The sequence below is a fragment of the Sphingopyxis sp. EU05-FHT14B03 genome, assembly GCF_058790875.1.
The window spans coordinates 57,672-113,715 of the sequence record NZ_JBYTDC010000004.1; the positions used below are offsets into that span (position 1 = coordinate 57,672).

The following is a 56,044-nucleotide window of genomic DNA, read 5'->3' on the forward strand; positions in this document are numbered from 1 at the left end:
TTGCCATGCGCCTTGCCGAATGTGTGGCCGCCCGCGGTCAGCGCGACGGTTTCCTCATGGTCCATCGCCATGCGCTCGAAGGTTTCCTTGATGTCGCGCGCCGACAACAGCGGATCGGGGTTGCCGCCCGGCCCTTCGGGATTGACGTAGATCAGCCCCATCTGGATCGCGGCGAGCGGCCCTTCGATCGCTTCCAGTCCCTTGTCGGGGTCGATGCGGGTCTGGACGCCCTCGTTGACCCATTTGTCCTCCGAACCCCAATAGATGTCGCGCTCGGGCTCGAACACATCGGCTCGGCCGCCGCCGAAACCGAAGACCGGGCCGCCCATGCTTTCGATCGCGACATTGCCGGTCAGGATGAACAGGTCGGCCCAGCTGATCTTGTTGCCGTACTTTTGCTTGATCGGCCACAACAGGCGCCGGGCCTTGTCGAGGTTGCCGTTGTCGGGCCAGCTGTCGAGCGGCGCGAAACGCTGCTGCCCGCTGTTGGCGCCGCCGCGCCCGTCGGCGGTGCGATAGGTGCCCGCGGCGTGCCAGGCCATGCGGATGAAGAAGGGACCGTAATGGCCATAGTCCGCCGGCCACCAGGGCTGGCTGTCGGTCATCAGCGCGGTCAGGTCATTCTTCAGCGCCCGATAGTCGAGCAACGCGAACGCCTTCGAATAATCGAAGTCGGCGCCGAGCGGGTTCGACGAGCCATTGGGGGTAAGGATCTCGGTCGCCAGCATATCCGGCCACCAGTCCTTGTTGGTGCGGCCGAGCAGCGCGCGGACGCCGCCGGGCTGGTGAACCGGGCAACCGCTGCCGATGGGGGTCTGGTCGTTCATGCAGTCTCTCCTTTGGGGTTTTTTGTTTGCTGATCGTGGCGGCGGGCGATGACCGGCGCATGACGCGCCGACGCGAGGGTCGCGGGACAGGCTTCGGCAGGGGCTGGCCGCGAGTCGATGGGGTCATCCTTTCGCCTTGGGATGGAAAGGATAGGCGGCCCCCCTCCATCGACATAACCGAATAAGCTGAATTCAGTCATTGAACGAACCGATCACAGCGTCGCGGGTTGCGGCAAGGAAATGACGTTGGTCGCGCCGCCGCCACGCCCCGGCGAAAGGCGGCGCGGCGGATGCAACAGCGGGAAGGCCCAAGGGTTGATCGAGGGTCACGCCCACCCCCGGCGCGGCGAATAGGAGAGAGCAAGTGGCTAACCAAAACCCCAACGAGCAGCAGCAGCGCGACGAGGAACAACGTCGCAAGCAGCAGCAACAGCAGGGCGGCCAGGATCGCCAGCAGGGCGGTCAGCGGCCCGACCAGGACCGCGACAACCAGCAGCAGCGCTGACGGGCAGGCTGCATGAGAAAGGGGCCGCTCCTGCCGGAGCGGCCCCTTTTCCTTTGTCCGAAGGCGGTGGGGATCAGAAACTGACCTTGACCGTCCCGCCCCATGTCCGCGGATCGCCGGCCGTACCGGCGATCAGACCGGTGTTGCCGGGTGCGACCTGCAACAGATCGACATAGTTCACGTCGAAGGCGTTACGGACCCAGGCGAAGACGTCGATGCCGTCACCGCGAAAGCCGGCGCGGAAGTTGGTCAGCGCATAGCCTTTGACGTCGGTGTAGATCGACGGCGACGCGTTCGAATTCCAATGCGAACGGTAATTGCCGTCGATGCCGAAATAGACTTGGCCTTCCTTCGCCAGCAGCGTGACCGGAGCATTGGCTTCGGCGCCGTAGGAGAAGGCATATTTCGACACGCCCGGCAGGCGCTGGCCCGAGATATCGCACTGGCGCGGGCTGAGCGCACCGGGAACACCCGCCGCGCCCGGCGTCACGCCGACGCCGGCGGTCGTGCCGCCGGACAGTTCGGGCGGGCATGGCGCGCTGGTGAATTTCTGATATTTGGCGTCGGTATAGGCGCCGTTGGCATAGGCCGTGAAGCGGTCGCTGGCGCGGATCTTGAAATCCGCTTCAAGCCCCTGCGAAACCACCTTCTCCGCATTGGCCAGATAGCCGCGCACCGTGCCGAACTGGCCGCCGTTCACCGTCGCCTGGAAATTCTTGATCTCCGTGCGGAAGGCGGTGAGGTTGAAGGTGGCAAGGCGGTTAAAGAATTGGGTCTTGAGGCCGACTTCGAAATGGTTGACCGATTCGGGCTTCACCGTGCTGGCGCTGAGGACGGGCTGATTGTTCGTATCGAGCGGCAGGCCGTTCTGGTTGATGCCGACCGTCTTGAAGCTCTTGGCATAGGTCGCATAGGCCAGCACGTCCGGCGCGACCTTGTAATTCACGTTCAGGTCGTAGCTGAAGTTCCAGTCGCTCACCGACGGCGCGGTGAGCTGCGGCTGATAGATGCCGCACTGCGCTGTCAGCACGGCATTGCCTGCGGTCGCCGTCGGGGCGCAACTGGTGATCACCTGCCCCGCCCCTGTGGTCACGACGCGCTGATAAAAGCCCTCTTTCTTGTCGTAATTGACGCGAATACCCGGCTGGATGGTCAGTTCCGGCGTCAGGTTATAGCTAAGCTGCCCATAGAATGCCGCGCTGTCGGCCTTCAGAAATTGGGTATTGGAGGCGGTCAGGCCGTTGAGGACCTCGGGGCGATTATAGACATTGGTCGGATCGGTGGACGGCGCCAGGCTGTAGCGCGTGGCGTCGATCCCCTGCTGCTCGGTACCCTGGGTATCGATCCGCTGTCTGAAACCGAACAGGCCGGCGACGAAGTCGATCTTGTCGCCTTCGTAATTATAGCGGAATTCCTGGCTATACTGATCCTGCTGCGACGGGTTCTGCGACCTCGCGACGACCGAAGCGCCGGTAAAGTCGCGGTCGTTCTCGGGCAGCCAGTCCCAGAAGCGCCAGGCGGTGATCGAGGTGAAGGTGCCGGGACCGACATCCCACTTCACGCGCAGCGAAGCGCCGCCGATCTTGTTGCCGGCATTGAGGCTGGCATCGATGTCGGTCAGGCGATCATAGACGTTGCGGCTCGGCACCGTGTAATTATAGCCGGGGTTGGCAGCGGCCAGCCGGGCGATGATCGCGTCATATTGGCGGGTGAGCGCCCGCTGCGTCGTCCCGACGCGAACAAAGGCGGTGCCGCAGCACTCGGGGTCCTGCTTGCTGTAGTCGCCCGCCAGCGTGATGCTGAGATCCTCGTTCGGCTGGAACAGAAGCTGGCCGCGAAGGCCCAGATTGTCCTGCTCGTTGATCCAGCGGTCGGTCCGGGTGTTGAACAAAGTGCCGCGCCGGCTGGTGGTGGCGATCGCGATGCGCGCCGCGATCTTGTCCGACAGCGGACCGGAGACCGCCGCCTTGGCCTGGCGCAAATTGAGATTGCCGACGGTCACTTCGGCGCGGCCCTCGAAATCGAAGGTCGGCTGGTTGGTCGTGATGTTGATCGCGCCGGCAGTGGTGTTCTTGCCGTACAACGTGCCCTGCGGCCCACGCAGCACCTCGACCTGGTCGACGTCGAGGAAGTCGAAGGTCGCGGCGGCGACGCGCGAATTATAGACGTCGTCGACATAGATGCCGACGCCCTGCTCGAAGCCGTCGCTGGTCAGCCCGAAGGGAACGCCAAGGCCACGGATGTTGACCGAGGTGTTGCGCGGGTTCGAGGTATAGACCTGCAGCGTCGGCGCGAGCTGCTGGAGTTTCACGACGTTGAAATTGCCGGTCGCCTCGATCGAATCGCCACGGATCACCGAGATGGCGACAGGCACTTCCTGCGCCGTTTCCTGACGGCGGCGGGCGGTGACGATGATGATATCGCCACGGCTGACATCATCGTCCTGCGCTGTGGCGGTGGCCGAAGTGGCGGCTTCCTCATCGGCAGTCGTGGCGCCCTCCGCCGCAACGGCCGGCTGCGCCGCGAAGGCGAGCACGAAGGACAGGGTGATGGCGCTGGCCGACAAGCGGCCACGCACGGACGGATATCTCGCGGTCATGACAATTTTCCTGTTGCTTTGAAGTTGCACGAAAAATTGCCACATCCGGCGGTCCGGTCTGCGGCATTTTAAGGATGGGGCAAAGGCTAGCCCCCTTGGGAGATGGATCAGTTCGGGTAGCGATGGCGCTCGGTGATATCGACCTGCACCAGCTTGCCTTCATGCACGGTAAGTTGGATCGCACCGAAGCGCAGCTTTTCAAGCGCGTCGAGCACCGTCTGGACGGAACGCGACACAGCCTCGCGCTGGACCGGAGCCTTTTCTGCTGAAGCGGACATTTGTTTCCCTTTCCCTGCGACACCCTGTCGATTCGTCCACAAGCATATGCCAATCGATTTAGTTGACAATGATTGATTTGCTTTCTGCGGCGAAAGGCCCGGTTCGCACGCCCAAGCGAAATTTTGCCGATCGGCGCGTTTTGCACGCGCGGGACGCTAGGGATTGCGCGCGACTCCCAGTGCTGGCAAAGGCGTGTGCGATGACAAAAATTAACGATCTGATGGCGCGCGGAACCGCGCTTCTGGGCAGCGAATACGCGATTTTGTGCGGTGCGATGAGCTGGGTTTCGGAGCGAAACCTGGTCAGCGCGATCAGCAACGCCGGCGGTTTCGGCGTGATCGCCTGTGGTGCCATGACGCCCGAATTGCTCGATACCGAAATCGCGGCGACCAAGGCGCTCGCGACCAAGCCTTTCGGCGTCAACCTGATCACCATGCACCCGCAATTGTTCGACCTGATCGACATTTGCGCGAAGCATCGCGTCGGGCATGTCGTGCTCGCCGGTGGCCTGCCGCCCAAGGGCAGCCTCGAGGCGATCAAGGCATCCGGCGCGAAGGTGATCTGCTTTGCGCCGACGCTGGCGATGGGCAAGAAGCTGGTCCGTTCCGGCGTGGACGCGCTGGTGATCGAGGGCATGGAAGCCGGTGGACATATCGGCCCCGTGTCGACGAGCGTGCTGGCGCAGGAAATCCTGCCCGCGCTCGCGGACGAGGTGCCGATCTTCGTCGCCGGCGGCATCGGCCGCGGCGAGGCGATCGCGGGCTATCTGGAGATGGGCGCCTCGGGCGTCCAACTCGGCACTCGCTTCGTCTGCGCGACCGAAAGCATCGCGCACCCCAATTTCAAAAAGGCCTTCATCCGCGCTTCGGCGCGTGACGCCGTCGCCAGCGTCCAGATCGACCCGCGCCTGCCTGTCATCCCGGTGCGTGCGCTGAAAAATGCTGGCACCGAGGAATTCACCGCCAAGCAGCGCGAAGTCGCCAATCTGCTCGACGGCGGCAGCGTCGACATGCTGGAGGCACAGTTGCAGATCGAACATTATTGGGCTGGCGCGCTGCGCCGCGCGGTGATCGACGGCGACGTCGAAAACGGTTCGTTAATGGCAGGGCAATCTGTCGGTATGGTAACCGGCGAAGAGACCGTGGGGGAAATCATCGCGTCGCTGGTGCAGCAGGCCGAAGCCGCCTTGCAGGCCCGGGGTTGATGCCGCATGATTTGGCGGCTGGGGAGTGGAGCATGACTTTGTTGCGGAAGATTATCGTCGTCGGACTGCTTGCGAGCATCGCGGGCTGCACCAAGCCGCCGCCGCCGCCCCCGCCGCCTCCCCCGCCGCCTCCGCCGCCGGTCGTGATCATCGTACCGCCGCGCCCGCTGCCGCCCGGCAACGCCTCGCTGACCCAGATCCTGCCCGGTCGCGCGATCGACGGACGCTTCGTGACCGCGAACAGCAACGTCACCGGCGACCGCGCCTTCTGGCAGATGAAGATCGCGCTGAACGTCGCCGCGATCGGCTGCCGCGGGCTGGAGGAAGCCACTCTGGTTTCAGCCTACAACAATATCATCAAGTCGCATGGCAAAGCGATCAAGGCGACTGAAAAGACCGTCATCACCGACCTCGGCAAGGCGAACAAGACGAACGGCATCAAGGAGCGTGATCGCCTGTCGACCCAGTTGTTCAACTATTTCGCGCAGCCGCCTGCCCAGCGCGCCTTCTGCGCGCGCGCCAACGAGGTCGCGCAGATCGTGTCGACGACACCCCCCGCCGACGTCGTCGCGCAGGCACCAGCCCATCTTGCGCGGCTCGACCAGCCCTTCGTCGATTTCTATGAAGCCTATGCGAAATACCAGCTCGACGTCATGGAATGGGACGCCAAATATGCGCCCCCGCCGCCGATCATGAGCGCACCGGCCCCGCTGACGACAAACCCGAGCGTGATCTATGGCCCGACGACGACGACCGCGCCGGGCGCCGCTTATAGTCCGACGACGCCCCGGGGCCAATCCGGGCAACTAGGCGGCGAACAGTAAATATTCACGCACGCCCTTGGCGTCGGGGCACGGCATCTGTTAGCACCGTCGGGACATGACAAACGCCCCGCCCCCGCCCTCGACCGCCGCCCAGTCGGCGCGCACGATCCTGACGCGGCTGCACGAGGTGATGGCCGCGCGCACCCACGCGCAGGGCAAGCTCAACCAGGTCGTCGGTATCATCGGCGAATGCCTCGATAGCGAGGTCTGCTCGATTTATCTGCTGCGCGAGGGTGCGCTCGAACTTTATGCGACGCGCGGGTTGAAGCAGGAGGCGGTGCATGTCACGCGCCTCGGTCTTGGCGAAGGTCTGGTCGGCACGATCGCCGAACAGATCGAGACGCTCAACCTCGACGAAGCGGCGGCGCATCCCGACTTCTCCTATCGCCCCGAAACCGGCGAAGAATTGTTCCATAGCTTTGCCGGGGTGCCGATCATCCGCCGCGAGCGTGCGGTCGGGGTTCTCTGCGTCCAGCACAGCGACCCGCGCCGCTATGACGATATCGAGATCGAGACGCTGCAGACCGTCGCGATGGTGCTGTCCGAACTGATCGCCAACGCTGACCTGGTCGACACCACCGCACGGATCGACGCTGCCGAGGCCGACCAGTCGAGCCAGCGGCTGACCGGCCAGAAACTCGTCGATGGCATGGGCCGCGGCGTCGCGGTGTTCCACCAGCCGCGCGTCGTCATCGAACATACCGTCGCCGAGGATACCGAAGCCGAACGTCACAGAGTTTACGCGGCCTTCGACAAGATGCGCGAACAGATCGACCGCATGGCGAGCCAAGCCGAATTCGGCGTCGGCGGCGAGCATGACGAAGTGCTCGAGATGTACAAGATGTTCGCCTATGACGAGGGCTGGTCGCGGCGGATCAACGAAGCGATCGACAGCGGCCTGACCGCCGAGGCGGCGATCGAGCGCGTCCAGCAACGCACCCGCATGCGGATGCGCCAGATCGACGATCCGCTGCTGCGCGACCGGATGCACGACCTGGAGGACCTCTCCAATCGGCTGATACGGATCGTTTCCGGCCAGCTCGGCACGGCGGCGCAGATGGGGTTGCGGCAGGATTCGATCCTGATCGCGCGCAACCTCGGCCCTGCCGAACTGCTCGAATATGATCGCCGCCGTCTGAAGGGCGTGGTGCTCGAGGAAGGGTCGCTGACAGCGCATGTCATCATCGTCGCGCGCGCGATGGGGGTGCCGGTCATTGGGCGCGTGCGCGATGTCCGCACCGTCATCCGCGACGGCGACATGCTGTTGCTCGACGCGGCCGATGGGACGGTGCACGTCCGTCCCAGCCCGTCGACAGACGACGCTTTCGACGCCAAGCTGGAGGTTTCGCAGAAGCGCCGCGCCAATCTTGCGGCGCTGCGCGACCTGCCGGCGGTGACCAAGGACGGCGTGTCGATCGAACTGATGATCAACGCCGGGCTACGCGAGGATATTGCGGCGCTCGATCTGACCGGGGCGCGCGGTATCGGGCTGTTCCGCACCGAGTTCCAGTTCCTGGTGTCGGCGACGATGCCGCAACGCGAGCGTCAGCAGCGCCTCTATCGCGACGTGCTCGACGCCGCGGGCGACCGGCCGGTGATCTTTCGCACCGTCGACATCGGCGGCGACAAGGCGCTGCCCTATATGAACACCGACACGGTGCTCGAGGAAAATCCGGCGATGGGCTGGCGCGCGCTGCGCCTCGCGCTTGAACGCGAAGGCCTGCTCAAGGTCCAGGCGCGCGCGCTGATGGAAGCGGCGGCGGGGCGGACGCTCAACGTCATGTTCCCGATGGTGTCCGAGCCATGGGAATATGAAGCGGCGCGCGCGCTGTTCGTCGGCCAGCGCGCATGGCTCGCCAGCCACAACAAGAAATTGCCGGTCGCGATCCGTTATGGCGCGATGCTGGAAGTGCCGGGACTGGCGGAAACACTGGATCTCATGCTGCCGCACCTCGACTTCCTGTCGATCGGCACCAACGACCTCACTCAGTTCCTGTTCGCCGCCGACCGTGCCCACCCGCGCCTCGCCGAACGCTATGACTGGCTGTCGCCGACGGTGATGCGTTTCCTGTCACGCGTCGTGAAGACCGTCGCGGGCTCGAAGGTCACGCTGGGCGTGTGCGGCGAAATGGGCGGACGCCCGCTTGAAGCAATGGCGCTGCTCGGCATCGGCATCGAGCGGCTGTCGATCACCCCGGCTGGCGTGGGGCCGGTCAAGGCGATGATCCGCTCGCTCGACCTTGCCGCATTGCGGCGCGACATCCCTGCGATCCTCGCGCAGCCGACATCGACGCCCCGCGCCCAATATGCCGATTGGGCCAAGGCGCATCAGGTCGACCTCGGCGACTGACATCCGCGAGGCGGCGGCGCGCCCGCCCGCCACGGCGCCAAAAATCCAACCTTCCGGCTTTCTTCTAAGGGCTTGTTAACCAATTGTGTCTAGCTCCCGGAAAGGAATTCGGTGGGGCTAGACAGGGATTTTCCGGCATATGTTCATGCGCGTGGGCCAGTTCGATGCGGCGAACGACGTTCCCGGGAACGACGAGGCGATACGGGTCGCAGTACTGCTTCCCTGTTACAATGAGGGACTGGTGCTGCGAACGGTGATCGAGAGATTCCGCGCCGCGCTGCCCGATGCGACCATCTACGTCTATGACAACAACAGCCGCGACGATTCCGTCGCGGTGGCGCAGAGCGCCGGGGCCGTCGTCCGCTCGGAAAAGCGCCAGGGAAAGGGCTTTGTCGTCCGTCGCATGTTCGCGGACATCGACGCCGACATCTATATCATGTGCGACGCCGACGAGACCTATGACGCGTCGGCGGTGTCGTCGCTTGTCGCCGAACTGGTCGACAATGGGCTCGACATGGTCGTCGGCACCCGTGTCGATACCAGCGGCACGGCCTATCGTCCGGCGCACCGCTTCGGCAACTGGATGCTGACCTCGCTCGTCCGCACCATGTTCGGCGGCGGCTTCAGCGATATGCTCAGCGGTTACCGCATTTTTTCGCGGCGGTTCGTGAAGTCCTTTCCCCTGATGTCGCAGGGTTTCGAGATCGAGACCGAACTGACGATCCACGCGCTGCAACTGGCGATGCCGGTCGCCGAGATGCCAACGCGGTTCAAGGATCGCATCGAGGGATCCGAAAGCAAGCTGCAGACGGTGTCCGACGGCTTCCGCATCCTGTGGACGATCGTCACCCTGCTCAAACAGGAGCGGCCATTCTTCCTGTTCGGTATCGTGGCGCTGGCGATGATGACGGCCTCGCTGATATTCGGTTATCCGGTGATCGCGGAATATATGCGTAGCGGCACCGTGCCGCGCCTGCCCACCGCGATCCTTGCAACGGGGACGATGATCCTCGGCTTCCTCAGCCTGTTCTGCGGCCTGATCCTCGACACGGTGACGCGCGGCCGCAAAGAAGCGAAGCTGCTTCGGTATCTTGAACTGCCAGGCATCGAGGCGCGTCTGAAAAACCAGGGTTGAACAAAACGCTCAGCGATCGGGACGCTGCCGGCGCGACGGTCCGACGAGCCAGCCGGACGCCTTGATCGACAGCGTCGCTGCGGCAACCGCCAGCGATGTACCGGTCAGCAGGATGCGGTTGGCGAGCACGAACAGGACAATATCGGCCGCTCCGATCGAGAAACCCGCGAAAATGACCGAGAAACTCCATTCGGAAATGCCAAAGGCGCCAGGGAGCATCGCGACGGACGTCGCCAACGCTACCAGTGGCACACCTACAAGAATGGCCGCAATCGTCACGGTACCGATTGCAGCGTGAACGGCGATATTCATCAGCGTGAGACTGATGAACCGCGCAAGCGAAATGCCATAGAGTTTGCACAGGGTCACTCGGTCGAACCGTGACGCGGCGTCATGCACGCGGCGCAGAAAAGCCGGCGGACGAAACCACCCGATCGCGGTCGGCAACAAGAATATCATGCCCAGTCCGAGCGGCACCATCAACGCGCAGCCCCATAGATATATCAGGATATCGCGGTGAACGAACGCCGCGATGGCCGGTATCGCCAGCAGCAGCACGACCGCGAAATCGGCGACCTGATCGATGCCACCCGACAGTGCGCCCCGAAGACCACTCGTCCCGCTAAGGCGATTTGCGAGTCCGCGACAGGCGACGTTGACGAGCGGAGACGGCAGGAACGTTCCCAGTCCCTGCGCGAAGGCACCTGTTGCGAAGGCCGGGCCGAACCGCGGGCGAACGCCGGAAAGCACCTCTTCTATCAGCGACCAGCGCCACGACGACAAGGCGACATGGCCGACCACCAGAGCAAGGAGCGGCACGACGGGCCATAGAATGAGATGATCAAAAAGCGTCTGAAACTCGGCGCCCGACACACCGAAGCTCCGCACCCACAGCGCCATCGCAAGCCCAGCCAAGGCGATGGAAGAAATGATGAGGATAAAGCGGGTGCGTCGCGTCATGCACGATGTCCGCAATTGCCCGCCAGCCTTTCGATCAGTCGCAGATAGCGACTGAACAAAAAATCCGGGGAGCATTGCCGCGCAACATAGGCGCGCGCCTCATCCGCCGACGCGGTCGGCGTCCGGTCCAGCGCAGCGGCGAAATGCTGAGCCGTGCCCGCCACATCGCGCAAATCGACCTCTTCGGTCACGATGAAAGGTGCAAGTCCAGCATCGGTTTCCAATATCTGTTCGGAGCAAAGGACGCCACAGCCCGATGCCAGCGCTTCGCGCACCACGAGCGAGAAGCTTTCCGAGGGGCTGGGAAGAACCAGCGTGTCGCTCGCTCGGTAAAGCCGCGCCACCTCTGCCCGGTCGAGTTGCCCCAATATCCTTACATTGCCCAGTTCCCATCGGGCCGGGTCGACCGGGCCGGTCCCCGCAATGGCAAAGGTCCAGTCCGGACGCCGCCGGGCCATCTCCGCGACCACCATAATGCCCTTGCTTTCAGTCAGGCGCCCGACGACGGCGGCAATCTTGCCATTTTGCCCGGGTGTCAACGCCGCGCGATCGGCGTCCCGTTCGTCCGCGCCAGCCGAAGGACGAAATAGGCCGAGGTCGAGACCATGACCGATAGTCTCGCTATCAGGGCGCGTACGGACTCCGTCGAAATGCCGCGCGACGACGGGGCTGACGTAGACCACAGCCTCCGCGGTGCGCACCATCGGGCGCACTGCCAGTGCTTCGCCCGCTCGCATGACGGCCCGGGCCATTTTCGACACCGTCGATGGTTCGCCCACGTGCTGGACCAGGAAAATCGGCTTTCGATGCCATTTCGCCACGACAAACGCGACCACGCTGAGCGCGAAATTGGCCTCCGCGATGACGACGACGTCAGCGCGCCGGACCGCGCGCGCGATCGTCGGCAGCGTCCATGGCATCGGCAGCGGCGCGGGAACGCCGCTGAGCGCGTAGATGAAGTCGGTCCCGGCCAAGGGTATATGGTCGATGCCCGGCCGCTCCGGAACCACGCCCTCTGCTTGCGCAAGCCACTCGACACGCATACCTGCGCGCCGCAAAGCGTCCGCGAGTTCGGCGCAGGCGAGTTCCATGCCCCCTCCATGTGCGGGATAATAGGCACTGACGAGCGCGATCCGCCGACCGCCGACCACGCCGACGGCCCGCTCATCCCCGGGCGAAGGATCGCGGGCAAGCCGCGAATCCAGGGAAGGCGCCCCGGTCATCGCAGATGCGTCACCGTGCAGCCGGCAACACGCAATCGCGCCGCCGCGTCCCTGCTCGCCTCCTCTGCATCCGGCAGTTTTCCGAAACCATAATAGTCCACGACCGGCTTCAAAAGCGTCGGTTCGACCATCGCGACCGTGGACCGACGCGCACAGAGCATCCCTACGAGTTCCGGATTCAGGCCACCACGCAACAGGCGTATCGGGCGCCCGTCCAGACGGGGAGGATTGATCACCAAATCCGCAGAAAACGGCACATCTGACTCCCCAATCACCGCATAATCCGTTCCACTGCGGTCGATACGCGCCGATGCGGCGGCGGCCGGCGCATAGAAGCCATGCGCGAACCATAATTGCAACGGCAACAGAATCAGCGCGCCGGCGCAGGTGGTGCGGCGCAGCAGCGTGCGCCATCGGCCTGTCTCCGCGCCAATCGCCTGCCACCCGAAAACGGCGAGCAGGATGCAATTGCCGATCTGGCCGTGAAGATAGCGATACCCAAAACCATGGCCCTGATAAGGAAGGATGACGGTCATGGTGACAAGCGTCAGGATCAGCCCTCCCGCCAGTGCTCCCGCCAACCGATCTCGGCGCGCGGCCAGAAAGCCGGCAATCAGCAACGGGATCAGCAGCAGATGATTCCAAGCGGCAAAGCGGGCTAGATTGGCGATCATATTCGCCATTCGCATCCCGTCGCCCGCCGCCAGCGCATTCATCAACCGCACCGCATAACCGGAATCGCGCACCTGTTGCATCGCACCGTCGACCTGTACCAGCGTCGAAATCCAGTGAGGCCACCACAGCCAGAAAAGCCCGATTGCGGCATAGCCGACGAAGTAGAGCGCGGCGCGGCGCCAGTCCTTTTCCAGCAGGAGGAGGAAAAGTACCGGCGCCGCGAACATCGGATGCATGATCGGCTGGTGCAGTCCGACCGCCGCAAAGCCGACCGCCAGCGCCGCCATATCCGCCCATCGGCGGCGACGGAGAAAGAGCCACAGCCAGCAGAGATTCAATGCAAGATGCGCTGGCATCGCATAAGCCGTCATGCCGGTGACGACGACTTGCGCCGAACCCGCATAGAGCAGCAACGCGACAACTGCGGTCTCACGGCTGTCCGGCCAGATGCGCCGCGCGCAGCCCCACAAGGCCAGAGCCCCGAGCAGCGTCATCAGCGGTCCGGTTATCGCGGGCGCAACGACGAGGCCGACCAAGGCGCGAAGCGCAGCGTTCAGCGGCAGATAATCCGACACCCACGCGGCCCGGGGATCGGCAGCATACATGAACATCGTGTTCAACGCGGGCGCGTGGTCGCGCCACATGCCCGGCAATGGCGCGGCCAGCGATCCGTTGGCGAACACCGCCGCGTCGAACGACGCCATCTGTTCGTCGCGGCTCAGGTCATAGCCGGAGAGAATCCAGCTGTGGCCCGCCCAGGAAATCAGCGCCAATCCGGTTCCGATCAGCAAGGCCAGCCGCCAGTCCGCCGTCCACGCCGCAGGACGCGGCGCCACCCGCCAGCAGCAGATCGCGAGCAGACCGAGACCCGTCAGAAGCAGCGGCAGATCCTGTCGGTGCAGATAGAACAGGCTGAGATTCGCGTCACCCGAATAGAACGCACAGAGCAGCAGGACATAGGCGAGGAGCAGCGCCAAAGGACGGCCTGCTCGATGAAAGACGGCCGCCCTCGCCGAGTCCGGCACGCCCCTTTCCGCGTCTGCTCGTTCGATTGTCCCCATTCGCCGACAACAGCATAGAAACTCCTAATTTGCTGTTAACCACGACATGGGTGCCGCAACTGGACTCCAAAAATGTTTCCGTTATGTTCCGCATATCGATTCGACAGGAGAGGAACATGAGCGAGACCCCCACCCGCGCCACCGGCCAATGCCATTGCGGCGCCATCCGCTATTCGATGCCGACCACCGTCGTCCACCACGCGCTGTGCAACTGCCAGGACTGCCGCCGCCACGCCGGCGCGCCGCTCGTCGGCTGGGCGCTGGTCGGGCAGGACGAGCTGGAAGTCACCGGCACGCCGAAAATCTATGCCTCGTCCGACCATGGCCGTCGCCATTTCTGCGGCGATTGCGGCACCGGGCTTTTCTACACCAGCGACGCGGTGTTCCCGGGCCAGATCGACGTCCAGTCCGCAACGCTCGACGACCCCGACCTGATCCCCGCACAGGTGCAGATCCAGACCGCCGAGCGCATCGGCTGGATGGAAACGCTCGGCGATCTGCCGACCTTCGAGCGCTATCCGGGCTAGCGCCTGCCGTCCGCCTCGACGATCGCTCGGACCAGCGCGGCGATGTCGAGCCGCACCTTGCCGTCGTCATACCCCTGGCGCACGATCACCAGCCCGCGCGAGGGGATGACGACCATATATTGGCCGCGATTGCCGAACGCGCCGAAGGCGTCGGCGGGAATGCCATCGGACTTGTTGAAGAGCCAGAAGCCGGCACCATAGCCGAAGTCGCCGGCCGGCTGCGGTCCGCTCGGCGTCGTGACGAAGCGGCGCCAATTTTCGGGCAAAACCCGCTTGCCGGCCCACATCCCGTCATTCTGGTAGAGCAGGCCGAGCCGCGCGAGATCGCGCGCGGTGGTCGATACCTGGCTCGACAGGATATAATCGCCGTCCTTGTCATGCTCGGCGAAGGTGCGGGTCATGCCCAGCCGGTCGAAGAAGGCGGTGGGATCGAGGTGCAGGTCGCGGCGGATCACCGCCGAGCGTTTGTTCTTTTCGTCTTCGGTCTTCTGCTGCGCGGCCTTGAGCGACTGGACCGCGAGCAACGTGTCGTTGTTGGCATAGCGATAGACGGTGCCCGGCGGGTTGAGCAGCGGCCATTGCACCGTCCACTGCCGCACCGACGCGCCGCCCATGTAAATGGCGTCGCTGCGGTTGCCCGCGGTGTCGCTGGTCAGCCCGCTCGCCATGCGCATCAATTGTTCGGTGGTGATCGCGGCGCGCGGATCGCCCGGCGTCTGCCAGTCGGCGATCATCGTGGGCTGGGTCACGTCGATGTCGCCGTTCAGCACGCCATGGCCGATGAGCGTCGCCGCCATCGACTTGGCGACCGAAAAGGTGCGCTGCGCGGTGTGGAGGCCGTGCCCCGGCTGATACCATTCGACCGCGATCTTGCCGCCCTTGACGATCATAAGCGAACTGGTGCGCCCGCCGAAGCGCTCCATATCCATCGTCGCCAGCTCATAAGGTGTCGCGTTGCGCGGCCGCGGCGCCAGCGCGTCGCGATCGCCGAGCGGCCATGGCTGGTCGTCGAGGTTCGGCCGGCCGGGACGATAGCCGCTCCGCTCGCCCGGCGCCGCGCCGATGGGCAAGGTCACACAGCCCTGTTCGCCGTCCCATTCGGCGATGCGCGGCGGCATGTCCTCTCGGTAGCGCACGCTCACCCGCTTCGCCTTGTCGTCGATATCGGCCTTTTGCAGGCGCATATCGGGTTCGATCTCGGGGTAGATATTGGTGAGTTCGTCGCGCTCGATATCGGCGAGCGCCTTGCCCGCGCCGTTCCACAGCGCCGAACAGGTGGCCCCGGCACGATAACCCGCCGCCCACGCGCGGCTGATCTCGGCATTGGGTTCCGCAGCGTGCGCCGGGATCGCGGTCGCCGCAAGGAGCAGGCCAAGCCCAAATCGCCGCACCATCTCAGGGCCGCGCGCCAAAGGCCTGGCGCTGCTGCTTTTTGGCGCGGTCCCACCAGGCGCGGCGGAGGACATCGGCGATACGTTCGGGATCGTCCGCCCCGAAGCGGACGAGCAGCGCGTGCCAACCCTCGTAATGCGGGGTTTGCCAGAAGGTGTTGGGATCGGTTTCAAGCAGGATGTCCTTTTCGTCGGGTTGGCACATCGCCGCGAAGCTGCCCGCCTCGCGCCCCGGCGCAGCGAGCGCCTTGCCGTTGAGCTTTGGACAGGGCGTACCATAGAAAGGCAGCATTTCGACATCGGGGAGCGCGCAGGCAAAGGCGACGACATCGGCCCAGCTGTCGAACTTCGGTGTCATGTCGGCTCCGCCTCTCAGTATCTTGGCGGCTTGGGGCGCACCACGACCTGCTCCACCGCGTCCCCGGCCGGCTGCATCGGCTGGAACCGCATGCCATCGACAACCAGCCGATCGCCGACAATCGAATAGTCGAACAGCGCCTGCCCGCCGCGCGGACAGCAATTGCCGTCGCCGTCGCGCGCAACCGGGACGATCGCGAACATCTCGTCGAAGCGGAAGTCGGCGGGGCCGCGCAGCCAATAGCCCTTGGGGAGCAACTTGCCGCCTTCGTCGTACCAGCCGCCGATATCGATCTGGTGCCAGGTCGCCGCCGCGCCCTCCCCCGCGAACAGCGCGTCGGCGTTGCCGCCGCCGCTGCCCGCCAGCGTCCCGGTGACATGGACGAGGCTCCGCTCGCCATTGCTCGACACGAGGTCGGGAGTACCGATCGAGCCCGAGCTTTCGGCGAAGCCCGCAAGCGCCGTCTTGCCCGCCGCATCGCGCGCGATCAGTACGACCATCCACGCGCCCGGACCATCGCGCGGGGCGAGCGACAATTTCTGCCACAACAAGGTGCCGCCGCGTTCGGGCACCTCGATCCGCCCGCTCGCCTCGACGCCGCAGCGACCGCCATAATCATAGAGGCAAGTGTCGGCGATCTTCGCGACGCGGTCGGGCGCGAGCGCAATCTTCCCCGCGACATCGGCGCGGCTGCATTCGCTTTCGATGCTGCCACTGGGGCAGGAAATGACGGGCGTCGCGATGGCGGCGAGCGCAAGGGTCAAAGACATGGCTGTTTCCCGGACATGGTGCGACCCGATGCGATGGCTAAGGCGAAGCAGCGACCGAGGCAAGCGCGCCTTAAGGAGACAAAGGATACGCAAGCACGCGTCCGAAATGTCTCCTTTGTCGCTTTAAGACCGGTGTAGACCGAGGTGGCCAGCAGCAAGCAGTTCGGGATAAGCGGCACCGTCATCCCACAGGGTAGATCATGCCGGGATTTATTAGGAAAGCGGTTTTTGCGGGGACGAGCGGACGGTAGCGGTCACTCCCTTACCTTGTCATTCCCGCGAAAGCGGGAACCCAGTGTGGGGTCAGCCTAAGGACGCTCTGGGTCCCCGCTTTCGCGGGGATGACCAACATTGGGGCTGCTAAAGCCGTCCTCACCCCCGCGCCTTCCTTTGTTCGTCCCACCAAGCCAGCCGCTCGGCGATGCGTTTTTCGAAGCCGCGGTCGGTCGGGCGGTAATAGGTCTGCGGCCCCATCTCCTCGGGCCAATAGTCGGCGCCCGAAAAGCCGCCCTCGGCATCATGGTCATATTCATAACCCGCGCCGTACCCCAAGTCCTTCATCAGCTTGGTCGGGGCGTTGAGGATGTTCGCGGGCGGCGCGAGACTGCCGGTGTCGCGCGCCGAGGCGAAGGCGGCTTTCTGCGCGGCATAGGCCGCGTTCGATTTGGGCGCGGTGGCAAGATAGAGGCACGCCTGCACGATCGCCAGTTCGCCTTCGGGCGAGCCGAGAAACTGGTACGCGTCCTTCGCGGCGAGGCATTGCACCAGCGCCTGCGGGTCGGCGAGGCCCACATCCTCGCTCGCGAAGCGCACGAGGCGGCGCAGCACATAGAGCGGCTCCTCGCCCGCGACGAGCATGCGCGCCATATAATAAAGCGCGGCCTGCGGGTCGGACCCTCGCAGCGCCTTGTGGAGCGCGCTGATCAGATTGTAATGGCCGTCGCGGTCCTTGTCGTAAACCGGCATGCGGCGGTGGAGCAGCTGCGCGAGCGCCGCCGGGTCGAGCGGCTCGGCGATGCCCGCCGCGAACAATGTCTCGACCTGGTTGAGCAGGAAACGCCCGTCGCCGTCGGCGCTGGCGGTCAGCGCCTCGCGCGCCGCATCGGTCAGCGGCAGCGGTTTGCCCACCTCTTCCTCGGCACGGCCCAGCAAGGTCGCCATCGCCGTCTGGTCGAGCCGGTGGAGGACGAGCACCTGCGCGCGGCTGAGCAACGCGGCGTTCAGGGCAAAGCTGGGGTTCTCGGTCGTCGCGCCGACGAGCACCACGGTGCCGCGCTCGACATAGGGCAGGAAACCGTCCTGCTGCGCCCGGTTGAAGCGATGGATTTCGTCCACGAAGAGCAGGGTGCGCTTGCCCGCCGCCGCCATCTTTTCGGCATCGGCGAACACCTTTTTGAGGTCGGCGACGCCCGAGAAGACCGCCGACAGCGGCGCGAACCGCATGCCGACCGCTTCCGCCAGCAGCCGCGCGATCGTCGTCTTGCCGGTGCCTGGGGGACCCCACAGGATGATCGACGACAATTGGCCCGCGGCAACCATCCGCCCGATCGCGCCGTCGGACCCGGTCAGATGTTCCTGCCCGACGACTTCGGACAAGATCCTGGGACGCAGCCGTTCGGCGAGGGGTGCCGTGCCTAGCGGGCCGCCGGCGGCGCGCATCGGCGCATCGTCACCGAACAGGTCGTCGGCCACCGCCGCCTATCCCCGCCGCTGTTTCTGCCGGATCAGCCGGATATAGGTGTCGGCGACCGTCTGGTTGATCGCGTCCCATTGATAGTGATGGCTCTCGACGAGTGCCGCCGCGCCGTGCTTGGCGCGCAGGCCGACATCCTGGCAATAATGCTGCAGATGGTCGGCGAAGCCGGTGATCAATCCCGGCGACACGAGATAGCCCGTCACGCCATGCTTGACGATGCTCGCGCTGCCCGTCGCGCGCGCCGCCACCACCGGCAGCCCGCACGCCATCGCCTCGAGCGTCACATTGCCGAAGGTTTCGGTGACCGAGGGATTGAAGAAGACATCGCACGAGGCGAGCGCGCGGGCGAGGTCCTGACCGCCCTGAAACCCGACGAATTTGGCGTCGGGCAGGCGCGATTCGAACCAGTCGCCGGCGGGGCCCTCGCCGATCACCACCACCTCGTGCCGCACCTTGCGGCGGTTGAGCTGGTCGATCGCGTCGGCGAAGACGTCGAGCCCCTTTTCCATCACCAGCCGGCCGAGGAAGGCGACGACGGGGACATCGTCGGCGATGCCCCAGCTTTGCCGCCAGCTGTTGTCACGCCGCCCGGGATTGAACACGTCGCGCTCGACCCCGCGTGTCCAGATGCCGATGTCGTAATTCATCCGTTGCTCGCGCAGCACCTGCGCGAAGCTTTCGGACGGCGCGATCAGCGCATCGCATTTGCGGTAGAGCTTGCGCAGCCAGGCGACGATCACCGGTTCGATGAACGAGAGGTTGTAATAGCGGAAATAGGTTTCGAAGCGGGTGTGCACCGAACAGGCGACCGGCAGGCGGCGGCGGCGCGCCCAGGCCGCGGCCTGACGGCAGACGCGGTCGGGGCTGGAAATATGCATGATGTTCGGGGCGAATGCGGCGAGATCCTCGCGCACGCGGCCCGAAAAATGGAGCGGGATCCGATATTCGGGGCGGTTCGGGATCGCCATCGACGGCACGCTGACCAGGTCGCCGGTCGGCTCGAAATCGGGATTGGCGACGGTCGGCGAATAGACGCGCACCGCCGCGCCCTGGCTGAGCAGATAGCCGACGAGCCGGTTGAGCGCCTTGTTGGCGCCATCGACGGTCATGTTGTAATTGCCGCTGAACAGCGCGATGCGGAGATCGGAAATTTCCATCCCGCCTCCGCTAATCGTCTCGGCAGGCAAAGGCAATCTTAGTCGCCGGTCTCCGACGGCGCCTCGAGTTCGACCACGACCGGCGGATGCAGGCGCAGGCGATGGACGCGACGTTCGTCGGCCTCGGTCACCTCGATCCGCCAGCCGCTCGGATGGACAAGGATTTCGCCGACCTCGGGAACATGCCCCGCGAGCACCGCCGACAGGCCGCCCAGCGTGTCGACATCTTCCTCGATCTCGGCAAGCCGCGGGTCGATCGCTTCGCCGATGTCGTCGAGTTCGGCGCGTGCGTCGGCGTCCCAGCAGCCGTTTTCGCCCGGCGTGAACAGCAGCACCGGCTCATCGTCATGCTCGTCCTCGATCTCGCCGACGATTTCCTCGACGAGGTCCTCGATGGTGACAAGACCTTCGGTGCCCGAATATTCGTCGATCACGATGGCGAGATGGGTGCGCTGGGCGCGCATGTCGGCGAGCAGGTCGAGCACGCCCATCGATTGCGGCACGTACAGCGGCTGGCGGATCAGGTCGAGCAAGGGCGGCGGCGCGCGCTTTTCCGCCAGCACCGCGAAGACGTCCTTGATGTGGATCATGCCGACGACCTCGTCGAGATTTTCGCGGTAGACCGGCAGGCGGCTGTGCCCGGCCTCGGCGAACAGCGCGACGACCGCTTCAAAGCTGGCGCTTTCGTCGATCGCGATGATCTCGCCGCGCGGCACCGCGACGTCATCGACGGTCTGCTCGCCGAAATGCAGGAGATTGCGGAGCATCTTGCGCTCGATCGGCGAAAGGTCGCCGACGACGCTGCTGCCGCGCCGCTCCTGCCCTTCTTCCTCGGCCTCGTCGATGACCTCTTCGATCTGCTCGCGCAGCGACGGCTCCTTGTCGCCGCCGAACAGCAATGTCTTCAGTCCGGCCAACAGGCCGGGTCTACTACTGTCCTCTTCCGATCGGTTCGAAGACCCCTGGTCGTCGGGCATGATGTGTCGTGTTTCCCTGCTAAATCTCATCCGCATATGGATTGGCGAGGCCCAGCGATGCAAGCGCTTTCACTTCGAGCGCCTCCATCGCGCCGGCGCTGGCATCGTCCATATGGTCGTAACCGACGAGGTGGAGCGCGCCGTGGACGATCAGATGCGTCGCATGATCCTCCAGCGAAATCCCCTTCTCTTCGGCCTCGCGCGCGCAGGTTTCGCGCGCCAGCACGATGTCGCCGAGCAGGATTTCGCCGTCGTCGCTGTTCGCCAGGCTTTCGAGCAGGTCGTCCTGCACCTGCGGAAAGGACAGCACGTTGGTCGGCCTGTCCTTGCCGCGAAAATCGCGGTTGAGCTGGTGCACCTCGGCATCGTCGGTGAGGCGCACCGCGACTTCGACGAGCGGCGCGGCGTCGGCAAGCGATGCAAAAGGGGTCAGCGCCAGCGCCGCCGCCACCGCCTCGGCGGCGCGCGCCTCCCAATCGAAGGCGTCGGGCCACGGCGTCGCGGCATGGGTTTCGACGGTCAGCATGAAAATTCCCGCAGCGAGGTTATGACGGAAAACCGAGAAACTTCACTCTGGAATCGCATTTTCCGGGCGGCGGACGAAGGGGATCGAAGGTCGATATGGATCATCGCTGGACGCTATAACGACGGTGCGATGTAGGACAGCGAAAAAGTTGCCCGGCCGTCACCCTTGACGGCTGCGACGGTGTATGGATATGGCAATACACACTAGCAGCCGATACATTCCTCCAGCTTTGGATCGCCAAAATAGATGCTGAACAAAATTTCCGCCGCAATCGGTCTGATTGCGGCCATGGGCGGCCTTGCCAACAGCGCAAACGCCCGCACGACGCCGGTCACCGAAGCAGACAACAAGACAGCCGCGATCGAACAACTGCTCCAAAGCGAGATGACCGCGCGTGACATTCCCGGACTGCAATTGGCGATAGTGCAAGATGGCAAGATCGTTTTCACGGGTGCCTATGGTCTGGCCAACAGGGAAACATCAGCCCCCGTCACGAACAAAACCATTTTCCGCATCAATTCGATCAGCAAGGCCGTTACCGGTGTTGCGGCAATGCAGCTTGTCGAAGCGGGCAAGCTTGATCTTGATGCGCCAATCTCAACCTATCTCGAAGAACTTCCGGAAGCTTGGAGCGGTGTCACCATCCGGCAAGCTCTCACCCATACATCCGGGCTGCCCGAAATTGTGGATGACAATACCCGGCCGATTGACGGCCTCGTTGACCCGGATGCCTCCTGGGCAAGGGTGCAGCAAAATCCCCTGACCTTTCCGCCGGGAGCGGGATATCGATATAGCCAGACCAACTATGTCGCGATGGGGAAAATCATCGAGAAGCTTTCAGGGAAATCCTTTTCCGATTTCGTGCGCGATCGGCAGTTTGATAAAGTGGGCATGAAGCAGACCCGCTTTGCCTATCCTGTCTCGACCAACCCCGACCTGGCTGAACTCTATACGCATTTGACGCTGAAGTTTGACGGGATGAGAACGGTCGGCGCTGATCGCAGTGAAACCGCGTTTGTGCGTCAGGAAGCATGGACGTCCGCGCAATTGCTCCCGATCGGTGGCATCCAATCCACGGCCATTGATTTGGCGAAATGGGTTATTGCGATCCAGAAATTGCAATTGGTCAACAAGAGCAGCCTTGAGGAGCTCTGGAAACCACAGCCGCAAAAAGATGGCAGCTATCGCGGCTTCAACGCTTTCATCAATGGCTATGGCTTGGGTTGGCCATCGGTGCGGCGCGCTGAGCATCCCGCACTTGCCCTGACCGGCGGAGCGCGCGCCACCGTGTTCATTTATCCCGAGGACGACCTGAGCGTTGTGGTCCTGACGAACCTGATGGGCGCTTCGCCGGAGAAGTTCGTCGACAAGATTGCTTCGCACTATATCCCCGGGCTCGCCGCCGAACAGTGACACCGGCACCTCCCTCAACGAGAGGAAGGCCGCCATTCAATGCATATGCTTCAGCTTGTCGGGGTTGCGCATCACATAGATGGCGGTGACCTTGCCATCCTCGATCTCCAGCGCGGTGGTCTGGAACTCGCCATCGGCCTCGCGCGTCACGAAACCCGGCAGGCCGTTGATCGTGCCGGTGTGGACCAGGGTCGAGCCATATTTTCCGAACAGCACCGCGAGGCTGCGGTGCAGCTTCATCACGATATCATGGCCCAGAACCGGCCCCATCGCGGCGGGGCGCTTGCCGCCGCCGTCGGCCCACATGCCGACATCGGCGGCGAGCAGAGCGCCCAATGCCCCCATGTCGCCGCTGCGCGACGCCGCGAAAAAGGCGTTGGCGATCTCTAGCCCCTGCTCCTTTTCCAGCTTGTAGCGCGGGCGGGCGTCGCGGACATGGGTGCGGGCGCGGGCCGCGAGCTGGCGCGTCGCAGCGGGATCGCGGTCGATCGTCTTCGCGACTTCGTCGAACCCCACTCCGAAAACATCGTGGAGCAGGAAGGCGGCGCGTTCGAGCGGCGACAGGCGTTCGAGCGCGAGCATCAGCGGCAGGGTGACGTCGTCCTCTTCCTCTTCTTCGACCAGCGGGTCGGGAAGCCAGGGGCCGATATAGGTCTCGCGCCGGTTCTTCGCCGACTTGATCTGGTCGAGGCAGAGGCGGGTGACGGTGCGCCGCAGGAAGGCGGCGGGTTCGCGCACTTCGCTGCGGTCGGTGCCGAGCCAGCGGAGGAAGGCATCCTGCACCACATCCTCGGCATCGGCGACCGAGCCGAGCATGCGATAGGCGACGCGGGTGAGGAGCGGACGCAGCGGATCGAAACCGGCCGCCGCGTCCGCCGCATCGTTGGCGTCATGGATGCCCTCGGCGGGCATCAGGCCGCCTTCGCCGCGGGCATGTCGTACCAGAGATCGAAGCCGACCGCGAGGCGGTTCCAGCCGTTGATGACGTTGATCATCAGGGTCAACTTCACCTGTTCCTCCGGCGTGAAATGCGCTTCGAGTTCATCCTTGACCGCCTTCTGTGTGTGCCCCTGCGCGACCGTGGTCAAGGCGTCGGTCCAGGCGAGCGCCGCGCGTTCGCGGGGCGTATAAACGGGAGCTTCGTGCCAGGCCGATAGCAGGTAGATGCGCTGCTCGGCCTCGCCCTTGGCGCGCGCTTCAACCGTGTGCATGTTGATGCAGTTGGCGCAGCCGTTGAGGATCGACGAACGGATCTTCACCAGTTCGATCAGGCTCGGCTCGAGGCTGTTCTGCGCGACCATCGAAAAGGCCGTCCACTGCTTCATCAACTGCGGGGCGGCGGCATAGGGGTCGGTTACCTTGGTCATCGTCGGTCTCCTTGTGTGGGTTGTACGGACATGACGAGACAGGATCGGCGGATGTGACATGGGGCACGAAAAAATTCGGGTCATCAAATCCTCCCTGTGGCGAAGCCATGGGGAGGTGGCAGCGCGCAGCGCTGACGGAGGGGCGATGACGCCGACGTTGCTGGCCCCTCCTCATCGCTTCGCGACAGGGAGGATCGGAAACGCTGGGTTGCGAGAATGGCGCTTTGACGGAAGCGAAAGCTGAACTAGCATCCGCCCCTCATTCAACAAGCGAGGGGTACGCGATCATGAAATTTCTCGATGGCTTCACCGAACAGGCCTATGCGCTGCTGCGCATCGTCGCGGGCCTGTTGTTCCTGGCGCATGGCGTGCAGAAATTCCTGAACTTCCCGGCGCCTTTCCCGATGCCGCTCAACCCGATGCTGACCGCGGCGGGCGCGATCGAACTGGTCGCGGGCACCCTGATCGTCATCGGCGTGCTCACCCGTCCCGCCGCCTTCATCGCGAGCGGCATGTCGGCGGTCGGTTACTGGGTCGCGCATGGCACGCAAGGCCCCTTCCCCATCGCCAACGGCGGCGAGACCATCGTGCTCTACTGCTTCCTGTTCCTGTTCATCGCGGCGCGCGGTGCGGGCATCTGGAGCGCTGACGGGGCGATGAAGAAATAGGCGAATGGCGGGCAATTCGAAACCGATGAGGCCGTCACTTTACAACAAGGCGCGGCTGTTCATGTTTTGGACGCTATCGGTATTCCTGACCTTCCCGATCTGGATGGCATTGTTGGATCGCCACTTCGGCCGGCCGGGCATTATTGCCGGCATGATGTTCTGGCTGGGCCACGGCGTCGCCTCGATGCATCTCTTTCGCTGCCCTGACTGCGGTTTGTCGCCGTTCCTGAGCCGCAAAAGCCTGTTCGCTTGGGCGACGCCATGGCCACGCCGAACTTGTGGGCATTGTGGCCGAAACCATCAAGCCGACGCATAAAAATGGGGCGGCCCCTTGCGGACCGCCCCTTGAGGTGCGGGCTTCACATGGTGAAGGTCGTCAAAGCTTGCGAGTGTTCGTCTCGATCAGTTTCTTCGCTTCTTCGATCGCCTTCGCGGTCGTCAGCGTCTTGTCCTGGATCTCGTTCGCCATATCGAGCAGGCGGCCGCTGATCACGGTACCGGTCTGTGCTTCCTCCTGGATCGCGATGCCGCCCTTGGTGGCGGCGACGCGGTCCCATTCGGCACGGACGGCCGCCCAATAGTCTTTCGTGGCGGCCCAATAATCGTCGGCGGCCTTCACGTCATACTGGTCATATTTGATATAGGTATTGAGGACATATTCCTGGACGATCGGCACCAGCTTGCCGTCCTTGATCCCCATCTTGGTGTTGTCCTGCCAATGGACCCAGCCGTCGGGCGAGGGCTGGTGGCGGTTGATCGAGAGATAGCGATCATAGACCGGATTGCGCACGGCATCGCGGCGGGCGAGCGGGCGCCAGGTCCAGTTCGAGCGCCAGCGGCGGACGCCGCCCTGCGTTTCATACTGACCCCAGCCGGCATAGCGCGGGCTGTCGTCGACCTGATAGACCGTCTGCGACCAGCGGCCGGTGCGCATCTTCTCGGGGACGTCTTCCCACGTCCATGTGTTGCGGTCCGAATAGACGAGTACCCTGGCGGGTTCATATTCCCAGTCCTGGCGCCAATGCTTGATGATCATGCTCTTGTCGTCGTCGCCGGTGATGACGAGCATGTGCTGGAGCACGATCTTGCGCCCCGTGTCCTCGATCACGCGGACGACCTCGTTGCCGCCCGAACGCTTCGGCTCGAGCACCTCGTAATTCGGGTCCCAGCGCGTCGATTCCTGCATGTTGAAGCTGACGCGGTAATTGCCCGCCATCGCGAGGATATCGGCGCGGTCCTGTTCGAAATTCGCTGCGGCGGCGTCGGCGGCGATCGGCGGGTGGGCGAGCGCCGCGACCGGCAGCGCGGCGGAGAGCAGCAACAGGCCGGCGGCGAGCGAACGATATGTTTTCTTCATCGGTGCAGTCCTTCTTGTGGTCAGAAGCGGAAGCTCAGCGACACGCTCGCGTTGCGGCCCGGCTGGGTATAGGCATCGGCGGTGGCCGGCGTGACGTAGGTCGCGGGGACCGTCGCGGGCACCGACGACACCAGCGCGAGTCCGCGCACGTCGCTCCACCAGCTGTATTTCTTGTCGAGGATGTTGAAGACGCCGGCGCGCAGCGTCAGCCCGTCCATCAGCCGCACGAAGGCGGTTGCGTCGAGGATGGTGAAGGCGTCGGGACGATAGCATTGCGGGGTGCAGACGCCGTCGGCCCGCGACGCTTCCTTGCGCGCGCTGTGGGTCATGATGATCTGGCCACCGAAGCGCCCGGTGCGCTCGCGATAGCCGACGCCGGCGACGAGCTTGAGCGGGTCGATCGTCGACAACGGGCTGCGCGCGCCATTGGGTTCGATCACATCGCCCGTCGCATAGGATAGGGCGAGCGTCGTATAGAGGCCGGACGACGCTCGCCCCTCGAAGCGTGCCTCGGCCCCCTTGACCCGGACACGATCGAGATTCACGAATTGATAGACGGCGGGGTCGGCGGGCGTGAAGCTGCCGCTCACCACTTCCTGGCTGATGAAATCCTTGTAGCGCGACGTGAAGCCCGTCAGGTCGAGGCTGACATGGTCGCTGGAAAAGCGCAGCCCGCCCTCGAAGCTTTCGCTGCGTTCGGGGCCGAGGTCGGGGTTCGGAGCCGAGGTATAGCCGAAGGCGAGATTTTCGAAGAACTGATTGACCTGCCCGGGTTCGGGCGCCTTGAAGCCGGTCGCATAATTGGCGAACAGCCGCACCTGGTCGGTGACCTTCCAGACCGCGCCGAATTTGGGCGAAACGCGCGAACCATCCTGTCCGGCGCCCGCGAAGGTCGGGAGTAGCGGATCGGTGCGGGGCGACAGGTCGTACCAGTCGAAGCGCAACGCCGGATAAAGCGTCAACGCGCCGCCGGCGATGCCGATCTCGTCGCCGACGAACAGCCCGGCGCGGGTGAAATCGGTGGTCGGGAAGGCGCGGGTCGGGAACACCTCGCCCGCCGGCGGCACGGTGCCGTCGCGCAGGCCGCGCTGCCGCGTCTTGCTGATGTCGCCGCCGAAAACGATGCGATGCGTGATCGCGCCCGTGTTGAAATCGGCGCGGGCATCGGCGGCGGCACCGATCACCCGGTTCTCGAAGGTGTTGAGGCGGGTGCGGTCGGCGGCGGGGGTGCGGTCTTCCTCGGTGTATTGATTGTCCTCGCCGTCCTGCCAGTACAGCGCGACGCGGGCAAAATCGATCAGCCCCTCGCCTTCCCAGCTCCAGTCGAGCGAGACGCGCTTGCGTTCGCCGCTGTCGAAGCCTTCGAGGCGGTCGACGGTGGTGCTGCGCCCGGTGAGGCCGTTGGTGTAGAGGTGGGTGTCGAGATATTCGCCGGTCAGGCGCAGCTTGTGGCCGCTGGCGGGATCATAGACGATCCGCGCCAGCGCGGCGTTCGAGCGGCCGTCCTGCGGATTGGGCTCGGTGCGCAGGCTGCCGAAACCGCCGACACTGCCCTTGTTGTCGAGTTCCTGCCAGTCGCGGCGCGTATAGGCGGCCATCACCGACCAGTCGCCGCTGCGCCCCGCGAGGATCGCGGTTTCGCTGAACTCGTCGTCGGCGCTGCTATAGGCGCCGCGGACGAGGCCGCCGACCGATTTGCCGCCGGGCAGGAAATCGACGGGGTCGCTGGTGACGAAGCTGACCGCGCCGGCAAGGCCGTCGCTGCCGTAAAGCGCCGACGAGGGGCCGCGCAGGATTTCGACCGACTTCACCAGCCCGAGGTCGACATAGTCGCCGCGCCCCGCTGCCTGCGCGCCGAAGCTGAAACCATCGGGAACGCGCACGCCGTCGACCTGGATCAGCACGCGGTTGCCGCCGATGCCGCGGATGTTGAAGCTGTCGTTGCCGGCGCGGCCGGTGGCGCCGAGCGCGGCGCCGAACCGCGCGGGCTGGCGCTGGACGCTGACCCCGGGTTCGAAGCGGATGAGGTCACGGATGTCGGTCGCCAGTTCGTTCGCGATCTGCTCTTCGGTGATCAACGAAATGGTCAGCGGCACATCCTCAACACTCTTCTCGGTCCGCGTCGCGGTGACGACGATCTGGTTCTTGCGCGCGGCCCAATATTCACCGTCATTGTCCTGCGCCGTGGCAGGCGCGGCGGTCGCGGCGAGCGCGAGACCGAGCGCGGTGCCCACAAAGAAACGGGCGGCGGACGGCGAACGCTGGATGGTCAATTTTCTTCCCCTGATTTATGCGACTGACTCGCAATAGCGTCCGTCTAGGCGCGCAAATTCAGGGGGTCAATATGCTATTGCGACTCGTTATTGACAAAAGACCGGCGAACAAACGGGGAAGGCGGGCCATATGCCGTCATCCCGGCCTTCGTCGGAATGACGATAAAGTGTGGAAATGATCCTCCCTGTGCCGCAGGCACGAGGGATTTGCAGCGCGAAGCGCGGACGGAGGGCCATTGGCGGTGCCGTCGCCGCCGCCCCCACCCCTTGCTTCGCAAGCGGCCCTTCCCATCGCTGCGCGACAGGGAGGATCTTTAAGAGTTAGGCCCCCGGCCCCTCATAGGCATCGACGATGCGCCCGACGATCGGGTGGCGGACGACGTCGGCGCTGGTGAAATAGCTGACGTTGATGCCCTCGACTCCTTCGAGGCGCGAGACGGCGTCGGCGAGGCCCGAGCTGGCGGGGATCGGCAGATCGACCTGCTTCGGATCGCCGCAGATCACCATGCGGCTGTTCATGCCGAAACGGGTCAGGAACATCTTCATCTGCGGGATCGTCGTGTTCTGCGCCTCGTCGAGGATGATGAAGGCGTCGGCAAGCGTCCGCCCGCGCATGAAGGCGAGCGGCGCGATCTCGATCTCGCCGCTCGCAATGCGGCGCTCAACCTGTTCGGCGGGCAGGCAATCGTGGAGCGCGTCGTAGAGCGGGCGCAGATAGGGATCGACCTTTTCCTTCATGTCGCCGGGCAGGAAGCCGAGCTTTTCGCCCGCCTCGACCGCGGGGCGCGACAGGATCAGGCGCTGGACACTGCCGGTGATCAACTGGGCGACCGCCTGCGCGACCGCGAGATAGGTCTTACCGGTCCCCGCCGGGCCAAGCGCGAAGATGATGTCTTCGCGCGCCAGCGCCTGCATATAGGGGATTTGCGATGGCGCGCGCGGGACGATCGTCTTTTTGCGCGTGCGGATCATGATCGGCGGCGCTTCGTTGACCTCGTGGCGGATAATGCCGTCGAGCGTCGGCTGTGCCGACATCGCGATCACGCCATCGACCATGCCGGCGTCGACTTCCTGCCCCTGTTCGATACGGCTGTAGAGGTCCACCAGCACGTCACGGGCGCGCGCTGCGGCCTCGGCCTCGCCCTCGATCTGCACGCGGTTGCCGCGCGCCGAGATATAGACCCCGAGCCGGTTTTCTATTCCGACAAGATTGCGATCGAATTCGCCAAAGAGAATGCCCAAAAGCTGCGTTCGCTCGAATTCCGCCGTCAGTCGGACGCGGTCGCCGGGTTCGGCGGGGGAGGCGGCGGTCAGCGGGCGTTTGGACATATGGGCAAGGCTCCTTCGATCAACGACATGACTCTACTCCCGCCAAGACCGGAGTCCACTCCGATGGAGGAGAACAGGACGAAAGGAGCGAGCAGCGTTGCCAAAAAGCGACACCGCCTCCCCGCGCCGCACTAGGCGACCTCTTCGACGAGCAATTCGGCGGTGAGGCTGTTCGGCCCGGCCGCGGCGATGCGCACATCGACCATGTCGCCGATCGCGAGCCCCGGCGCGATGACATGCGCCGATTGCAGCCAGGGTGTCTTGCCGATCAGCTGGCCGTCGAGCTTGCCCTTGCGTTCGAGGAGCAGGTGCGTGGTCTTGCCGATGGTCGCCGCGTTGAACGCGTGCTGCTGTTCGTTGAGCAGGGCCTGCAGCCGCTGGAGGCGATCGTGCATCACCTCGTCCGATATCTGATCGCCCATCGTCGCGGCGGGGGTGCCGGGGCGGCGCGAATATTTGAAGCTGTACGCCATAGCGTAACGCGTCGCGTGGATCAGATCGAGCGTCGCCTGGAAATCTTCCTCGTTCTCGCCCGGAAAGCCGACGATGAAGTCGCCCGAGATCGCGATGTCGGGGCGCGCGGCGCGGACGCGTTCGATGACGCGCAAATAGCTGTCGACGCTGTGGCTGCGGTTCATCGCGGCGAGGATGCGGTCGCTGCCCGCCTGCACCGGCAGGTGGAGATAAGGCATGAGCTGCGGGATTTCGCCATGCGCGGCGATCAGCCCGTCGGTCATGTCGTTGGGGTGGCTGGTGGTATAACGAATGCGTTCGAGCCCGTCGACGCGCGCGAGGTCGCGGATCAGTCCGTCGAGGCCGACGGCGCGGCCGCGATCATCCACGCCGTCCCATGCGTTGACGTTCTGGCCGAGCAGGGTGATCTCGCGGGCGCCGCCCTCGACAAGTGCGCGGGCCTCGGCGATCAGGTCGGCATAGGGGCGGCTGATCTCGGCGCCGCGGGTATAGGGCACGACGCAATAGGTGCAGAATTTGTCGCAGCCTTCCTGCACGGTGAGGAAGGCGGTCGGGCGCTGACCCGCGCCGCGTTTGGGCAAGGCGTCGAATTTCGACATCGCCGGCATGTCGAGATCGACCGCTTTTTCGCCGCGCGCGGCGCGGTCGAGCAGATCGGGCAGCCGGTGATAGGCCTGCGGGCCCACAACGACGTCGACGGTGGGGGCGCGGCGCGCAATTTCGGCGCCCTCGGCCTGCGCAACGCAGCCGGCGACCGCGATCGTCGGACGGCTGCCGTCCTCGCGCTTCAGCCGGCCGATGTCCGAATAGACTTTCTCGGCCGCCTTTTCGCGGATGTGGCAGGTGTTGAGCACGACGAGGTCGGCGTCGGCACCGTCGGCAGCGGCCGTCATCCCGCGCGCGCCGAGCATTTCGGCCATGCGCTCGCCGTCATAGACGTTCATCTGGCAGCCGAAGGATTTGATGTGGAAGGTTTTCGGAGAGTCGGATTTCATCGGCGCGCTATAGGCGATGCATGGCGTGGGCGGAAGGCCGCGCCGTCGCCGCCATTTCCTGCGCGATCGCGGCGCGCGCCGCTTCGCTGATCGCCTTGCGATCATGCGTCACGCTGGCGGGCAGCGGATCAAGGTAATGGATGGTAAGATGGATCGGCTTTGCGCGCGCGAGCAGTCGCTTGAAATTGTCGAGTCCGGATTCGGGGTCGAGCCAGGCGATATCGTTCGATTCCGCGCCATAATCCATGAAGACCGGCTGGATCTGCAGGTTTGGCGGGGTCGGGATCACCGCCTGGAACAGCGAAGCGCGGAACGGCAGCAGTCCGTCGCCGGGGCCCGTCGTGCCTTCGGGAAACAGCGTCACCGGGCGACCGCGCGCCAGCGCGTTGCGCAGGTCGTTCGCCTGATTGTGGATTTCGCGCTTCGCCTCGCGCTGCACATAGATCGTATGGTTCTGGTCGGCGAGCCAGCCGACGAGCGGCACGCCCTCGACCTCGGCCTTCGACACGAATGCCGAACGCGCGGCGCCGCCGAGCGCGAGGATGTCGAGCCAGCTGACATGGTTGGACGCGAACAACACGTTGCGCCGCAGCCGCGTGCCCGTCGTGCGGACGCGTAGCCCCGCGATCCAACCGACGGCGTTGAGGAACGCCATCACCATCGGCGACGGGCGGCCGACGGCGCGATAACAAAGGTGCGGAACGATCAGGAACAGCAGCGCCAGCACCATCGCGGTGAGGCGGACGATCGAACGCCAGGTGACCCGTGCGGGTCTAGTCGCGCTTGCGATCGAGGGCGACACCATAGAGCTCCATGCGATGGTCGACGAGGCGGAAGCCGAGGCGTTCGGCGATAACCTTCTGCAACGCCTCGAGCTCGGGATCGACGAATTCGATCACCCGGCCGGTTTCGACGTCGATCAGATGGTCGTGATGCGCCTCGGGCGCCGCTTCGTAGCGCGAGCGGCCGTCGCCGAAATCGTGGCGATCAAGGATGCCGGCCTCTTCGAACAGGCGAACGGTGCGATAGACGGTGGCGATCGAAATGCCGCTGTCGACCTTCGACGCGCGCTCATAGAGCGTTTCGACGTCGGGATGATCCTCGCTGTCGGAGATCACGCGCGCGATGATGCGGCGCTGCTCGGTGATGCGCAGGCCCTTTTCGTGGCACAGGGCTTCGAGGTCGATGGTACCGGACATGCGGGCCTTTCCTGCAATCTGCAGCCGTTCTTTGTTCTTATATTCTGTATAGGCACGGCCTGCGCATAGAACAAGGGCGGCGCCTTGCAGCACCGCCCCCATCTGCCCTGAAAGGCCAAAGCTCGAAACGCGTCAGGCCGCTTTCTTGGCCTTGGGCTTGCGCCCGCCGCCGCGGCCCTTGGTGCCGAGGCCGATTTCCTTGGCCAGCGCACGACGTTTTTCGGCGTAATTGGGGGCGACCATCGGATAGTCGGCGGGCAGGCCCCATTTGGCGCGATAGTCGTCGGGGGTCATGCCATAATGGGTCATCAGGTGGCGGCGGAGCATCTTGAGCTTCTTGCCATCCTCGAGACAGGTTATGTAATCGGGCTTCACCGAGGTGCGGATCGACACCGCCGGTACCAGCTTCTCTTCTTCGACAGGCTGCGTACCGAGGCCGGAGAGGGCGGCGTGGACGTTGTTGATGAGCGCCGAAAGATCTGAAATCGCGACACTGTTGTTGCTGACATGGGCAGCAACGATGTCAGCAGTCAGCGTGACCAGCATTTCACTGGTATCGGTTTGATCCGACATGGGACGGTTCCTTTTTTATATACCCAGAAGATGGACGACGAATATTGGAGCTGTTCTTCATCCGGCTCGGATACTGCCATTCTGGCAGCATTTCCGCAAGGTCTATCACCTAGTTAGATCGGTTCCGGATGAATGACGCATGGTAATCGCGTCGCGGATCATCCCGTCACCGCCTCGATAATAGTCCTTGCGCCGACCGCATTCCGAAAACCCGCTGCGCTCATAGAGATGAACGGCGTCGTTGTCAGCGCGCATTTCGAGGAAATAGTCCTCGGCACCTTCGCCGCGGCCCCAGGCTTGCCAATCGGATATTAACGCGGCGCCGATTCCGCGGCCGCGCCACGCCGGATCGACCGCGAGCAACAACAACTCGCTCTCCGGACCCGCGATCCGCGCCGCCGAAAAACCGCATGGCTGCTCGCCGTCCCACGCGAGGCAGACACGCGCCGACGGCAGCGCGAAGAGGGTGAGCAACTGCGCGCGGCTCCATGCCTCGCCAAAAGCCGGATCGAAGGCGGCATCCATCACCCGCATGACCGCGGCGAGGTCGGCGACGCGGGCGGTCGCAAGGCGGAAGTCGCTCATACGCGCGCCGCCATCGGCTTGGCATCGGGCGCCCGGCCATAATGGGGGCTGGGGTCGGCGAAGGTCGCGGCGGCGGGCAATCGCGGATAGGCACGCGCGTCGGGCAGTATCGGCAAGGCGGTCCCCGCGCCGCGCAGCGCAACGAACGCCCCGGCGCGGTTGCCGACGACCAGCGCGTCGTCGCGCCGCACCGCTTCGTCGGGCAGCAGCGAGCGGACATCGGCGCGCGGCGACAGGTCGGCGGCGAAGGGCTGGACGAACCATTGCCCGTGCCCGCCCTCCATCACGACGAGTGCGCCGTCCGCCGCCGCGATCTCGTCGGCCGCCGCAGCCGCGACGAGCGCGAGGGTCGAAAAACCGAAGGCCGGTATCCGCCAGCCGAGCGCCAGCGCGCGTGCCGCGGCGACACCGATGCGCACGCCGGCGAAGCTGCCGGGGCCGCAACCGACGAGGATCGCGTCGGCGCGCCCGCCGTCCGCCAGTTCGGCGATCAGCGGCACCAGCCGTTCGGCATGGCCGCGGCCGATGATGTCGTGGCGAAAATCGCGCAGGCGCGCGCCGTCGAACAGCGCGACCGAGCAGGCCTCGCTGGCACTATCGATGACGAGCCGGCGCAGGCCGTCAGGCGATGCGATTGAAGCGGTCAAAGCCAGGGCGCGGGCTGCGCTCGAAAATGGTCGCGGGGTCGCCGTAACCAAGCGTCGAGATGAAATTGCTGCGCACGCTCGGCTGGTCGGCGAAGAAGGCGGCGTCGACGGCGTCGTTGGCGAAACCCGACATCGGCCCGGTGTCGAGCCCGAGCGCGCGCGCGGCGAGGATGAAATAGGCGCCCTGCAGGCTCGAATTGCGGAACGCGGTCGCGTGCGCCAGTTCGGCATTGGTGTTGAACCAGCTTTTCGCGTCAGCGTGCGGAAAAAGCTCGGGCAGGTTTTCGTAGAATTCGAGATCCATGCCGATGATCGCGGTGACCGGGGCGCTGCGGATCTTGTCGCCATTGGCGGGCAGCGCGAGCGCCGCGAGCTTTTCCTTCGCTTCGGTGCTGGTGCACCAGATGATCCGTGCCGGCAGGCAGTTGGCGCTGGTCGGGCCGAATTTCACCAGATCCCAGATCGCGTGCAGCTGGGTTTCCGAAACGGGCGTATCGAGATAGCCATTGTAGGTCCGCGCGGTGCGAAACAGCTGGTCGAGAGCTTGGTCGGAAAGCGGCTCGCTCATCGGGATTAGTCTCCTTCTCGGGGAATCAAACGGCGTGAACGGCCGTCACTTCGGGAACATAATGTTTGAGGAGCGATTCGATGCCGTTCTTCAGCGTCGCGCTCGACGAAGGACAGCCGGCGCACGCGCCCTGCATCTTCAGATACACATTGCCCTTGTCGAACCCGCGATAGACGATGTCGCCGCCGTCGTTGGCAACCGCCGGGCGGACCCGCGTCTCGATCAATTCCTTGATCTGATCGATGATGTCGGCGTCGGCGGGATCGTCGGCGAAGCTCGCCTCATCCTCGCCCGGAACGCTGATCCCCGCGGCAGAGCCGGGGTTGAACAGCGGCATCTGGCCGAGGAAATGGTCCATCACGATGCCGAGGACGTCGGGCTTGAGATCGCTCCAGCTGACGCCGGGCGCCGCAGTGACCGAGACAAAGTCGCGGCCGAAAAACACCCCGGTGACGTCGCCGAGCGCAAACAGCGCGGTCGCGAGCGGCGAGGCTTCGGCTTCCTCGGGGCTCGCGAAGTCCCGGGTGCCCGCGTCCATCACCGCCTGGCCGGGCAGGAATTTGAGCGTCGCGGGGTTGGGCGTCGATTCGGTTTCGATCAGCATGGGGGGCATGTGGGACGCGATCGGGCTTTGTGCAAGCCGACAAAGATGCTGTAGGGTCGAAAAATGCGCCATTTCTCCCATTTCGCCGCGATCGACTGGTCGGGCGCGCGCGGCGCGCGGCAGCGCGGGATCGCGCTGGCGGTCGCCAGAGGCACGGCGGCGCCCGCACTGGTGCGGCCCGGCCATATCTGGTCACGCGCCGAAATGCTGGATTGGCTCGAAGGCGTCGCTACGTCGGGGATCGACATGCTGATCGGTTTCGACTTTTCGGCGGCCTTCGCCTTCGCCGACCGCGAGGCCTATTTCCCCGAATGGCCGGAGAGTCCCGCCGACCTGCCGTCGCTGTGGGCGCTGGTCGAACATCTCACCGCCGCCGATCCGCATTATGAGGTCGGCGGTTTCCTCGCGCATCCGCAAGCGCGGCGGCATTTCCGCCACGGCCGCGGCGACGTCGGCGATCTCTTCGAAGCCGGTGCCGGGCGGCTGCGCGTCGTCGAGCAGCACCAGCGCGCCACAAGGCAAGCGGCGAGCGTCAGCAATTTCAACCTCGTCGGCGCGGCGCAGGTCGGCAAGGCGAGCCTTGCGGGCATGCGCCTGCTCCATCGCCTCGGCGGTCGCATGCCGCTGTGGCCGCTCGACCCCGTGCCGAGAGCGGGGCCGCTGCTGGTCGAAATCTACACTGGCCTCGCCGCGCGCGCCGCGCGCGTGCCCGCAGGCCGCAGCAAGATCCGCGACGGCGCCGTGCTCGACGCCGCGCTGGCCGAACTGGGGTCACCGCCCGTGCGGCATATCGGCCCGATCGGCGACCATGCGAGCGACGCACTGCTGACCGCCGCCTGGCTGCGCGCGATCGCGCACGACCCCGCACGCTGGGCGCCTGCCCCGCTCACCGACACACTCGCACGCACCGAAGGCTGGACCTTTGGCATAGTTTGACGCGTTTTTCGCTTTTCGCATTTTCTCGACGCCGGATATTTCCATCCGACCGAAAAATGCCTAGGGCCGCAAACGGCGCGCCGGCTTAGCTCAGTTGGTAGAGCAACCGCCTTGTAAGCGGTAGGTCGTCAGTTCGAGTCTGACAGCCGGCACCACACAGTCTCTCGCCATCGGCCCAAGACGCCGTCCGTTTTCCCGCTTCGACCATGGCGAATGACGCGGGCGATCCCTGCATAGCGCATGACATGCGTGCGCGCCGAGCGTCGCCACGAGATTGCTCCGGACGGCAACGCGCCGCCCGGATCGGACTGTGCTCAGAAGGAGGCCGTGACACTTGCCACGACCGTTGCGTCGGCGATGGAACCGCTGCCGTCGAGTCCCTTGCTGAAATTGGGCTGAAGACGCGCGGCCTCCGCCCTGCTGATATCCGTGTCCACGTAGGAAAGATTGAGCGTCAGATTGCGCCAGACCGCGTCGATGCCGAGCGACCAGTCCCAATAGCGACCGGTCGGCGCGACGCTCGTGCCGTTGGGACCGAGGCCGGGGTTTCCGTCCGAATAACCGATATGCGCCTTCGCCGTCAGCGGTGTTCCGGCGATCGCCAACGCACCATCACCCCACAGATAGAGATTATCTTCGCTCTGGCCGCGGCTGTTCGGCGCGGCGGAAACGTTCGCGAGCGCATATTGCTTGGGCGCATAGGCCGCGCCCGCCGTCAGCGTCGCCGGCCCGGTGGTGCCCGTCAGCTTGACATAGGGTTCGGCGAAATCCGAGTCATCGGCGCCGCCCGGATACATGTACCAGACGAGGCCCATGTCGAGCGTCATATTGTCCGCGATCGACGCCTTGTATCCGCCGATCAGGTCGAGTTCCATGTTCGCGCCGCCGAAGGTGCCCCAGCCCGAGAGATTGGACGCCCAGGCGCCGGCATAGAGGCCGCTCTCATGCGTCACCGTGAGGCCGCCCTGCACCGCCATTTCCTTGTCGGTTTGCGACACGCCGCGGAAACGATAGTCCGAGGCGATCGTTGCCGAACCCGAAATGGTGACGGCCGGTTCTTCTTCTTCCTGCGCCCATGCAGCGGCGGGAGACAGTGCTGCCGCGAGAACGGCGGCCGGGATGATGATTTTCATATCTTCCTCTTGAAAACGCCTCGGCCGGACATGGCGGAGGCTCGCGAGGATGCTCAACTAGATCGGCGCGGCGTTGGAAATCGAGAGCGAGAACCGCCCGACCGCATAGTGTTTTTGCTACGCGACCGGCCGGTTTCGATCGCCGGGCACCAACAGCTGTTCGAATATCGTCGGCGCTTCGAAGTCAGACGCGGGCAGACGCCTCCAGCGCTCGGAAACCTCGACGCTTTCCCACAGGCCGGGACCGACGAAGAGGAGCGCGCTCCCGGCGCTGCCGCAGACAAAGACGATCGCGGAGAGGAGCATCATGAACGATGTCGCATCGCGGGCCGGGGTGGTGAGCGCCATCTGGTGAAGCCGGACGGCAACCGACCAACCCAGCACAAGAAGCCCGAGGCCGCCGACGCGCAGGCCCAGATGGGCCGCAAGGGTGTCATGCCATTTCTTCACGTCAGACCTCCAAAGGGAGGTCGTTCACCTATGCATGTACGCGTAGGAAATCGAGATCGGGAAACGCCGCCGGGCATAGAGATTGCATATAGTCGCAGCCCGACAGCGCGCCGCATCCCACTCAGCGCGCCGACGCGCCCTCCTCGGCAAGAGGATCGCCGAGGCGCAGGCGATAGCCGATGCCGAGTTCGTTGCAGATGATCTGCGGCTGCTGCGGATCGGCTTCGAGCTTCTGGCGCAAGGTCCGGACGAGAACACGGAGATATTCGACATGATGCTCATGCTCGGTCGGCCAGACCTCGTTCATGATCTGGTTGTGCGTTATGACCCGGCCGGGGAACCGCGCGAGTTGCGCGAGCACGGCATATTCCTTGGGCGTCAGATGCACCTCCTTGCCCGCCTTGGTCACCGCCCGCGCGATCAGGTCCATCGTCACATCACCCACCGACAGGGTCAGATTCCCGCCGTCACGGGTCAGGCGGTTGCGCAAAGCGACGCGCACGCGCGCCAGCAGTTCGTCGGTGTCGAAGGGTTTGGTCAGATAATCGTCGGCGCCGAGATCGAGCGCCGCGACCTTCTCCTCGGTCGCATCGCGCGCAGACACGACGATCAGGGTCGTATCGGACTGCTGCTTGAAGAGCGGAACCAGCTCGAGGCCGTCGCGGTCGGGCAGCCCGAGATCGAGCAGCGTGATGTCGGGACGCTCTTCACGCAGACGTTCGATCGCCTCGCGCGCATTTTCCGCCTCGACGATCGCATAGTCGGCCCGCGCCAGCGCCGCGTGAATCAGGCGGCGAATGTGGAACTCGTCATCGACGATCAAGACCTTGTGACGCACTTTCATGATATGTCCTTGTCGATCGGATGCGTGATGATCAGCGCGTCGGGGATGCGGATGGTGAAGCAGGCGCCATGCGGCTCGGCATTGTTGCCCGCCTCGACCGACAGCCCCATCGCCTCGGCAAAGCCCTTGACGATGGCGAGGCCAAGCCCGGTGCCGTGCTTCGCGCGGTCGCTTCCTTCGAGGCGGGTGAAGGTTTCGAAGACGCGCTTCTCATTCCCGGGCGCGATACCCGGTCCCTGGTCGATGACCGACAACAGGATCGCATCCGCCCTGCGCCGCGCCCGAATGACGATCGGCGTATCGGGATCGGCGTAGCGTCCCGCATTGTCGAGCAGGTTGATCAGGCAATGGTGGAGCAGCACCGGATCGACGCGGACGAACGGGATATTGGGTGAGATATCGATCTTCACCTCATGGCCGGTCAGCGACGCCCGTGTGTCATGCGCCGCACTCGCCGCGGCGTCGAACAGTTCGGTCGCCTCGACCTTCAACGGCAACGCGCCCGCTTCGACGCGCGCCATGTCGAGCAGGTTCGACACGAAGCGGTTGAGGCGGCGCGCTTCGGTCTCGATGGTTTCAGCCAGTTGCGGCGACGGGTGGCGCTGCATTTCCTGCGCCGCCGAGAGGATCGTCGTGAGCGGTGTCCTGAGATCGTGGCTGACCGAGGACAACAGGGCCGATCGCAAACGGTCGCGCTCGTCGACCTGACGCGCATGAAGAGACGCTTCTTCGAGCGCCATGCGGTCGAGCGCGATCGACGCCTGGTCGAGCAGGCTCATCAGCAGCGGCACCTGATCGGACCGGATGGGTTCGCGCGCATCGTCACGGGTCATGCCGAGGACGCCGAGCACACCGCGCGTCGTGCGCAGCGGATGGAACAGCCAGTCCGACGCGGTGAGCGTCGAGGACCCGCGCCCGGCAGGCTGTTCATTGTCCATCGCCCATTGCGCCGCGGCCCGTTCGATCTGCTCGAGCCGGTCTTCGGGCGGCACCGCGGCGCGCAACGTCGGCCCGTCGGCGGACGGCAGCAACAACGCCGTGCGGACATCGAGCAGACGCCCGACCTCGGCACAGATCGCGTGCATCAGCGTGTCCTGGTCGGGCGCGGCGGTCAGCTGCCGCGAAAAGCTGGCGAGCGCCGCATTCTGACGCGCGCTCCACTGCGCCAGATCGGCCTGCGCGCGCACCCGCGCGGCGAACTGGCTGGTGACCACCGCGACGCCGAGCAGCACGAGAATGCTGACGACATTTTCCGGATTGTTGACGGTGAGCGTGCCGGTCGGCGGCAGGAAAAAGAAATTATAGGCAAGGCTCGATGCAAGGCCCGCGAACAGGCCGGCGCGCACGCCGAACGTCGCGGCGGCGAACATGACCGGCACCAGATAGAGCAAGGCGATATTGCCGAGGTCGATAGCCGCGAGGAGCAGGCGGCCCAGCGCCGTCATCGCGGCGACCATGATCAGCGACCAGACATAGTCCGCCGGCCGCCCCCAGCGCCCGGGAACGACAAGGCGGCCACGCTGTTGTCCGGACGGCGCGGCAGGCTCGCCGGGCAGCACATGGATGGCGACATCGTCGATCGTCCGGACGAGCTGGTCGACGACCGAGCCATGGCGCATTTCGAACCACCAGGGGCGGCTCGACTTGCCGATGACGATCTGGGTCGCCCGTGCCTCGCCGGCAAAGGCGCGCAGCCCTTCCACGACGCTCGCCGCCGGCACGGTGGCGGTCGAGGCACCGAGCCGCGAGGCGAGCGCGAGCGTGTCGGCAAGCTGCCGCCGATCGTCATCCGACATCCCCTGGCTTCGCCGCGTCTCGATATAGACTGCGGTCCACGGCGCCCTCAGCGCGTCGGCGAGCCGCTTGCCCGCGCGGACCAGTTCGGCGGCGACGGGCAGTTCGCTGACCGCAACGACGATCCGTTCGCCGACCGCGAAGCTGCCCGCCAGCGCATTGGCGCGGACATGTTCGAGCATCTGCGCGTCGACCGCCTGCGCCGCGCGGCGGAGCGCCAATTCGCGCAGCGCGGTCAAGTTGGACTTGGAAAAGAAATGGGTGAGCGCGCGGCTCGCCTCCTGCGGAATATAGACCTTGCCGTCGCGCAGCCGCTCGATCAGCTCGTCGGGTGGAATGTCGACCACCTCGATCTCGGCATTTTCGAGGATCGAGTCGGGCACCGTCTCGCGGACACGAACGCGGGTGAAGGACGCGACGACGTCGTTCAGGCTCTCGACGTGCTGGATGTTGATCGTCGAATAGACGTCGATGCCGGCATCGAGCAGTTCCTCGACATCCTGGTAACGCTTCGGATGCCGGCTGCCCGGCGCGTTCGAATGGGCAAGTTCATCGACGAGCACGAGCCCCGGACGGCGTTCGAGGATCGCGTCGATGTCCATTTCGCCAAGGCTATGTCCCTGATGATCGACGGCGCGGCGCGGGATGATCTCATGGCCGTGGACCAGCGCCTCGGTCTCGCGGCGGCCGTGGGTCTCGACCACGCCGATCACGACATCGACCCCGGCCTCGCGCCGTTGCCGCCCGTCGGTGAGCATCTCCCACGTCTTGCCGACGCCGGGCGCGGCGCCGAGAAACACCTTCAGACGGCCACGGCCTTCCTGCGCCGCCTGGCGCAGGAAGGCTTCTGGGGATGGTCGATCCTTTTCTGTCACGCGGCGGGTTTAGCGCCAAATGCATCGAGTCGTCGATTGAGCTCGAACACATTCACCCGCGGCTCGCCGAGAATGCCGAGGAGCGGCTTGTCAACGCTCTGTTCGACCAGCCCGCGGACGGCATCCGGTGTGAGTCCGCGGGCCCGCGCCACCCGATCGACCTGATAGAGAGCAGCCTCGGGAGTGATGTCGGGATCGAGGCCCGATCCCGATGCGGTCACCATGTCGGACGGAACAGCCTTGCCGGGTTCGGCGGCCTTCAGTTTCTCGACATCGCCCTTGACCCGGTCGACGAGCGCCTGCGACGTCGGCCCGAGGTTCGACCCCGACGATGCCAGACCGTCATAGCCGTCACCCGCCGCCGAAGGCCGCGTGTTGAAATAGCGCTCCGACGTGAAGGCCTGGCCAACAACGGTCGAACCGACGACCTTGCCATTCTCCTCGACAAGGCTGCCGTTCGCCTGGTTCGGGAAGAGCGCCTGCCCGATGCCGGTGAGCGCCAGCGGGTAGGCGAGTCCGAGAAGCAGCGCGAACAGCAGCGTCATGACGAGCGCCGGACGCAGCGAGGTGATGAAATCCTTGTTCATTGTCATATCCTCAGACGAGACCCAGGCCGCCGACCGCGAGGTCGATCAGCTTGATGCCGACAAAAGGTGCCACGAGGCCGCCGAGGCCATAGACGGCGAGATTGCGGGCGAGCAGCGGGCCCGCCCCCATCGGCTTGTAGGTGACGCCTTTCAGCGCCAGCGGCACAAGCAGCGGGATGATCAGCGCGTTGAAGATGATCGCCGACAGGATCGCGCTCTCGGGGCTGGTCAGCCCCATGACGTTGAGCACGCCGAGGCCGGGATAGAGCACGATGAACATCGCCGGGATGATCGCGAAATATTTGGCGACATCGTTCGCGACCGAAAAGGTCGTCAGCGCGCCGCGCGTCATCAGCAATTGCTTGCCGAGGCCGACGACCTCGATCAGCTTGGTCGGATCGCTGTCGAGGTCGACCATATTGCCCGCCTCGCGCGCCGCCTGCGTGCCGGTGTTCATCGCGACCCCGACGTCGGCCTGCGCGAGCGCCGGGGCGTCGTTGGTGCCGTCGCCGCACATCGCGACGAGACGCCCGCCCTGCTGTTCCTTGCGGATCAGCTCGAGCTTGTCCTCGGGCGTCGCCTGCGCGAGAAAATCGTCGACCCCGGCCTCGGCGGCGATCGCCGCGGCGGTGAGCGGATTGTCGCCGGTGATCATCACGGTGCGGATGCCCATCGCGCGCAGCTCGCCGAAGCGTTCGCGGATACCCGCCTTGACGATATCCTTGAGGAAGATCGCGCCGAGCAACTGGCCGTCCTTCGCGACCGCAAGCGGGGTGCCGCCGGCGCGCGCGATTTCGTCGGTGATACGGCGCAATTCGGTCGCAGCGGCGGTTGCCCCTGCACCGGGATTTGCCTTGAGGACCGAATCCACGGCGCCTTTCTGGATCACGCTATCGCCAAGCTTGATCCCCGAGATGCGCGTCTGCGCAGTGAACGGGATGATCTCCGCGCCTTCGGGCAGTTCGGTCACCGCCTGGCCGAATTTCTCGCGCGCCAGTGCGGCGATCGAGCGGCCTTCGGGGGTTTCGTCGGCGAGGCTGGCGAGCAACGCCGCCTCGGCGAGGACTGCCATCGACTGGCCACCCACCGGACGGAACTCGGTCGCCTGCCGGTCCCCGACGGTGATCGTGCCGGTCTTGTCGAGCAGCAGCACATCGATGTCGCCCGCCGCCTCGACCGCGCGGCCCGACTTGGCGAGCACGTTGAACCGCACGAGGCGATCCATGCCCGCGATGCCGATCGCCGAGAGAAGCGCCGCGATCGTCGTCGGGATGAGCGTAATCAGCAGCGCCGCGAGGATCGCTACCGGAATGCTGCCGCCCGCATAGCTTGCAAAGGCAGGGATCGTGCCGACCGCGATCAGGAAGATGATCGTCAGGCCGACGAGCAGCAGGGTCAGCGCAATTTCGTTCGGGGTCTTCTGCCGCTCGGCGCCTTCGACGAGCGCGATCATCCGGTCGAGGAAGCCCTGCCCCGGATTGACCGTCACCTGGACGCGGATCTCGTCGGAGATCACGCGGGTACCGGCGGTGACCGCCGAGCGGTCGCCGCCCGCCTCGCGGATCACCGGCGCGCTTTCGCCGGTGATCGCCGCTTCATTGACCGACGCGACACCGCCGACGACTTCGCCGTCCGACGGTATCAGGTCGCCGGTCTCGACGAGCACGACGTCGCCGACCCGGAGCGCGCTGGCGGGAACGCTTTCATAGGCATTCCCGTCGCCCTTCAGCTTCTTGGCGATCAGGTCCGCCTTGGTGGCGCGGAGCGAGGCGGCCTGCGCCTTGCCGCGCCCTTCGGCGAGCGCTTCGGCGAAGGTGCCGAACAGCACCGTCAGCCAGAGCCAGATCACGAGTTGCAGCTTGAAGCCCGTCGCGAGGCTATCCTGACCGACGACCAGCAGCACCGTCAGTAAGGTCGCGACTACGGCCGTCGTGAACATCACCGGATTGCGGATCAGTTCCTTCGGATTGAGTTTGCGGAAGGCGTCGCCGATCGCGGGAACGATCAGGTCTGCCGTGAACAATGATTTTTGTACGGACCGAGCCATTTGCATGGATCCTTAAAAGAGCTGGCCGTTGATCATCGCGAGATGATCGGCGATGGGACCGAGCGCGAGGCTGGGCAGGAAGGTCAGGCCGCCGACGATCAGCACGATGCCGATCAGCAAGCCCGTCCACAGCGGCCCCGTGGTGGGGAAGCTGCCCGCCGATTCGGGCGTATATTTCTTCGCCGCCAGGCCTCCCGCGATAGCCAGCATGGGGATGATGATGAAGAAACGGCCGATCCACATCGCGACGCCCAGCATGCCATTATAGAAAGGCGTGTTGGCGGTGAGGCCCGCAAAGGCCGAGCCGTTGTTCGCGACCGCGCTGGTGAAGGCGTAAAGGATCTCGGAAAAGCCGTGCGGCCCCTTGTTGAGCGGCCCGGCCAGCCCCGCCTCGGTCACCGACGCGATCGCGGTGAAGCCGAGGATGATCAGCGGCAGCACCGCGATCGCGAGCACCGCGAGCTTGACCTCGCGCGCCTCGATCTTCTTGCCGACATATTCGGGGGTACGCCCGACCATCAGACCCGCGACGAAGATCGCGAGGATCGCGAACAGCAGGAAGCCATAGATGCCCGCGCCAACGCCGCCGATGACGACTTCGCCAAGCTGCATGTTGAACAGCGGGATCATCCCGCCGAGCGCGGTGAAGCTGTCGTGCATCGCATTGACCGCGCCGCACGACGCCGCGGTGGTGACGACCGAGAAGAGCGACGAGGCCGCGATGCCGAAGCGAACCTCCTTGCCTTCCATATTGCCGCCGGCGGCGCCAAGCTGGTGAAGGATCGGGTTGCCGGCGGCTTCCTGCCAATAGGTGATGGCGGTGCCAGCAACGAACAGCGTCATCATCGCGGCGAGGATCGCCCAGCCCTGACGCTGGTTGCCCACGGCGCGGCCGAAGGTCCAGGTCAGCCCGACCCCGATCGCGAAGATCGAGAGCATCTGGACGAGGTTGGTTAGTGCGGTCGGGTTCTCGAACGGATGCGCGCTGTTGGCGTTGAAGAAGCCGCCGCCGTTGGTGCCGAGCATCTTGATCGCTTCCTGGCTGGCGACCGGACCCAGCGCGAGCGTCTGCTTCGCGCCCTCGAGCGTCGTCACGTCGACCGAACCCGCCAGTGTCTGTGGCACGCCGCTCGCGATGTAGAAGATCGCGATGGCAACGCAGAGCGGCAGCAGCAGGTAGAGCGTCACGCGCGTCATATCGGCCCAGAAATTGCCGATCGTTTTCATCTCGCGCCTCGCGAAGCCGCGAAACAACGCGAAAGCGAGCGCAATCCCCGTCGCAGCCGAGAGGAAATTGTGAATGGTAAGGCCAAGCATCTGGCTGAGGTTCGACATCGTCGACTCGCCGCCATAGCTCTGCCAGTTGGTGTTGGCGGTGAAACTGATCGCCGTGTTGAACGCGAGATCCGCGCTCGTGCCGTCATGTCCGAGCGGATTGAGCGGCAGCACGCCCTGCAGGCGCAGGATCGCATAGGTGAAGAGCAGCAGCGTCGCATTGAAGATCAGCATATGGATCGCGTAGCGCCGCCACCCCTGCTCCTCGTTCGGGTCGATACCCGAAAGGCGGTAAAAGCCGGTTTCGACCGGCCCCAGTATGCGGTGCAGGGGCGTCCGTCGCCCCTCGTAGAGCGCGAAGAGCAATTGCCCCACCGGCTTGCAGAGCAGGAGCAGGATCGCGACGAACGCGACGATGAGAAACCATCCCTGAAAGGTCATGGGTTCGCCTCCCTTAGAAGCGTTCGGGCCGTGCGAGCACGGCCACGAGATAGAAAAGAAGACCGAGCGCGGTGGCGCCCGCGAGCCAGAGGTCGAGTGTCATCGCCATCCGTCCTTCACGCGTCGTCGCACAGGCGGGCATAGCCAAGGCTTGCCGAGACCAGACAGAGGATGAGGCCGATCCAGAGAAGATCCTGCATGGGTTTGCTCCAGCATGGCGCTGGCCACGGTGTGTGGCACGAGTCGTCTGCGGACCGTCAAATAGGAGAGTCGCACGTTTTAATGCGAGAGACCGAAAGGCCGGCTCGCATAGTATTCTCGTATGATTTCTCCGTTTTTCGGGCTGCGGCGCACGCGGGACTCGGTTCGCCGCGCCATCCCCCCATCTTCGGACCACGCGAGTGGCAAGAGCACCGGTTGAAAACCATCGCTTCTTTGTCGTCGATGCCACGATGAACGATTGCTCATCGCGCGGGCGACCTCTTTTTGACTTCTCGATCCCCGCATTACGCCCTACCGCAACCGCACCGCAGGGCGGCAGGGAGGTTTGAATGGCGGACTGGACGGCATGGATCGGGCGCCGGATCGCGCAGCAGGATGTGCTGACGCCCTCGGCGCTCGCGCGGTTCCGCGCGACGATCGACAGCGACGAGATCGGCGACGTCGCTGCGCAGGCGATCCATTGGTGCCTGTGCCTGCCCGACGCGCCGACCGCGACGCTCGGCCCCGACGGCCACCCGCTGCGCGCGGACAGTCCCGACAGTTTCATGCCGCCGATCCCGCTGCCACGCCGCATGTGGGCCGCGAGCGACGTGCGCTTCCATGCCCCGATCGCCGCCGGTGCGGCGATCGCGCGGACCTCGACGCTCGCGGCGATCAAGGAGAAGAACGGCGCGACCGGCCAGCTCGTCTTTGCCGAGGTCGAGCATGAAACGCGCGCCGATGGCGTATTGGCCGTAAGCGAGCGCCAGACGATCGTGTTCCGCGCGCCCGCACCGGTCGCGGCCCCCGCGCCCGCGCCGGTATCGACGGACGCGCCCGATCTGTCAGACTGGACATGGCGGCGCGACCTGGTGCCCAGCGAGGCGATGCTGTTCCGCTATTCGGCGCTGACCTTCAACAGCCACCGCATTCACTACGACCTGCCCTATGCCCGCGATGAGGAAGGCTATCGCGGCCTCGTCGTCCACGGACCGCTGACCGCGACCTTGCTGCTCGACCTCGCCCAGCGCGAACTGGGTGCCAACGCACTGGCGGCGTTCACGATGCGCGCACAGGCACCGGCCTTTGTCGGTGAGCCGATGCACCTCGTCGGGCGCGCGAAGGATGGCGGCTGGGAAATGGCGGCGATCGGCCCCGACGGACGAACCATCATGGCGGCGGAGGCGAAGGCATGAACAAACTGGTCTTGCGCGAGGACAGGGACGGCGTCGCGACCCTGACGCTCAACCGCGCGACAAAGCGCAACGCGCTCAACCTTGCGCTGTGGGGCGAACTCGACGCCCATGCCGACGCGATTGCCGCCGCGGGCGATGCAATCGGCGCGGTGGTGTTGCGCGCCGACGGCCCGGTGTTCTGCGCGGGCAACGACCTCAAGGAGCGCGGGCTGCAAGCGCCCCGTCCGCATTATCAGGCGTCGATCGTCACGAAGCTGGCCGATCTGCCGCAACCGCTGATCGTCGCGGTGCAGGGTGGCTGCTTCACCGGCGGCCTCGAGCTCGCGCTCGCCGGCGACATCATCGTCGCGGGCGCAAGCGCGCATTTCGCCGATACGCACGGCAAATTTGGGCTGGTACCGATCTGGGGCATGAGCCAGCGCCTCCCCCGCCGGGTCGGCGCCTGGAAGGCACGCGAGATGAGCTTCACCGGCCTGCCGGTGAGCGGCGCCGAGGCCGCGCGCATCGGCCTCGCCAATCATTGCGTCGCCGATGCCGATCTGGAGGCGACGACGCGGACGCTGGCCGAGGCGATTGCCGGCCAATCGCGGCACAGCGTCTTTGCGTACAAGAAGCTCTATCGCGAACAGGCGGATTTGCCGCTGGCTGCCGGACTGGCGCATGAGGTGTTCAACAGCGCCGGGGTGGCGCCCGATTTCGCCGAACGGGTGGCGAAGCAGTTTTAGGATCCTCCCCGGAACGGGGAGGATCGGCATCACCCGATCGCCTTGCCCTCCTCGACGCTCGCCCATTGGCGCCCGTCGTGGCCGAACAGGATCTGCGTCCCCGCTACCCGCTGCTGCTGCAAAAACGCCATCGTTCGCATCCCCGCCTCGCGGTCGACCACCGCTTTTTGCAGCACCATCAGGTCGAGGTTGCGTTCGGTGTAGCAGCAGTCCGCCGCGAGCAGCACCTCGCGTCCGCTCGGCAGCTTGACGATCACGCTCTGGTGCCCCGGTGTGTGGCCATAGGTCGGCACGATCCGCACGCTGCCGTCGCCGAACAGGTCGCACTCGCCGTCGATCGCCTTCACCGGCTGGCCGGTGGCATAATCGAGCGCCTCGTACAGCCCCGCCTCCTCGGTCGCCTGCGCCGCCGCCAGTTCGCGCGACTGCACGATCATCGTCGCATTGGGCAGGCTGGCATTGCCGCCGCAATGGTCGATGTGGAGGTGCGAGTTGATCACCCAGTCGATGCTCGCGGGATCGACGTCGATGCTTTTCAGCCGCGCAGCGATCTCCTGCCCCTCGAAAAACTGCAGCCCGAACTTGTTCGCCGGCAGCGCGGTTTCGAGCGTGCGGCGATAGCGCACCCCCATGCCGGTATCGAACAGCGCGCGGCCCTTGGGATGGTCGATCAGATAGGAGGGCACCGGCCCTTTCAGATAGTCGCCCTCCTCGCCTTCGATGAAATAGCCCGGGCGGCACTGGAACCAGCCAGTGTTGAAGGCATAAAGGGTGAGCGTGCCGGTCACCGTTCGGTATATTCCGGGGGGCGCTTGCCGAGGAAGGCGGCGAGCGCTTCCTTGTGATCCTCGGTCGCCGACAGGATCACCTGCTGCCGGTCCTCGATCGCCATCGCCGCGTCGAGGCTCTGCGCATCGATATTGAGATTGAGCGCCTGCTTCGAGAGCCGCAGCCCCCAGGGTGCGGTCGCGAGCATTTCGTCAGCCAGCGCGAGCCCGCGGTCGAGCAGCGCCTCTTCTGCGACGATCTCGCTGATCAGCCCGGCGCGCAAAGCCCGCTCGGCGTCGATGAAGCGCCCGGTCAGGATCATCTCCGACGCCAGACTCGCCCCGACAAGGCGCGGCAGAAAATAGCTCGACGCCATGTCGCAGCCGCCAAGCCCGATACGGATATAGGCGGCGTTGCAGCGAAAGCTCGGCGTCCCGTAGCGCACATCGGAGGCGAGCAGCAGCGACAGTCCGCCGCCCGCCGCGGCGCCATGGCCGAGCGCGATGATCGGCTGCGGACAGGCGCGCATCTTGCGATAGATATTGCCGATGCTCGTCTGGGTGCGCAGCGTGCGCAGCACCGGGGTTTCGTCGGTCGACCGGTCTTCCTGGATGTCGAGCCCGGCACAGAAACCGCGCCCCGCGCCGCGCAGGATGACGACGCGCACGTCCTTGCGATCCGCGAGGCCGCCGAAATAGGCGTTGAGTTCGTCGACCAGCCCTTCGCTGAGCGCGTTCAGCCGATCGGGCCGGTGGAGCGTCGCGATCTCGACCTGCCCACGCGTCTCGATCAGCAGCTCGCTCACAGCGTCTGCCCGTCGTCGACGGTGATCACGCTGCCGGTAATGCCGAGCGCCGCGTCGGAGCAGAGCATGAGCAACGGCGTATGAAGGTCGGTCGCGGGACGCATGCGCTGGCGCGGAAAGCTCTTCACCATCTGCGCGCCGACATCGCTGTCGAACAGTTCGGCGGTCATTTCGGATTCGAAATAGCCCGGCTGGATGACATTGACGCTGATCCCGCGCCGCGCCCATTCGCGCGCCAGCGCCTTGCCGAGGTGGCGCACCGCCGCCTTGGTCGCGCCATAGACCGAGGTCGCGGGAAACACCTTCTCGGCGGTGATCGAGCCGATCAGGACGATGCGGCCATGCTGCTTCTCGCGGGCCCCCGCCTTATCGAGTCGCTTGGCGCCCTCGGTCGCGGTCAGGAAGACGCCGCGGACATTGGCCGCGAGCAGGAAATCGACGTCGTCGACCGACAGCCCGAAGGCCATCTTCTCGGTGGCGACCCCGGCATTGGCGACGATCGTGTCGACCGTGCCGAACGCCGCCTCGGCGGCATTATAGGCGGCAATGGTCGACGCTTCGTCGGTGACGTCCATCGACACCGCGATCGCCTGCCCGCCCGAGGCCTCGATCGCCGCGACTTGCTCGGCGAGTTTGTCGGCACGGCGCGCGGCGAGCACGACCTTCGCGCCCGACGCGGCGAGCACCCTCGCGAAACCCGCACCCAGCCCCGACGAGGCCCCGGTGACGAGCGCGACGCGGCCCGTCAGGTCGAACTTGGGTTGCTCCGCCATCGTCTCTCCCTTTCGTTGAACGATCCGGCCTTGGCGCCAATTGACGTTTACGTCAACCAGTCGAACCAATGGCCGCCGTAACGACAAGGGGAGTTGACAGAGTTTATTTGTTCTCTTAATGTTCTCGTTGTGCACAAACAACCTTTCCCCCGTCGCGGCTGCCAAGCGCGGCGGACGGGGGATAAAGGTTCCTCTTTGCCCCCTTTCACGCCAGAGCATTGATCGCGGCGGCAAACGGCGTCAGAAGCGGTGCCGTATCTGGCCAAAAAATGCGGGGGCTCGGCATGACATCTTCTTTCGGCATCGCCGGGCATCGGAGCTGAAACGATGCATGCCGTCGAAGCCTTCGAACTTGTCCTCGCTCTCCTGGCCCTCGTCATCGTGCTGCACTGGCTGGCGCTCAAGCTCCGCTGGCCGCCGGCAACGGCTTTGCTTGTGGGCGGCGGTGCGCTGGCCTTCATTCCGGGCTTGCCACATATTTCGCTCGACCCCGAACTCGCGCTCGTGCTGTTCCTGCCGCCGCTGCTGATGGACGGCGCCTATTACACCGCGCTCGGGCGCTTCCGGCGCCATCTGCCCGGCATCCTGTCGCTCGCGGTGGGTGCGGTCGTCTTCACCACCCTCGTCGTCGGCGTGGTCGCGCACTGGATTCTACCCGAGCTGTCGTGGGCCGCCTGTTTCGCGCTCGGCGCCATCGTTTCGCCGCCTGATGCCGTGTCGGCGCGCGCGGTGCTCAAGGGCGTCCACCTTCCCCGCCGGCTCGAAGCGCTGCTCGAGGGCGAAAGCCTGCTCAACGACGCGACCGGCCTGATCCTCTTCCGCTTCGCGGTCGCGGCAACGCTCAGCGGGGTTTTCGACGCCGGCGACGCCGTGCAGAGCTTCGCCTTCGTCGCACTCGGCGGCGTGGTCGTCGGTGCCGTGGTCGCCAAGGGCTGGATCATCCTTGCGAAGCGCTTCAGCGATCCGATGCTGATCATGCTGATCACGATCCTGCTCTGCTGGGCCGCCTATATCGCGGGCGAGACCGTCCATGTCTCGGGCGTGATCGCGACGGTCACCGCGGGGCTCGCCATGGGCTGGTACCAGCATGAGATCCTGCCCGCCGCGGTCCGCCTGCGCGCCAATTCGGGATGGCAGATCATGGTCTTCGTCCTCGAAGCGCTGGTGTTCATCCTGATCGGCTTTTCGCTGCGCGACGCGATCGAGCGGATTGGCGGGATCGGCACGATCCCGGGCAGCTGGGTGACTATGATGGTTGGCGTCGTCCTGACCGTCACCGTCGCGCGCTTCGTCTGGATCTTCGCGTCGGAGGCAGTGCTGGAAGCCGCGCGCCGGGTGGGCCTCGAACGCGCGCGACCGCTCGGCTGGCGGCAGGCGACGGTGCTGAGCTGGGCCGGGATGCGCGGCGTCGTGACGCTGGCGGTGCCGCTGACGCTGCCGATGGCGATGCCGGGCCGCGACCTGATGCTGATCTGCGCCTTCGCGGTGATCTTCGTGACGGTGGTCGTCCAGGGATCAAGCCTCGGCATGCTGATTCGCCGCGTCCGGCCGGTCGATGTCGATCCGCCCGCAAAGATGGCGTTGCCAGCCGCCGAAGCCGCGATGGCACGCGCGCGCTTCGCGGTGATCGAGAAACTCGCCTATGACGAGGACGGCACCCTCATCCATCCGATGATGCTCGAAGAGCATCGCAAGCGGATGAATTTCATGGAGCGCTACGAAGCCGATGCAAGCACGACGATGGACGGCTTGCGCGCGCATTTCGACGTGTTGCTTCAGGCCATCGCGGCGGGACGCGCCGAACTGATCCGCATCCACCGCGCCGGGCTGATCGAGGACGAGGTCCTCCACGAACTGGAGCGCGACCTCGACGTCGAGGAACTGGCGATGACGCTCCAGCGCGGCGACTAGAGTGGGTTAGAAGTCGAAACCGGCTTGGGTGTCGGTCTTGCCCGGCGCGGCCTTTCGGGACGTTGGGGCCGCTTCGATCGAGACCCCTTCGAGTGCGAGCATATGCGCTTTCGACGTCGATCCGCCGGGCGCCGAAAAACCCCCGATCTTGCCACCGGCGCCGGTCACGCGGTGGCACGGCACGATCAGCGGAACCGGGTTTTTCGCCATCGCCTGGCCGACGTCTCGCGCAAATTCGGGACCTGCACCGAGCGCCTTCGCGACCGCGCCATAGGTCGTCGCCTCCCCCCATCCGAGTTTGCGGACGAAGGCATAGACCTGCTCGAAAAAGAGCGACTGTTCGCCCATATCGACCGGGACCGCCGCGAAATCGACCTTTTCGCCCGCAAAATAGCGCACCACGGCATCAACCACCGCCTGCACCGCCGGCGGCGGTTCGGTCGGCCGCGCCATCGAAAACCGGCGCACCAGCGAACGCTCCGCCTCGTGCGCACTCGCCGCAGGCAGCCGCAGGCTGGAAATCCCTTTGTCGTTCCAGCCGATCGCGGCGAAGCCCGCCGCGGTCTCGAACAGATGATAGTGAATCCGCTCCGTCATGGCCCGGCCGTATATCACCGGACCGTTTCGCGAATGCAATGGCGGCCTCCCCATCGGAGCCGCACAGCCCGCCGGTGTGTACCGGCCGGCTGTGCGGCAGGATTCCGCCCTACTTCTGGTCAGCGGCGATGGCCCGTTCGCCGAGCGCCGTGACGTCGGCATAGTCGCCCGCCACATGCTTGCCCGCCCGCCCGCGAAGCAGCAAATGGCTGATTGCGGGCAAGACGAACAAGGTCAGCAGTGTCGAGGTGATCAAGCCGCCGATCACGACGATCGCGAGCGGCTTCTGCACCTCGGCGCCGGTGCCGGTGGCCAGCGCCATCGGAACGAAGCCGATGGCCGGAACGATCCCGGTCATCAGCACGGCGCGAACCCGCTCCATGACGCCTTCATTGATCGCGACGTCGACGGCTTTGCCTTCATCGATGCGCTGGTTGATGCTCGTCATCACAACGAGGCCGTTCAGCACCGTCACGCCCGAAAGCACGATGAAGCCCACCGCGGCCGATACCGAGAAGGGTAACCCCGTGAGCAGGAGCGCAAACACCCCGCCTGCCAAGGCGAGGGGGATCGCCGAATAGACCGCGACCGCCTGCCGCACGCCGCCCAAGGCCATGAACAATATGCCGAAGATCGCGGCAAAGATGATCGGAATGACGATCGACAGGCGCGCCGATGCGGCTTGCAGATTCTCGAACTGCCCGCCCCATTCGATGAAGCTGCCGGTGGGAAGTTTCACCTGCGCGTTCACCTTGTCCTGCGCTTCGGCGACGAAAGATCCGAGGTCGTTGCCGCGGACGTTGGCCTGTACGACGACGCGCCGTTTGCCGTTTTCACGGCTGACCTGGTTGAGTCCTTCGGAGAAGCCGAACTTGGCGAGTTCGCTGAGCGGCACCGATGCCCGCGAGCCACCCTCACCCGGCAGCAGCACGGGAAGCGCCCCCACCGCGTCAAGATCGTCGCGCGTCGCCCGGTCGAGCCGGACGACGATATCGAAACGCCGGTCACCTTCGAACACGATCCCGGCTTCGCGCCCGCCGAGCGCCGCCGCGACCGTATCGCTGACATCCCGAAGCGTCAGACCGTATCGGGCGATGGCATCGCGGTCGAACTGGACATCGAGCACAGGGAAGCCTGCGGTCTGTTCGACTTTGACGTCGGCGGCGCCCGGCACCGTGTTCAGGATCGCCGCCACCTGCTGCGCCGCGCGGCCCATCTCGTCGAGATCGTCGCCGTACAGCTTGATCGCGATATCGCCGCGCACCCCGGCGATCAGCTCGTTGAAACGCAGCTGGATCGGCTGGCTGATCTCGAAGGCGTTGCCGACCAAAGGTTCGAGCTTCTTCTCGACCCGCTCAATCACATCATCCTTCGTACGGACGCCGTCGGGCCAGTCACCCCGCGGCTTCAGGATGATGAAGGTATCCGACGCGTTCGGCGGCATCGGATCGCTGGCAACCTCCGCCGTGCCCGTTTTCGAATAGATGAAGGCAACCTCGGGCAATGCCGACACTGCTTTTTCGACCTGAAGCTGCATGTCCTGCGACTTGTTCAAGGATGTCGATGGAATGCGGAGCGCCTGCATCGCAAGATTCCCCTCGCCGAGCACCGGAATGAACTCGCTTCCGAGCATCCCGAACACGAGGATGGCCGCCGCGAACGTCCCGCCGCCCGCACCGATCCACGGCCAGGGGCGCGCGATGACGCGCCCCAGCACGGGCTCGTAACGCTTCTTGACCCAAGCGATCGCACGGACTTCCTTTTCGGCGACCTTGCCGCGCAAGAGCAGTGCGACCATGGCCGGAACGAAGGTCAGCGATGCGATGAACGCGCCGCCCAAAGCCAGCAACACCGTGATCGCCATCGGCGAGAAGGTCTTGCCCTCGACCCCGGTAAAGGTGAGCAGCGGCACGAACACGAGGAAGATGATCGCCTGGCCGTAGATCGTCGGCTTCACCATTTCGCGTGAGGCTTCGAACACCTCATGCAACCGCTCGCTCAACGAGAGCAATCGTCCTTCATGATGTTGTCGCTCGGCCAATCGCCTGAGACAATTTTCGATGATGATGATCGAGCCGTCGACGATCAGCCCGAAATCGAGCGCGCCGAGGCTCATGAGATTGCCCGACGTGCCGGTGATGTTCATTCCTGTTCCCATGACCAGGAACGAGATCGGGATGACCAAGGTCGCGATGACCGCGGCGCGGAAGTTTCCGAGCAGCCAGAACAACACCGCCGCGACGAGCAACGCGCCTTCGGCAAGGTTCTTTTCGACCGTACCGATCGTCGCGTCGACGAGTTGCGAGCGGTCGAGCACCGGCTTGACGACGATCCCCGGAGGCATCGACCTGGCAACATCCTCGAGGCGTTCGGCCGCCGCCGAGGCCACGATCCGGCTGTTGCCGCCCGCGAGCATCAGGACGGTGCCGACGACCAGTTCCTTGCCGTTTTCGGATGCCGACCCGGTGCGCAGTTCGCCGCCGATCTGCACGGTCGCGACATCGCGAACCATGACGGGCACCCCGCCGCGGTTCGCGACGGTCGCCCGGGAGATTTCGTCGAGGGTTCGAATGCGGCCGTCGGCGCGGACGAGGAAGGCCTCGCCGCCACGTTCGACGAAGTTCGCGCCGACCGAGATATTGGCGCGTTCGAGGGCCTCAGCGAGTTCCGAGAAGGAAATGCCATAGCTCGCCAATTTGGTCGCATCGGGCTGGACGACGAACTGCTTTTCATAACCGCCGATCGAATCAATGCCGGCGACCCCCGATACCGAGCGCAGCTGCGGGCGGATCACCCAGTCCTGGACGGTCCGCAGATACCCAAGCTTGGCGACGTCATCGACGAGGATTTCGCCGGTCGGGGTCCTGTAGGAGCCGTCCGGCTGGAAGCCCGGCTTTCCGGCAATCTTGGGATTTTTCGCATTGGCCGTCGGCGCAAAATCGACGGTGTACATCAGCACTTCGCCGAGACCCGTGGAGACCGGACCCATTTGCGGCTCGGCGCCGTCGGGCAAGGTACCCTTGGCCTGGCCCAGCCGCTCCGCAACCTGCTGGCGGGCGAAATAGAGATCGGTATCGTCCTCGAAGATCACCGTGACCTGGCTGAACCCGTTGCGCGAAATCGAGCGCGAGCTCTGCAGTCCCGGGATGCCCGCCATCGCGGTTTCAATGGGGAAGGTGACGAGGCGTTCGATGTCGAGTGGCCCCAGATTGGGTTCGACGGTGTTGATCTGAACCTGTTTGTTGGTGATGTCGGGGACGGCATCGATCGGCAGCTTGAGCAGCTGCGTCAGGCCGTAGGCCGAGATGATGAGGGTGAGGAGAACCACAGCCCAGCGAAAGCGTATCGACGCATCGAGTAGTTTTTCGATCATCTCAATGCTCCGCCTCGCCCTTGCCGATTTCGGCTTTGAGCAGGAAGGCGCCCCCGGTCGCGATGACCGCGCCCGGCTTCACCCCGTCGACGATTTCGATGCGTCCGCCGCCGCGCTTGCCGGTGACCACCGTCGTCGCCTGGAAGCCCTTGGCCGTTTTGACGAACACGACCTCGCGTCCCTCGACCGTCTGCACGGCTTCTTCGGGCAGCGCGAT

General features: G+C 65.1%; 53 protein-coding genes and 1 tRNA gene (2 of these 54 only partly in view). 14 read left to right on the forward strand and 40 right to left on the reverse strand.

Annotated features, from left to right (window positions below; genetic code table 11):
• On the reverse strand, positions 1-827 hold the 5' end (the start) of the coding sequence (gene katG / locus AC3WS4_RS21710) for a catalase/peroxidase HPI (protein WP_492740369.1). The gene continues 1,366 nt to the left of window position 1, outside the view; the window shows 827 of its 2,193 coding nt (coding positions 1-827); the start codon lies at positions 825-827; the stop codon falls past the left edge of the window.
• Between the two features lie 364 nt (positions 828-1,191).
• Between katG and AC3WS4_RS21715 the strand changes: the two genes are divergently transcribed.
• The gene (locus tag AC3WS4_RS21715) at positions 1,192-1,332 is read left to right on the forward strand and encodes a hypothetical protein (protein WP_187140228.1); all 141 of its coding nucleotides are present in this window, start codon (positions 1,192-1,194) and stop codon (positions 1,330-1,332) included.
• A 73-nt stretch (positions 1,333-1,405) separates the two neighbouring features.
• On the opposite strand, the gene AC3WS4_RS21720 is transcribed toward AC3WS4_RS21715, so the two are convergent.
• Together AC3WS4_RS21720 and AC3WS4_RS21725 are read right to left on the reverse strand one after the other, a co-directional pair.
• Complete coding sequence (locus AC3WS4_RS21720) at positions 1,406-3,931, reverse strand: TonB-dependent receptor (protein ID WP_492740370.1); 2,526 nt, start codon at positions 3,929-3,931, stop codon at positions 1,406-1,408.
• Between the two features lie 107 nt (positions 3,932-4,038).
• Positions 4,039-4,209, reverse strand: a complete 171-nt coding sequence (locus AC3WS4_RS21725; protein WP_082544952.1) for a YezD family protein — start codon at positions 4,207-4,209, stop codon at positions 4,039-4,041.
• Positions 4,210-4,409: 200 nt separating this feature from the next.
• Here AC3WS4_RS21725 and AC3WS4_RS21730 point away from each other — a divergent pair, with 200 nt between their 5' ends.
• From AC3WS4_RS21730 to AC3WS4_RS21745, 4 genes are all read left to right on the forward strand, one after another.
• A complete protein-coding gene (locus AC3WS4_RS21730) occupies positions 4,410-5,414 on the forward strand; it encodes an NAD(P)H-dependent flavin oxidoreductase (protein ID WP_187140226.1) in 1,005 nt (334 codons plus the stop codon).
• A gap of 32 nt (positions 5,415-5,446) precedes the next feature.
• Positions 5,447-6,238 (forward strand): hypothetical protein, encoded by a 792-nt coding sequence (locus AC3WS4_RS21735; protein WP_492740371.1) that lies wholly within the window; start codon positions 5,447-5,449, stop codon positions 6,236-6,238.
• A 55-nt stretch (positions 6,239-6,293) separates the two neighbouring features.
• Positions 6,294-8,588: a phosphoenolpyruvate--protein phosphotransferase gene (gene ptsP / locus AC3WS4_RS21740; RefSeq protein WP_056346625.1), complete on the forward strand. Its 2,295-nt coding sequence runs from the start codon at positions 6,294-6,296 to the stop codon at positions 8,586-8,588.
• A 145-nt stretch (positions 8,589-8,733) separates the two neighbouring features.
• Complete coding sequence (locus AC3WS4_RS21745) at positions 8,734-9,723, forward strand: glycosyltransferase family 2 protein (RefSeq protein ID WP_492740584.1); 990 nt, start codon at positions 8,734-8,736, stop codon at positions 9,721-9,723.
• Between the two features lie 9 nt (positions 9,724-9,732).
• Here the strand turns inward: AC3WS4_RS21745 and AC3WS4_RS21750 are convergent, their stop codons facing one another.
• From AC3WS4_RS21750 to AC3WS4_RS21760, 3 genes are read right to left on the reverse strand one after another with little or no spacing between them, the layout of a single operon-like run.
• Positions 9,733-10,683: a lysylphosphatidylglycerol synthase domain-containing protein gene (locus tag AC3WS4_RS21750; RefSeq protein ID WP_492740372.1), complete on the reverse strand. Its 951-nt coding sequence runs from the start codon at positions 10,681-10,683 to the stop codon at positions 9,733-9,735.
• Positions 10,680-11,906, reverse strand: a complete 1,227-nt coding sequence (locus AC3WS4_RS21755; protein ID WP_492742978.1) for a glycosyltransferase family 4 protein — start codon at positions 11,904-11,906, stop codon at positions 10,680-10,682. Before AC3WS4_RS21755 ends, AC3WS4_RS21750 begins: the two co-directional genes overlap by 4 nt.
• Positions 11,903-13,558: a glycosyltransferase family protein gene (locus AC3WS4_RS21760; RefSeq protein ID WP_492740374.1), complete on the reverse strand. Its 1,656-nt coding sequence runs from the start codon at positions 13,556-13,558 to the stop codon at positions 11,903-11,905. The genes AC3WS4_RS21755 and AC3WS4_RS21760 overlap by 4 nt, the downstream gene beginning before the upstream one ends.
• Positions 13,559-13,758: 200 nt before the next feature.
• On the opposite strand from AC3WS4_RS21760, the gene AC3WS4_RS21765 reads away from it, so the two are divergent.
• Positions 13,759-14,169 (forward strand): GFA family protein, encoded by a 411-nt coding sequence (locus AC3WS4_RS21765; protein WP_187141828.1) that lies wholly within the window; start codon positions 13,759-13,761, stop codon positions 14,167-14,169.
• Here AC3WS4_RS21765 and AC3WS4_RS21770 read toward each other — a convergent pair.
• The 7 genes from AC3WS4_RS21770 to ybeY all read right to left on the reverse strand — a co-directional run bounded on the left by AC3WS4_RS21770 (position 14,166) and on the right by ybeY (position 21,044).
• On the reverse strand, positions 14,166-15,563 hold the full coding sequence (locus AC3WS4_RS21770; RefSeq protein ID WP_492740375.1) for a serine hydrolase domain-containing protein: 1,398 nt from the start codon (positions 15,561-15,563) through the stop codon (positions 14,166-14,168). The genes AC3WS4_RS21765 and AC3WS4_RS21770 overlap by 4 nt on opposite strands.
• 1 nt (position 15,564) lies before the next feature.
• On the reverse strand, positions 15,565-15,918 hold the full coding sequence (locus AC3WS4_RS21775; RefSeq protein WP_492740376.1) for an MmcQ/YjbR family DNA-binding protein: 354 nt from the start codon (positions 15,916-15,918) through the stop codon (positions 15,565-15,567).
• 14 nt (positions 15,919-15,932) lie between these two features.
• Entirely contained in the window at positions 15,933-16,688 is a 756-nt protein-coding gene (locus AC3WS4_RS21780) for a hypothetical protein (RefSeq protein WP_492740377.1), read from the reverse strand.
• 372 nt (positions 16,689-17,060) lie between these two features.
• Entirely contained in the window at positions 17,061-18,347 is a 1,287-nt protein-coding gene (locus AC3WS4_RS21785) for a replication-associated recombination protein A (protein ID WP_492740586.1), read from the reverse strand.
• A gap of 39 nt (positions 18,348-18,386) precedes the next feature.
• Positions 18,387-19,541 (reverse strand): glycosyltransferase family 4 protein, encoded by a 1,155-nt coding sequence (locus tag AC3WS4_RS21790; RefSeq protein ID WP_492740378.1) that lies wholly within the window; start codon positions 19,539-19,541, stop codon positions 18,387-18,389.
• Positions 19,542-19,579: 38 nt separating this feature from the next.
• Positions 19,580-20,518: a hemolysin family protein gene (locus AC3WS4_RS21795; RefSeq protein WP_056346603.1), complete on the reverse strand. Its 939-nt coding sequence runs from the start codon at positions 20,516-20,518 to the stop codon at positions 19,580-19,582.
• A gap of 19 nt (positions 20,519-20,537) precedes the next feature.
• A complete protein-coding gene (gene ybeY / locus AC3WS4_RS21800) occupies positions 20,538-21,044 on the reverse strand; it encodes an rRNA maturation RNase YbeY (RefSeq protein WP_187141832.1) in 507 nt (168 codons plus the stop codon).
• A gap of 246 nt (positions 21,045-21,290) precedes the next feature.
• On the opposite strand from ybeY, the gene AC3WS4_RS21805 reads away from it, so the two are divergent.
• A complete protein-coding gene (locus AC3WS4_RS21805) occupies positions 21,291-22,457 on the forward strand; it encodes a serine hydrolase domain-containing protein (RefSeq protein ID WP_492740379.1) in 1,167 nt (388 codons plus the stop codon).
• A gap of 36 nt (positions 22,458-22,493) precedes the next feature.
• Here the strand turns inward: AC3WS4_RS21805 and AC3WS4_RS21810 are convergent, their stop codons facing one another.
• Together AC3WS4_RS21810 and AC3WS4_RS21815 are read right to left on the reverse strand one after the other, a co-directional pair.
• Positions 22,494-23,369, reverse strand: coding sequence for a sigma-70 family RNA polymerase sigma factor (locus tag AC3WS4_RS21810; protein WP_187141834.1), 876 nt, complete (start codon positions 23,367-23,369; stop codon positions 22,494-22,496).
• Positions 23,369-23,824, reverse strand: a complete 456-nt coding sequence (locus AC3WS4_RS21815) for a carboxymuconolactone decarboxylase family protein (RefSeq protein WP_492740380.1) — start codon at positions 23,822-23,824, stop codon at positions 23,369-23,371. Before AC3WS4_RS21815 ends, AC3WS4_RS21810 begins: the two co-directional genes overlap by 1 nt.
• A gap of 287 nt (positions 23,825-24,111) precedes the next feature.
• On the opposite strand from AC3WS4_RS21815, the gene AC3WS4_RS21820 reads away from it, so the two are divergent.
• The gene (locus AC3WS4_RS21820; protein WP_056346596.1) at positions 24,112-24,492 is read left to right on the forward strand and encodes a DoxX family protein; all 381 of its coding nucleotides are present in this window, start codon (positions 24,112-24,114) and stop codon (positions 24,490-24,492) included.
• 4 nt (positions 24,493-24,496) lie between these two features.
• A complete protein-coding gene (locus tag AC3WS4_RS21825) occupies positions 24,497-24,808 on the forward strand; it encodes a hypothetical protein (RefSeq protein WP_492740381.1) in 312 nt (103 codons plus the stop codon).
• A 60-nt stretch (positions 24,809-24,868) separates the two neighbouring features.
• On the opposite strand, the gene AC3WS4_RS21830 is transcribed toward AC3WS4_RS21825, so the two are convergent.
• The 11 genes from AC3WS4_RS21830 to AC3WS4_RS21880 form a co-directional block, all read right to left on the reverse strand.
• Entirely contained in the window at positions 24,869-25,849 is a 981-nt protein-coding gene (locus AC3WS4_RS21830) for a DUF6607 family protein (protein WP_492740382.1), read from the reverse strand.
• 20 nt (positions 25,850-25,869) lie between these two features.
• Positions 25,870-28,122, reverse strand: coding sequence for a TonB-dependent hemoglobin/transferrin/lactoferrin family receptor (locus AC3WS4_RS21835; RefSeq protein ID WP_492740383.1), 2,253 nt, complete (start codon positions 28,120-28,122; stop codon positions 25,870-25,872).
• A gap of 321 nt (positions 28,123-28,443) precedes the next feature.
• Entirely contained in the window at positions 28,444-29,451 is a 1,008-nt protein-coding gene (locus AC3WS4_RS21840; protein ID WP_492740384.1) for a PhoH family protein, read from the reverse strand.
• A gap of 131 nt (positions 29,452-29,582) precedes the next feature.
• A complete protein-coding gene (miaB, locus tag AC3WS4_RS21845; RefSeq protein ID WP_492740385.1) occupies positions 29,583-30,920 on the reverse strand; it encodes a tRNA (N6-isopentenyl adenosine(37)-C2)-methylthiotransferase MiaB in 1,338 nt (445 codons plus the stop codon).
• Between the two features lie 7 nt (positions 30,921-30,927).
• A complete protein-coding gene (locus tag AC3WS4_RS21850) occupies positions 30,928-31,722 on the reverse strand; it encodes a lysophospholipid acyltransferase family protein (RefSeq protein ID WP_492742980.1) in 795 nt (264 codons plus the stop codon).
• Positions 31,694-32,119, reverse strand: a complete 426-nt coding sequence (locus AC3WS4_RS21855) for a Fur family transcriptional regulator (protein ID WP_056346586.1) — start codon at positions 32,117-32,119, stop codon at positions 31,694-31,696. The genes AC3WS4_RS21850 and AC3WS4_RS21855 overlap by 29 nt, the downstream gene beginning before the upstream one ends.
• A gap of 132 nt (positions 32,120-32,251) precedes the next feature.
• Positions 32,252-32,692: a Ros/MucR family transcriptional regulator gene (locus AC3WS4_RS21860; protein WP_056346584.1), complete on the reverse strand. Its 441-nt coding sequence runs from the start codon at positions 32,690-32,692 to the stop codon at positions 32,252-32,254.
• Between the two features lie 105 nt (positions 32,693-32,797).
• Positions 32,798-33,277: a GNAT family N-acetyltransferase gene (locus AC3WS4_RS21865; protein WP_492740387.1), complete on the reverse strand. Its 480-nt coding sequence runs from the start codon at positions 33,275-33,277 to the stop codon at positions 32,798-32,800.
• Positions 33,274-33,924, reverse strand: coding sequence for a tRNA (adenosine(37)-N6)-threonylcarbamoyltransferase complex dimerization subunit type 1 TsaB (gene tsaB / locus AC3WS4_RS21870; protein ID WP_492740388.1), 651 nt, complete (start codon positions 33,922-33,924; stop codon positions 33,274-33,276). The genes AC3WS4_RS21865 and tsaB overlap by 4 nt, the downstream gene beginning before the upstream one ends.
• A complete protein-coding gene (locus AC3WS4_RS21875; RefSeq protein WP_492740389.1) occupies positions 33,899-34,492 on the reverse strand; it encodes a malonic semialdehyde reductase in 594 nt (197 codons plus the stop codon). Before AC3WS4_RS21875 ends, tsaB begins: the two co-directional genes overlap by 26 nt.
• Positions 34,493-34,517: 25 nt before the next feature.
• Positions 34,518-35,096, reverse strand: a complete 579-nt coding sequence (locus AC3WS4_RS21880) for a NifU family protein (RefSeq protein WP_492740587.1) — start codon at positions 35,094-35,096, stop codon at positions 34,518-34,520.
• A 63-nt stretch (positions 35,097-35,159) separates the two neighbouring features.
• On the opposite strand from AC3WS4_RS21880, the gene AC3WS4_RS21885 reads away from it, so the two are divergent.
• Positions 35,160-36,032 carry a hypothetical protein gene (locus AC3WS4_RS21885; RefSeq protein WP_492740390.1) on the forward strand — a complete coding sequence of 291 codons (873 nt, stop codon included), beginning with the start codon at positions 35,160-35,162 and terminating at the stop codon, positions 36,030-36,032.
• A gap of 79 nt (positions 36,033-36,111) precedes the next feature.
• A tRNA-Thr gene (locus AC3WS4_RS21890) sits at positions 36,112-36,187 on the forward strand.
• Between the two features lie 159 nt (positions 36,188-36,346).
• Here the strand turns inward: AC3WS4_RS21890 and AC3WS4_RS21895 are convergent.
• From AC3WS4_RS21895 to AC3WS4_RS21930, 8 genes are all read right to left on the reverse strand, one after another.
• Positions 36,347-37,165, reverse strand: a complete 819-nt coding sequence (locus AC3WS4_RS21895; RefSeq protein WP_492740391.1) for a TorF family putative porin — start codon at positions 37,163-37,165, stop codon at positions 36,347-36,349.
• Between the two features lie 117 nt (positions 37,166-37,282).
• Positions 37,283-37,615, reverse strand: a complete 333-nt coding sequence (locus AC3WS4_RS21900) for a hypothetical protein (protein ID WP_492740392.1) — start codon at positions 37,613-37,615, stop codon at positions 37,283-37,285.
• 121 nt (positions 37,616-37,736) lie between these two features.
• Complete coding sequence (locus tag AC3WS4_RS21905) at positions 37,737-38,459, reverse strand: response regulator (protein WP_492740393.1); 723 nt, start codon at positions 38,457-38,459, stop codon at positions 37,737-37,739.
• Positions 38,456-41,128, reverse strand: coding sequence for a DUF4118 domain-containing protein (locus AC3WS4_RS21910; protein WP_492740394.1), 2,673 nt, complete (start codon positions 41,126-41,128; stop codon positions 38,456-38,458). The genes AC3WS4_RS21905 and AC3WS4_RS21910 overlap by 4 nt, the downstream gene beginning before the upstream one ends.
• The gene (gene kdpC / locus AC3WS4_RS21915) at positions 41,125-41,715 is read right to left on the reverse strand and encodes a potassium-transporting ATPase subunit KdpC (protein WP_492740395.1); all 591 of its coding nucleotides are present in this window, start codon (positions 41,713-41,715) and stop codon (positions 41,125-41,127) included. The genes AC3WS4_RS21910 and kdpC overlap by 4 nt, the downstream gene beginning before the upstream one ends.
• Before the next feature lie 10 nt (positions 41,716-41,725).
• A complete protein-coding gene (gene kdpB, locus AC3WS4_RS21920; protein WP_492740396.1) occupies positions 41,726-43,762 on the reverse strand; it encodes a potassium-transporting ATPase subunit KdpB in 2,037 nt (678 codons plus the stop codon).
• Positions 43,763-43,774: 12 nt separating this feature from the next.
• Positions 43,775-45,478: a potassium-transporting ATPase subunit KdpA gene (gene kdpA, locus AC3WS4_RS21925; protein ID WP_492740397.1), complete on the reverse strand. Its 1,704-nt coding sequence runs from the start codon at positions 45,476-45,478 to the stop codon at positions 43,775-43,777.
• A gap of 13 nt (positions 45,479-45,491) precedes the next feature.
• On the reverse strand, positions 45,492-45,581 hold the full coding sequence (locus AC3WS4_RS21930) for a potassium-transporting ATPase subunit F (protein WP_056347272.1): 90 nt from the start codon (positions 45,579-45,581) through the stop codon (positions 45,492-45,494).
• A 448-nt stretch (positions 45,582-46,029) separates the two neighbouring features.
• Between AC3WS4_RS21930 and AC3WS4_RS21935 the strand changes: the two genes are divergently transcribed.
• Together AC3WS4_RS21935 and AC3WS4_RS21940 are read left to right on the forward strand one after the other, a co-directional pair.
• The gene (locus AC3WS4_RS21935) at positions 46,030-46,875 is read left to right on the forward strand and encodes an HTD2 family dehydratase (protein ID WP_492740398.1); all 846 of its coding nucleotides are present in this window, start codon (positions 46,030-46,032) and stop codon (positions 46,873-46,875) included.
• Positions 46,872-47,600: an enoyl-CoA hydratase/isomerase family protein gene (locus AC3WS4_RS21940; protein ID WP_492740399.1), complete on the forward strand. Its 729-nt coding sequence runs from the start codon at positions 46,872-46,874 to the stop codon at positions 47,598-47,600. Before AC3WS4_RS21935 ends, AC3WS4_RS21940 begins: the two co-directional genes overlap by 4 nt.
• Positions 47,601-47,629: 29 nt before the next feature.
• On the opposite strand, the gene AC3WS4_RS21945 is transcribed toward AC3WS4_RS21940, so the two are convergent.
• Genes AC3WS4_RS21945 through AC3WS4_RS21955 form a run of 3 tightly spaced genes read right to left on the reverse strand, consistent with a single transcriptional unit; the run spans position 47,630 to position 49,946 of the window.
• Positions 47,630-48,388, reverse strand: a complete 759-nt coding sequence (locus AC3WS4_RS21945) for an N-acyl homoserine lactonase family protein (RefSeq protein ID WP_492740400.1) — start codon at positions 48,386-48,388, stop codon at positions 47,630-47,632.
• Positions 48,385-49,173, reverse strand: a complete 789-nt coding sequence (locus AC3WS4_RS21950) for an enoyl-CoA hydratase/isomerase family protein (RefSeq protein WP_492740401.1) — start codon at positions 49,171-49,173, stop codon at positions 48,385-48,387. The genes AC3WS4_RS21945 and AC3WS4_RS21950 overlap by 4 nt, the downstream gene beginning before the upstream one ends.
• The gene (locus tag AC3WS4_RS21955) at positions 49,170-49,946 is read right to left on the reverse strand and encodes an SDR family NAD(P)-dependent oxidoreductase (protein ID WP_492740402.1); all 777 of its coding nucleotides are present in this window, start codon (positions 49,944-49,946) and stop codon (positions 49,170-49,172) included. Before AC3WS4_RS21955 ends, AC3WS4_RS21950 begins: the two co-directional genes overlap by 4 nt.
• 327 nt (positions 49,947-50,273) lie before the next feature.
• Between AC3WS4_RS21955 and AC3WS4_RS21960 the strand changes: the two genes are divergently transcribed.
• Positions 50,274-51,857: a Na+/H+ antiporter gene (locus AC3WS4_RS21960; protein WP_492740403.1), complete on the forward strand. Its 1,584-nt coding sequence runs from the start codon at positions 50,274-50,276 to the stop codon at positions 51,855-51,857.
• Positions 51,858-51,863: 6 nt separating this feature from the next.
• On the opposite strand, the gene AC3WS4_RS21965 is transcribed toward AC3WS4_RS21960, so the two are convergent.
• From AC3WS4_RS21965 to AC3WS4_RS21975, 3 genes are all read right to left on the reverse strand, one after another.
• The gene (locus AC3WS4_RS21965; RefSeq protein WP_492740404.1) at positions 51,864-52,454 is read right to left on the reverse strand and encodes a methylated-DNA--[protein]-cysteine S-methyltransferase; all 591 of its coding nucleotides are present in this window, start codon (positions 52,452-52,454) and stop codon (positions 51,864-51,866) included.
• Positions 52,455-52,563: 109 nt separating this feature from the next.
• On the reverse strand, positions 52,564-55,827 hold the full coding sequence (locus tag AC3WS4_RS21970) for an efflux RND transporter permease subunit (protein ID WP_492740405.1): 3,264 nt from the start codon (positions 55,825-55,827) through the stop codon (positions 52,564-52,566).
• Between the two features lies 1 nt (position 55,828).
• Positions 55,829-56,044 carry the end of an efflux RND transporter periplasmic adaptor subunit gene (locus AC3WS4_RS21975; RefSeq protein ID WP_492740406.1) on the reverse strand. The gene runs 957 nt beyond the window's last position, so 216 of the gene's 1,173 nt are visible here — the last part of the coding sequence; the start codon falls outside the window, past its right edge; its stop codon occupies positions 55,829-55,831.

What these genes read in the sequence shown, in the direction of transcription:
- AC3WS4_RS21720 (WP_492740370.1), bottom strand. Translation starts at nt 3,931, where the DNA reads ATGACCGCGAGATATCCGTCCGTGCGTGGCCGCTTGTCGGCCAGCGCC.
- AC3WS4_RS21725 (WP_082544952.1), bottom strand. Translation starts at nt 4,209, where the DNA reads ATGTCCGCTTCAGCAGAAAAGGCTCCGGTCCAGCGCGAGGCTGTGTCG.
- AC3WS4_RS21730 (WP_187140226.1), top strand. Translation starts at nt 4,410, where the DNA reads ATGACAAAAATTAACGATCTGATGGCGCGCGGAACCGCGCTTCTGGGC.
- AC3WS4_RS21735 (WP_492740371.1), top strand. Translation starts at nt 5,447, where the DNA reads ATGACTTTGTTGCGGAAGATTATCGTCGTCGGACTGCTTGCGAGCATC.
- ptsP (WP_056346625.1), top strand. Translation starts at nt 6,294, where the DNA reads ATGACAAACGCCCCGCCCCCGCCCTCGACCGCCGCCCAGTCGGCGCGC.
- AC3WS4_RS21745 (WP_492740584.1), top strand. Translation starts at nt 8,734, where the DNA reads ATGCGCGTGGGCCAGTTCGATGCGGCGAACGACGTTCCCGGGAACGAC.
- AC3WS4_RS21750 (WP_492740372.1), bottom strand. Translation starts at nt 10,683, where the DNA reads ATGACGCGACGCACCCGCTTTATCCTCATCATTTCTTCCATCGCCTTG.
- AC3WS4_RS21755 (WP_492742978.1), bottom strand. Translation starts at nt 11,906, where the DNA reads ATGACCGGGGCGCCTTCCCTGGATTCGCGGCTTGCCCGCGATCCTTCG.
- AC3WS4_RS21765 (WP_187141828.1), top strand. Translation starts at nt 13,759, where the DNA reads ATGAGCGAGACCCCCACCCGCGCCACCGGCCAATGCCATTGCGGCGCC.
- AC3WS4_RS21770 (WP_492740375.1), bottom strand. Translation starts at nt 15,563, where the DNA reads ATGGTGCGGCGATTTGGGCTTGGCCTGCTCCTTGCGGCGACCGCGATC.
- AC3WS4_RS21775 (WP_492740376.1), bottom strand. Translation starts at nt 15,918, where the DNA reads ATGACACCGAAGTTCGACAGCTGGGCCGATGTCGTCGCCTTTGCCTGC.
- AC3WS4_RS21780 (WP_492740377.1), bottom strand. Translation starts at nt 16,688, where the DNA reads ATGTCTTTGACCCTTGCGCTCGCCGCCATCGCGACGCCCGTCATTTCC.
- AC3WS4_RS21785 (WP_492740586.1), bottom strand. Translation starts at nt 18,347, where the DNA reads ATGCGCGCCGCCGGCGGCCCGCTAGGCACGGCACCCCTCGCCGAACGG.
- AC3WS4_RS21790 (WP_492740378.1), bottom strand. Translation starts at nt 19,541, where the DNA reads ATGGAAATTTCCGATCTCCGCATCGCGCTGTTCAGCGGCAATTACAAC.
- AC3WS4_RS21795 (WP_056346603.1), bottom strand. Translation starts at nt 20,518, where the DNA reads ATGCCCGACGACCAGGGGTCTTCGAACCGATCGGAAGAGGACAGTAGT.
- ybeY (WP_187141832.1), bottom strand. Translation starts at nt 21,044, where the DNA reads ATGCTGACCGTCGAAACCCATGCCGCGACGCCGTGGCCCGACGCCTTC.
- AC3WS4_RS21805 (WP_492740379.1), top strand. Translation starts at nt 21,291, where the DNA reads ATGCTGAACAAAATTTCCGCCGCAATCGGTCTGATTGCGGCCATGGGC.
- AC3WS4_RS21810 (WP_187141834.1), bottom strand. Translation starts at nt 23,369, where the DNA reads ATGCCCGCCGAGGGCATCCATGACGCCAACGATGCGGCGGACGCGGCG.
- AC3WS4_RS21815 (WP_492740380.1), bottom strand. Translation starts at nt 23,824, where the DNA reads ATGACCAAGGTAACCGACCCCTATGCCGCCGCCCCGCAGTTGATGAAG.
- AC3WS4_RS21820 (WP_056346596.1), top strand. Translation starts at nt 24,112, where the DNA reads ATGAAATTTCTCGATGGCTTCACCGAACAGGCCTATGCGCTGCTGCGC.
- AC3WS4_RS21825 (WP_492740381.1), top strand. Translation starts at nt 24,497, where the DNA reads ATGGCGGGCAATTCGAAACCGATGAGGCCGTCACTTTACAACAAGGCG.
- AC3WS4_RS21830 (WP_492740382.1), bottom strand. Translation starts at nt 25,849, where the DNA reads ATGAAGAAAACATATCGTTCGCTCGCCGCCGGCCTGTTGCTGCTCTCC.
- AC3WS4_RS21840 (WP_492740384.1), bottom strand. Translation starts at nt 29,451, where the DNA reads ATGTCCAAACGCCCGCTGACCGCCGCCTCCCCCGCCGAACCCGGCGAC.
- miaB (WP_492740385.1), bottom strand. Translation starts at nt 30,920, where the DNA reads ATGAAATCCGACTCTCCGAAAACCTTCCACATCAAATCCTTCGGCTGC.
- AC3WS4_RS21855 (WP_056346586.1), bottom strand. Translation starts at nt 32,119, where the DNA reads ATGTCCGGTACCATCGACCTCGAAGCCCTGTGCCACGAAAAGGGCCTG.
- AC3WS4_RS21860 (WP_056346584.1), bottom strand. Translation starts at nt 32,692, where the DNA reads ATGTCGGATCAAACCGATACCAGTGAAATGCTGGTCACGCTGACTGCT.
- AC3WS4_RS21865 (WP_492740387.1), bottom strand. Translation starts at nt 33,277, where the DNA reads ATGAGCGACTTCCGCCTTGCGACCGCCCGCGTCGCCGACCTCGCCGCG.
- AC3WS4_RS21875 (WP_492740389.1), bottom strand. Translation starts at nt 34,492, where the DNA reads ATGAGCGAGCCGCTTTCCGACCAAGCTCTCGACCAGCTGTTTCGCACC.
- AC3WS4_RS21880 (WP_492740587.1), bottom strand. Translation starts at nt 35,096, where the DNA reads ATGCTGATCGAAACCGAATCGACGCCCAACCCCGCGACGCTCAAATTC.
- AC3WS4_RS21885 (WP_492740390.1), top strand. Translation starts at nt 35,160, where the DNA reads ATGCGCCATTTCTCCCATTTCGCCGCGATCGACTGGTCGGGCGCGCGC.
- AC3WS4_RS21895 (WP_492740391.1), bottom strand. Translation starts at nt 37,165, where the DNA reads ATGAAAATCATCATCCCGGCCGCCGTTCTCGCGGCAGCACTGTCTCCC.
- AC3WS4_RS21905 (WP_492740393.1), bottom strand. Translation starts at nt 38,459, where the DNA reads ATGAAAGTGCGTCACAAGGTCTTGATCGTCGATGACGAGTTCCACATT.
- kdpC (WP_492740395.1), bottom strand. Translation starts at nt 41,715, where the DNA reads ATGAACAAGGATTTCATCACCTCGCTGCGTCCGGCGCTCGTCATGACG.
- kdpB (WP_492740396.1), bottom strand. Translation starts at nt 43,762, where the DNA reads ATGGCTCGGTCCGTACAAAAATCATTGTTCACGGCAGACCTGATCGTT.
- kdpA (WP_492740397.1), bottom strand. Translation starts at nt 45,478, where the DNA reads ATGACCTTTCAGGGATGGTTTCTCATCGTCGCGTTCGTCGCGATCCTG.
- AC3WS4_RS21930 (WP_056347272.1), bottom strand. Translation starts at nt 45,581, where the DNA reads ATGACACTCGACCTCTGGCTCGCGGGCGCCACCGCGCTCGGTCTTCTT.
- AC3WS4_RS21935 (WP_492740398.1), top strand. Translation starts at nt 46,030, where the DNA reads ATGGCGGACTGGACGGCATGGATCGGGCGCCGGATCGCGCAGCAGGAT.
- AC3WS4_RS21940 (WP_492740399.1), top strand. Translation starts at nt 46,872, where the DNA reads ATGAACAAACTGGTCTTGCGCGAGGACAGGGACGGCGTCGCGACCCTG.
- AC3WS4_RS21955 (WP_492740402.1), bottom strand. Translation starts at nt 49,946, where the DNA reads ATGGCGGAGCAACCCAAGTTCGACCTGACGGGCCGCGTCGCGCTCGTC.
- AC3WS4_RS21960 (WP_492740403.1), top strand. Translation starts at nt 50,274, where the DNA reads ATGCATGCCGTCGAAGCCTTCGAACTTGTCCTCGCTCTCCTGGCCCTC.
- AC3WS4_RS21965 (WP_492740404.1), bottom strand. Translation starts at nt 52,454, where the DNA reads ATGACGGAGCGGATTCACTATCATCTGTTCGAGACCGCGGCGGGCTTC.
- AC3WS4_RS21970 (WP_492740405.1), bottom strand. Translation starts at nt 55,827, where the DNA reads ATGATCGAAAAACTACTCGATGCGTCGATACGCTTTCGCTGGGCTGTG.